At 70.9% G+C, this 54131-nt stretch carries 59 protein-coding genes, 1 tRNA gene and 2 rRNA genes (2 of these 62 running past the window's edge); 31 read left to right on the plus strand and 31 right to left on the minus strand.

Annotation, left to right across the window (positions count from 1 at the left end):
* The 4 genes from VGN74_RS02760 to VGN74_RS02775 all read left to right on the plus strand — a co-directional run.
* Positions 1-2642 (plus strand): 23S ribosomal RNA (locus VGN74_RS02760); it begins 137 nt to the left of the window's first position.
* 72 nt (positions 2643-2714) lie between these two features.
* Positions 2715-2829 (plus strand): 5S ribosomal RNA (gene rrf, locus VGN74_RS02765).
* 59 nt (positions 2830-2888) lie between these two features.
* Positions 2889-2965: transfer RNA gene (locus VGN74_RS02770), tRNA-Met, on the plus strand.
* A gap of 224 nt (positions 2966-3189) precedes the next feature.
* The gene (locus VGN74_RS02775) at positions 3190-5571 is read left to right on the plus strand and encodes a S9 family peptidase (protein ID WP_327445827.1); all 2382 of its coding nucleotides are present in this window, start codon (positions 3190-3192) and stop codon (positions 5569-5571) included.
* A gap of 24 nt (positions 5572-5595) precedes the next feature.
* Here VGN74_RS02775 and VGN74_RS02780 read toward each other — a convergent pair whose 3' ends face one another.
* Positions 5596-6267 carry a Fe2+-dependent dioxygenase gene (locus tag VGN74_RS02780; protein WP_327445828.1) on the minus strand — a complete coding sequence of 224 codons (672 nt, stop codon included), beginning with the start codon at positions 6265-6267 and terminating at the stop codon, positions 5596-5598.
* An 84-nt stretch (positions 6268-6351) separates the two neighbouring features.
* Here VGN74_RS02780 and VGN74_RS02785 point away from each other — a divergent pair, with 84 nt between their 5' ends.
* A complete protein-coding gene (locus tag VGN74_RS02785) occupies positions 6352-7155 on the plus strand; it encodes a hypothetical protein (protein WP_327445829.1) in 804 nt (267 codons plus the stop codon).
* Between the two features lie 20 nt (positions 7156-7175).
* On the opposite strand, the gene VGN74_RS02790 is transcribed toward VGN74_RS02785, so the two are convergent.
* Both VGN74_RS02790 and VGN74_RS02795 read right to left on the minus strand, forming a co-directional pair.
* Positions 7176-7712: a phosphoribosyltransferase gene (locus tag VGN74_RS02790; protein ID WP_327445830.1), complete on the minus strand. Its 537-nt coding sequence runs from the start codon at positions 7710-7712 to the stop codon at positions 7176-7178.
* Positions 7705-8703, minus strand: a complete 999-nt coding sequence (locus VGN74_RS02795) for an MJ0042-type zinc finger domain-containing protein (RefSeq protein WP_327445831.1) — start codon at positions 8701-8703, stop codon at positions 7705-7707. The genes VGN74_RS02790 and VGN74_RS02795 overlap by 8 nt, the downstream gene beginning before the upstream one ends.
* 69 nt (positions 8704-8772) lie before the next feature.
* On the opposite strand from VGN74_RS02795, the gene VGN74_RS02800 reads away from it, so the two are divergent.
* From VGN74_RS02800 to VGN74_RS02820, 5 genes are all read left to right on the plus strand, one after another.
* A complete protein-coding gene (locus tag VGN74_RS02800; RefSeq protein ID WP_327445832.1) occupies positions 8773-9480 on the plus strand; it encodes a cell division ATP-binding protein FtsE in 708 nt (235 codons plus the stop codon).
* Complete coding sequence (locus tag VGN74_RS02805) at positions 9477-10364, plus strand: ABC transporter permease (protein WP_327445833.1); 888 nt, start codon at positions 9477-9479, stop codon at positions 10362-10364. The genes VGN74_RS02800 and VGN74_RS02805 overlap by 4 nt, the downstream gene beginning before the upstream one ends.
* Entirely contained in the window at positions 10364-11023 is a 660-nt protein-coding gene (locus VGN74_RS02810; protein ID WP_327445834.1) for a YdcF family protein, read from the plus strand. Before VGN74_RS02805 ends, VGN74_RS02810 begins: the two co-directional genes overlap by 1 nt.
* A complete protein-coding gene (locus VGN74_RS02815; RefSeq protein ID WP_327445835.1) occupies positions 11020-11730 on the plus strand; it encodes a lysophospholipid acyltransferase family protein in 711 nt (236 codons plus the stop codon). The genes VGN74_RS02810 and VGN74_RS02815 overlap by 4 nt, the downstream gene beginning before the upstream one ends.
* 326 nt (positions 11731-12056) lie before the next feature.
* The gene (locus VGN74_RS02820; RefSeq protein WP_327446669.1) at positions 12057-13502 is read left to right on the plus strand and encodes a DEAD/DEAH box helicase; all 1446 of its coding nucleotides are present in this window, start codon (positions 12057-12059) and stop codon (positions 13500-13502) included.
* A 47-nt stretch (positions 13503-13549) separates the two neighbouring features.
* Here the strand turns inward: VGN74_RS02820 and VGN74_RS02825 are convergent, their stop codons facing one another.
* From VGN74_RS02825 to VGN74_RS02835, 3 genes are read right to left on the minus strand one after another with little or no spacing between them, the layout of a single operon-like run.
* Entirely contained in the window at positions 13550-14302 is a 753-nt protein-coding gene (locus tag VGN74_RS02825) for a competence/damage-inducible protein A (RefSeq protein WP_327445836.1), read from the minus strand.
* Positions 14299-14787, minus strand: a complete 489-nt coding sequence (locus VGN74_RS02830) for a type II toxin-antitoxin system VapC family toxin (protein ID WP_327445837.1) — start codon at positions 14785-14787, stop codon at positions 14299-14301. The genes VGN74_RS02825 and VGN74_RS02830 overlap by 4 nt, the downstream gene beginning before the upstream one ends.
* A complete protein-coding gene (locus VGN74_RS02835; RefSeq protein WP_327445838.1) occupies positions 14693-14956 on the minus strand; it encodes a type II toxin-antitoxin system VapB family antitoxin in 264 nt (87 codons plus the stop codon). The genes VGN74_RS02830 and VGN74_RS02835 overlap by 95 nt, the downstream gene beginning before the upstream one ends.
* A gap of 54 nt (positions 14957-15010) precedes the next feature.
* Between VGN74_RS02835 and sfsA the strand changes: the two genes are divergently transcribed.
* The 8 genes from sfsA (at position 15011) to VGN74_RS02875 (ending at position 19966) form a co-directional block, all read left to right on the plus strand.
* Entirely contained in the window at positions 15011-15730 is a 720-nt protein-coding gene (gene sfsA, locus VGN74_RS02840; RefSeq protein WP_327445839.1) for a DNA/RNA nuclease SfsA, read from the plus strand.
* A 16-nt stretch (positions 15731-15746) separates the two neighbouring features.
* Positions 15747-16565, plus strand: a complete 819-nt coding sequence (map, locus tag VGN74_RS02845) for a type I methionyl aminopeptidase (protein ID WP_327445840.1) — start codon at positions 15747-15749, stop codon at positions 16563-16565.
* 56 nt (positions 16566-16621) lie between these two features.
* A complete protein-coding gene (gene radC / locus VGN74_RS02850; RefSeq protein ID WP_327445841.1) occupies positions 16622-17371 on the plus strand; it encodes a RadC family protein in 750 nt (249 codons plus the stop codon).
* Positions 17368-17901, plus strand: coding sequence for a GNAT family N-acetyltransferase (locus tag VGN74_RS02855; protein WP_327445842.1), 534 nt, complete (start codon positions 17368-17370; stop codon positions 17899-17901). Before radC ends, VGN74_RS02855 begins: the two co-directional genes overlap by 4 nt.
* A gap of 35 nt (positions 17902-17936) precedes the next feature.
* A complete protein-coding gene (locus tag VGN74_RS02860) occupies positions 17937-18188 on the plus strand; it encodes a BolA family transcriptional regulator (RefSeq protein ID WP_327445843.1) in 252 nt (83 codons plus the stop codon).
* Between the two features lies 1 nt (position 18189).
* On the plus strand, positions 18190-19110 hold the full coding sequence (locus tag VGN74_RS02865) for an aldo/keto reductase (protein WP_327445844.1): 921 nt from the start codon (positions 18190-18192) through the stop codon (positions 19108-19110).
* 74 nt (positions 19111-19184) lie between these two features.
* Positions 19185-19541, plus strand: a complete 357-nt coding sequence (grxD, locus tag VGN74_RS02870; protein WP_327445845.1) for a Grx4 family monothiol glutaredoxin — start codon at positions 19185-19187, stop codon at positions 19539-19541.
* Positions 19541-19966, plus strand: coding sequence for an acyl-CoA thioesterase (locus VGN74_RS02875; RefSeq protein ID WP_327445846.1), 426 nt, complete (start codon positions 19541-19543; stop codon positions 19964-19966). Before grxD ends, VGN74_RS02875 begins: the two co-directional genes overlap by 1 nt.
* Before the next feature lie 10 nt (positions 19967-19976).
* Here VGN74_RS02875 and VGN74_RS02880 read toward each other — a convergent pair whose 3' ends face one another.
* The 12 genes from VGN74_RS02880 to VGN74_RS02935 form a co-directional block, all read right to left on the minus strand.
* The gene (locus VGN74_RS02880; protein WP_327445847.1) at positions 19977-20618 is read right to left on the minus strand and encodes a hypothetical protein; all 642 of its coding nucleotides are present in this window, start codon (positions 20616-20618) and stop codon (positions 19977-19979) included.
* Between the two features lie 55 nt (positions 20619-20673).
* Positions 20674-21066: a hypothetical protein gene (locus tag VGN74_RS02885; RefSeq protein WP_327445848.1), complete on the minus strand. Its 393-nt coding sequence runs from the start codon at positions 21064-21066 to the stop codon at positions 20674-20676.
* Positions 21063-21194 (minus strand): hypothetical protein, encoded by a 132-nt coding sequence (locus VGN74_RS02890; protein WP_327445849.1) that lies wholly within the window; start codon positions 21192-21194, stop codon positions 21063-21065. The genes VGN74_RS02885 and VGN74_RS02890 overlap by 4 nt, the downstream gene beginning before the upstream one ends.
* Positions 21195-21372: 178 nt before the next feature.
* A complete protein-coding gene (rpsD, locus tag VGN74_RS02895) occupies positions 21373-21990 on the minus strand; it encodes a 30S ribosomal protein S4 (protein ID WP_327445850.1) in 618 nt (205 codons plus the stop codon).
* Positions 21991-22158: 168 nt separating this feature from the next.
* Positions 22159-23073, minus strand: coding sequence for an MBL fold metallo-hydrolase (locus tag VGN74_RS02900; protein ID WP_327445851.1), 915 nt, complete (start codon positions 23071-23073; stop codon positions 22159-22161).
* A gap of 82 nt (positions 23074-23155) precedes the next feature.
* Positions 23156-23770 (minus strand): superoxide dismutase, encoded by a 615-nt coding sequence (locus tag VGN74_RS02905; RefSeq protein WP_327445852.1) that lies wholly within the window; start codon positions 23768-23770, stop codon positions 23156-23158.
* Positions 23771-23863: 93 nt separating this feature from the next.
* The gene (gene fghA, locus VGN74_RS02910) at positions 23864-24712 is read right to left on the minus strand and encodes an S-formylglutathione hydrolase (protein ID WP_327445853.1); all 849 of its coding nucleotides are present in this window, start codon (positions 24710-24712) and stop codon (positions 23864-23866) included.
* Complete coding sequence (locus VGN74_RS02915) at positions 24709-25089, minus strand: type II toxin-antitoxin system VapC family toxin (RefSeq protein ID WP_327445854.1); 381 nt, start codon at positions 25087-25089, stop codon at positions 24709-24711. Before VGN74_RS02915 ends, fghA begins: the two co-directional genes overlap by 4 nt.
* Positions 25090-25111: 22 nt before the next feature.
* Entirely contained in the window at positions 25112-25375 is a 264-nt protein-coding gene (locus VGN74_RS02920; RefSeq protein WP_327445855.1) for a FitA-like ribbon-helix-helix domain-containing protein, read from the minus strand.
* Positions 25376-25412: 37 nt separating this feature from the next.
* Positions 25413-25793 carry a VOC family protein gene (locus tag VGN74_RS02925; protein ID WP_327445856.1) on the minus strand — a complete coding sequence of 127 codons (381 nt, stop codon included), beginning with the start codon at positions 25791-25793 and terminating at the stop codon, positions 25413-25415.
* A 121-nt stretch (positions 25794-25914) separates the two neighbouring features.
* Positions 25915-26208 carry a hypothetical protein gene (locus VGN74_RS02930; RefSeq protein WP_327445857.1) on the minus strand — a complete coding sequence of 98 codons (294 nt, stop codon included), beginning with the start codon at positions 26206-26208 and terminating at the stop codon, positions 25915-25917.
* A gap of 78 nt (positions 26209-26286) precedes the next feature.
* Entirely contained in the window at positions 26287-27393 is a 1107-nt protein-coding gene (locus tag VGN74_RS02935; RefSeq protein ID WP_327445858.1) for an S-(hydroxymethyl)glutathione dehydrogenase/class III alcohol dehydrogenase, read from the minus strand.
* A gap of 222 nt (positions 27394-27615) precedes the next feature.
* Between VGN74_RS02935 and VGN74_RS02940 the strand changes: the two genes are divergently transcribed.
* Positions 27616-27843, plus strand: coding sequence for a hypothetical protein (locus VGN74_RS02940; RefSeq protein ID WP_327445859.1), 228 nt, complete (start codon positions 27616-27618; stop codon positions 27841-27843).
* Positions 27843-28553 carry an NAD-dependent deacylase gene (locus VGN74_RS02945; RefSeq protein WP_327445860.1) on the plus strand — a complete coding sequence of 237 codons (711 nt, stop codon included), beginning with the start codon at positions 27843-27845 and terminating at the stop codon, positions 28551-28553. Before VGN74_RS02940 ends, VGN74_RS02945 begins: the two co-directional genes overlap by 1 nt.
* A 3-nt stretch (positions 28554-28556) precedes the next feature.
* On the opposite strand, the gene VGN74_RS02950 is transcribed toward VGN74_RS02945, so the two are convergent.
* The 6 genes from VGN74_RS02950 to VGN74_RS02975 all read right to left on the minus strand — a co-directional run bounded on the left by VGN74_RS02950 (position 28557) and on the right by VGN74_RS02975 (position 35536).
* Positions 28557-29129 carry a manganese efflux pump MntP family protein gene (locus tag VGN74_RS02950; RefSeq protein WP_327445861.1) on the minus strand — a complete coding sequence of 191 codons (573 nt, stop codon included), beginning with the start codon at positions 29127-29129 and terminating at the stop codon, positions 28557-28559.
* A gap of 222 nt (positions 29130-29351) precedes the next feature.
* Positions 29352-30137 carry an RNA methyltransferase gene (locus tag VGN74_RS02955; protein WP_327445862.1) on the minus strand — a complete coding sequence of 262 codons (786 nt, stop codon included), beginning with the start codon at positions 30135-30137 and terminating at the stop codon, positions 29352-29354.
* A gap of 31 nt (positions 30138-30168) precedes the next feature.
* A complete protein-coding gene (locus VGN74_RS02960; protein ID WP_327445863.1) occupies positions 30169-33609 on the minus strand; it encodes a chromosome segregation SMC family protein in 3441 nt (1146 codons plus the stop codon).
* A gap of 7 nt (positions 33610-33616) precedes the next feature.
* Positions 33617-34243 carry a thioredoxin domain-containing protein gene (locus VGN74_RS02965; RefSeq protein WP_327445864.1) on the minus strand — a complete coding sequence of 209 codons (627 nt, stop codon included), beginning with the start codon at positions 34241-34243 and terminating at the stop codon, positions 33617-33619.
* A 5-nt stretch (positions 34244-34248) separates the two neighbouring features.
* On the minus strand, positions 34249-34890 hold the full coding sequence (locus VGN74_RS02970; protein ID WP_327445865.1) for a DsbA family protein: 642 nt from the start codon (positions 34888-34890) through the stop codon (positions 34249-34251).
* 91 nt (positions 34891-34981) lie between these two features.
* A complete protein-coding gene (locus VGN74_RS02975) occupies positions 34982-35536 on the minus strand; it encodes a DUF721 domain-containing protein (RefSeq protein ID WP_327445866.1) in 555 nt (184 codons plus the stop codon).
* A 20-nt stretch (positions 35537-35556) separates the two neighbouring features.
* On the opposite strand from VGN74_RS02975, the gene mutY reads away from it, so the two are divergent.
* On the plus strand, positions 35557-36624 hold the full coding sequence (gene mutY / locus VGN74_RS02980; protein ID WP_327445867.1) for an A/G-specific adenine glycosylase: 1068 nt from the start codon (positions 35557-35559) through the stop codon (positions 36622-36624).
* Here mutY and VGN74_RS02985 read toward each other — a convergent pair.
* The 4 genes from VGN74_RS02985 to VGN74_RS03000 all read right to left on the minus strand — a co-directional run bounded on the left by VGN74_RS02985 (position 36575) and on the right by VGN74_RS03000 (position 41141).
* Positions 36575-37654, minus strand: coding sequence for a site-specific DNA-methyltransferase (locus tag VGN74_RS02985; RefSeq protein WP_327445868.1), 1080 nt, complete (start codon positions 37652-37654; stop codon positions 36575-36577). The genes mutY and VGN74_RS02985 overlap by 50 nt on opposite strands.
* Before the next feature lie 90 nt (positions 37655-37744).
* Positions 37745-39400: a lytic transglycosylase domain-containing protein gene (locus VGN74_RS02990; protein ID WP_327445869.1), complete on the minus strand. Its 1656-nt coding sequence runs from the start codon at positions 39398-39400 to the stop codon at positions 37745-37747.
* A gap of 192 nt (positions 39401-39592) precedes the next feature.
* A complete protein-coding gene (locus VGN74_RS02995) occupies positions 39593-40675 on the minus strand; it encodes a PA0069 family radical SAM protein (protein ID WP_327445870.1) in 1083 nt (360 codons plus the stop codon).
* Between the two features lie 73 nt (positions 40676-40748).
* Positions 40749-41141 (minus strand): helix-turn-helix domain-containing protein, encoded by a 393-nt coding sequence (locus VGN74_RS03000; protein WP_327445871.1) that lies wholly within the window; start codon positions 41139-41141, stop codon positions 40749-40751.
* A 108-nt stretch (positions 41142-41249) separates the two neighbouring features.
* Between VGN74_RS03000 and VGN74_RS03005 the strand changes: the two genes are divergently transcribed.
* From VGN74_RS03005 to VGN74_RS03015, 3 genes are all read left to right on the plus strand, one after another.
* Positions 41250-42134, plus strand: coding sequence for an SDR family oxidoreductase (locus VGN74_RS03005; protein WP_327445872.1), 885 nt, complete (start codon positions 41250-41252; stop codon positions 42132-42134).
* Between the two features lie 65 nt (positions 42135-42199).
* Positions 42200-43132, plus strand: coding sequence for a M28 family peptidase (locus VGN74_RS03010; RefSeq protein WP_327445873.1), 933 nt, complete (start codon positions 42200-42202; stop codon positions 43130-43132).
* Positions 43116-43601 carry a hypothetical protein gene (locus VGN74_RS03015; RefSeq protein ID WP_327445874.1) on the plus strand — a complete coding sequence of 162 codons (486 nt, stop codon included), beginning with the start codon at positions 43116-43118 and terminating at the stop codon, positions 43599-43601. Before VGN74_RS03010 ends, VGN74_RS03015 begins: the two co-directional genes overlap by 17 nt.
* Before the next feature lie 49 nt (positions 43602-43650).
* Here VGN74_RS03015 and VGN74_RS03020 read toward each other — a convergent pair whose 3' ends face one another.
* On the minus strand, positions 43651-44109 hold the full coding sequence (locus VGN74_RS03020) for a peptidylprolyl isomerase (RefSeq protein ID WP_327445875.1): 459 nt from the start codon (positions 44107-44109) through the stop codon (positions 43651-43653).
* A gap of 70 nt (positions 44110-44179) precedes the next feature.
* Between VGN74_RS03020 and VGN74_RS03025 the strand changes: the two genes are divergently transcribed.
* The 3 genes from VGN74_RS03025 to VGN74_RS03035 are packed head-to-tail and all read left to right on the plus strand — an operon-like array spanning position 44180 to position 47490.
* A complete protein-coding gene (locus VGN74_RS03025; protein WP_327445876.1) occupies positions 44180-44887 on the plus strand; it encodes an RlmE family RNA methyltransferase in 708 nt (235 codons plus the stop codon).
* 14 nt (positions 44888-44901) lie between these two features.
* A complete protein-coding gene (locus VGN74_RS03030; RefSeq protein ID WP_327445877.1) occupies positions 44902-45960 on the plus strand; it encodes a DUF2332 domain-containing protein in 1059 nt (352 codons plus the stop codon).
* 9 nt (positions 45961-45969) lie between these two features.
* Positions 45970-47490 (plus strand): tryptophan halogenase family protein, encoded by a 1521-nt coding sequence (locus VGN74_RS03035; RefSeq protein WP_327445878.1) that lies wholly within the window; start codon positions 45970-45972, stop codon positions 47488-47490.
* Between the two features lie 6 nt (positions 47491-47496).
* Here the strand turns inward: VGN74_RS03035 and VGN74_RS03040 are convergent, their stop codons facing one another.
* Entirely contained in the window at positions 47497-49863 is a 2367-nt protein-coding gene (locus tag VGN74_RS03040) for a PAS domain-containing protein (protein ID WP_327445879.1), read from the minus strand.
* Positions 49864-49976: 113 nt separating this feature from the next.
* A complete protein-coding gene (locus tag VGN74_RS03045) occupies positions 49977-50501 on the minus strand; it encodes a DUF2061 domain-containing protein (RefSeq protein WP_327445880.1) in 525 nt (174 codons plus the stop codon).
* A gap of 129 nt (positions 50502-50630) precedes the next feature.
* Between VGN74_RS03045 and guaB the strand changes: the two genes are divergently transcribed.
* The 4 genes in view from guaB to VGN74_RS03065 are tightly spaced (at most 2 nt apart) and all read left to right on the plus strand, a layout consistent with a single transcriptional unit that may run on beyond the window.
* Positions 50631-52088 (plus strand): IMP dehydrogenase, encoded by a 1458-nt coding sequence (guaB, locus tag VGN74_RS03050; RefSeq protein ID WP_327445881.1) that lies wholly within the window; start codon positions 50631-50633, stop codon positions 52086-52088.
* A 2-nt stretch (positions 52089-52090) separates the two neighbouring features.
* A complete protein-coding gene (locus VGN74_RS03055; protein WP_327445882.1) occupies positions 52091-52504 on the plus strand; it encodes an MAPEG family protein in 414 nt (137 codons plus the stop codon).
* On the plus strand, positions 52501-53841 hold the full coding sequence (locus VGN74_RS03060) for an RsmB/NOP family class I SAM-dependent RNA methyltransferase (RefSeq protein WP_327445883.1): 1341 nt from the start codon (positions 52501-52503) through the stop codon (positions 53839-53841). The genes VGN74_RS03055 and VGN74_RS03060 overlap by 4 nt, the downstream gene beginning before the upstream one ends.
* Positions 53838-54131, plus strand: partial view of a 5'-methylthioadenosine/S-adenosylhomocysteine nucleosidase gene (locus VGN74_RS03065; RefSeq protein ID WP_327445884.1) — the 5' portion only. Its footprint extends 384 nt past the window's final position; only the first 294 of its 678 coding nucleotides appear in the window; its start codon is at positions 53838-53840; the stop codon falls past the right edge of the window. Before VGN74_RS03060 ends, VGN74_RS03065 begins: the two co-directional genes overlap by 4 nt.

Below are 54131 nucleotides of genomic sequence, written 5' to 3' on the forward strand. Positions count from 1 at the left end.
GGTCTTCCAACTTTGCCCTCCCTCGGGAGGGTACGGATTGGCGGATCGTTGAAAGGTACAATGACCTGAATACATAGGGTTCATTGAGCGAACCCGGGGAACTGAAACATCTCAGTACCCGGAGGAAAGGACATCAACCGAGACTCCCGTAGTAGTGGCGAGCGAACCGGGACCAGGCCAGTGCTCTTGTGAAATAAAGGCGAACGACCTGGAAAGGTCGGCCATAGCGGGTGACAGCCCCGTAGCCGTCAAACAGCAAGAGACTCGAGTAGGGCGGGACACGTGAAATCCTGTCTGAACATGGGGGGACCACCCTCCAAGCCTAAGTACTCCTCTGCGACCGATAGTGAACAAGTACCGTGAGGGAAAGGTGAAAAGCACCCCGACAAGGGGAGTGAAACAGATCCTGAAATCGGAAGCCTACAAGCAGTCGGAGCCCCCATGCGGGGTGACGGCGTACCTTTTGTATAATGGGTCAGCGACTTCATGTGTCGAGCAAGCTTAAGCCGTTAGGTGTAGGCGTAGCGAAAGCGAGTCTGAATAGGGCGCTAAGTTCGACGTATGACGACCCGAAACCAGGTGATCTATCCATGAGCAGGATGAAGGTTGGGTAACACCAACTGGAGGTCCGAACCGGTGCCTGTTGAAAAAGGCTCGGATGACTTGTGGATAGGGGTGAAAGGCCAATCAAACCTGGACATAGCTGGTTCTCCGCGAAATCTATTTAGGTAGAGCGTCCGACGAACTCCCTGGGGGGTAGAGCACTGGATGGATGCGGGCGGCGCGAGCTGTACCAATTCTAACCAAACTCCGAATACCCAGGAGAGCTATCGGGCAGACACACGGCGGGTGCTAACGTCCGTCGTGAAAAGGGAAACAACCCTAACCATCATCTAAGGCCCCCAAGTAACGGCTAAGTGGGAAACGATGTGGGATTGCTTTGACAATCAGGAGGTTGGCTTAGAAGCAGCCATCCTTTAAAGAAAGCGTAACAGCTCACTGATCAAGCGATCCTGCGCGGAAAATGTAACGGGGCTCAAGCCGTTCGCCGAAGGTATGGGCGCAGTAATGCGCGGTAGCGGAGCGTTCCGTAAGCCTGTGAAGGTCAGTCGTGAGGCTGGCTGGAGGTATCGGAAGTGAGAATGCTGACATGAGTAACGATAGGAGTGTGAGAGACACTCCCGCCGAAAGACCAAGGGTTCCTGCGTAAAGCTAATCTGCGCAGGGTTAGTCGGCCCCTAAGGCGAGGCTGAAAAGCGTAGTCGATGGGAAGCAGGTGAATATTCCTGCACCAGCTGGAAGTGACGGATGGCATAACTTGTACGGGCTTATTGGATTGTCCGTGCAGGGGCGTTGTCCCTGGAAATAACTCCAGCAGAGACCGTACCCGAAACCGACACAGGTGGTCAGGTAGAGCATACCAAGGCGCTTGAGAGAACTGTGCTGAAGGAACTCGGCAAATTGCACGCGTAACTTCGGAATAAGCGTGACTCACCCTGCGCAAGCAGGAATGAGTGGCACAAGCCAGGGGGTAGCGACTGTTTAGCAAAAACACAGGGCTCTGCGAAGCAGCAATGCGACGTATAGGGTCTGACGCCTGCCCGGTGCCTGAAGGTTAAAGGGAGATGTGAAAGCGTCGAACTGAAGCCCAGGTAAACGGCGGCCGTAACTATAACGGTCCTAAGGTAGCGAAATTCCTTGTCGGGTAAGTTCCGACCTGCACGAATGGCGTAACGACTTCCCCACTGTCTCCAGCACAGGCTCAGTGAAATTGAACTCCCCGTGAAGATGCGGGGTTCCCGCGGTCAGACGGAAAGACCCTATGAACCTTTACTATAGCTTCGCCTTGGCGTTAGCGACCGTATGTGTAGGATAGGTGGGAGGCTATGAAGCCGGGGCGCCAGCTCTGGTGGAGCCATCCTTGAAATACCACCCTTACTGTCGTTGACGTCTAACCGAGGGCCGTTATCCGGTCCCGGGACATGGCGTGGTGGGTAGTTTGACTGGGGCGGTCGCCTCCCAAAGTGTAACGGAGGCGCGCGATGGTGAGCTCAGAGCGGTCGGAAATCGCTCGTCGAGTGCAATGGCATAAGCTCGCCTGACTGCGAGACTGACAAGTCGAGCAGAGACGAAAGTCGGCCATAGTGATCCGGTGGTCCCGAGTGGAAGGGCCATCGCTCAACGGATAAAAGGTACTCTAGGGATAACAGGCTGATCATGCCCAAGAGTCCATATCGACGGCATGGTTTGGCACCTCGATGTCGGCTCATCACATCCTGGGGCTGGAGCAGGTCCCAAGGGTATGGCTGTTCGCCATTTAAAGTGGTACGTGAGCTGGGTTCAGAACGTCGTGAGACAGTTTGGTCCCTATCTGCCGTGGGTGTTCGAAGCTTGAGAGGATCTGTCCCTAGTACGAGAGGACCGGGATGGACATACCTCTGGTGGACCTGTCGTGGCGCCAGCTGCGCAGCAGGGTAGCTAAGTATGGAATAGATAACCGCTGAAAGCATCTAAGCGGGAAACTAACCTCAAAACAAGGCTTCGCTGAGGATCGTGGAAGACTACCACGTTGATAGGCCAGGTGTGGAAGCGCGGTGACGCGTGGAGCTTACTGGTACTAATAATCCGATCGGCTTGATCGTTTCTCAGCAAAACTCATTCGGTTTTACGCCGCCAAATACGATGTCTTCTCACTGTTCTGTCTGATCGGTTGACCTGGTGACTATGTCGGAGGTTCCCCACCCGATCCCATTCCGAACTCGGTCGTTAAGCCCTCCAGAGCCAATGGTACTTCGTCTTAAGGCGCGGGAGAGTAGGTCGTCGCCGGGTCTACCGATCAGACAGCAGTGATGTTCTCGAACACATTCTTCCTTCACACACCGCCTTGTCGCGGGATGGAGCAGCCCGGTAGCTCGTCAGGCTCATAACCTGAAGGTCGCAGGTTCAAATCCTGCTCCCGCACCCAAGATTCACCCCACAGTTTGCCGCTGTGGGGTTTTTCGCGTCTGGGCCCAGGCCGATCTGGCCGCCGACGGCTGTTACGGTGTCGCAAACCCATTCCCCCGGTCGCCGGCCTCGCTATAGTCCGAAGCCTTGTACCGGTTTCGGGGGACTGTGATGACGACTTCAGGCATTTGGATGCGCCCGGCGGCGGCTGCGCTCGCGCTGGCTCTGGCCGCGGGGCCGGCGATGGCCCAGAGCGGAGACGGGGCCCCCGTCTACCGGCAGCCGCCCGAGCCGATCGCCTCGATCCTCGATACGGCCCCGACCCCCCTGTCGAGCCTCGGCCCGGATCGCAGCCGTCTCGCCCTGTTCAGCCGCTCGGCCCTGCCACCCGTCGCCGAGCTGGCCGAGCCGACCCTCCGGCTGGCCGGCTATCGCCTCAATCCGCGCAACAACGGCCCGGCCAACGGTCGCCTGACCTGGCTGACCGGCATCACCTTCAAGGCGGTGGTGGACGGGCGCGAGGTGGCTGCCGCCCTGCCGGCCGGCGCCCGCTTCATCGCTCCGACCTGGTCGCCGGACGGCGCCCGCGTGGCCCTGCTTATGGATCGGCCCACTGGCCTGGAGCTGTGGGTCGTCGACGCCGCCACCGGCGCCGCCCGCGCCCTGAGCGGGCCGATCGTCAACGCCGCCGCGGGCGCGGACCTGACGTGGTCGTCGGACAACCGGGCGATCCTGTTCCGCGCGATTCCCGAAGGGAGGGGCGCCGCGCCGACGGCCCCGGCCGCGCCGACCGGTCCGGTGATCGAACAGACCGGAGCCCGCGCCGCGCCGGTGCGCACCTATCAGGACCTGCTCGGCAGTCCGGCGGACGAGCGCCTGTTCGACCACTACTTCACCGCCCAGCTGGCCATCGCCACGCTCGACGGCGAGGTGACGCGCCTCGGCGCGCCGGGGATCATTCTCGACGCCGCCTTTTCCCCGAACGGCGACTGGATCCTGCAGACCCGCGTCAAGCGGCCCTACAGCTATGCGGTGCCGGCGCGACTGTTCCCGGCCGAGACGGTTGTCCTCGATCGCAGCGGCCGCGTGGTGCGCCAGGTCGCGGATCTGCCCCTGCGTGACAACATCCCGCCGCCGTTCGACGCCGTGGCCCCCGGCCCGCGCGCGATGGCCTGGCGCGCCGACGCGCCGGCCACCCTGGTCTGGGCCGAGGCCCAGGATGGCGGCGACCCGCGCACCCCGGCCGAGATCCGTGATCGCGTCTTCATGCTGTCGGCGCCCTTTACCGGCACGCCCGTGACCCTCGTCGACCTGCCGCAGCGCTACGCCGGCGTCACCTGGGGCCGCGATGACGTCGCCATCGTCAACAGCCGCTGGTTCAACACCCGCCGCGAGACCCGCGTGCTCGTCGATCCGTCGAACCCGGGCGAGGGCAGGGTGCTGGTCGAGCGCAACTATCAGGACCGCTACAATGACCCGGGCTCGCCCCTGACCGAGCCCAACGCCGCCGGCCGTCAGGTGATGGTGTTTGTCGACGGGGGAGAGTCGATCCTGCTGGAGGGCGACGGCGCCACGCGGGCGGGCGAGTTCCCGTTCCTGGCGCGCTTCAACCTGCGGACGGGCGAGCGCACCGAGCTGTGGCGTGCGTCGCCGGAAGCCTACGAGACGATCGTCGGCCTGCTGGCGCCCGACGCCAGCCGCCTGGTGACGCGTCGCGAGACCCGCGACACGCCGCCGAACCTGATGGTGCGCACCCTCGACGGCAGCGCCCCGTCGCCGCTGACCACCTTCCCCGATCCGGCCCCGCAGCTCGCGGGGGTGACGCGCCAGCTGATCACCTATGCCCGGGCCGACGGGGTGCAGCTGTCGGGCACCCTCTATCTGCCGGCCGGCTACGACGCCGCCCGCGACGGGCCGCTGCCGCTGGTGATGTGGGCCTATCCGGCCGAGTTCACCGATCCGTCGGTGGCCGGCCAGGTGGTGGATACCGGCAACCGCTTCGTGCGCCCGGGTGGGTCAAGCCACCTGTTCCTGCTGACCCAGGGCTATGCGGTGCTGGACGATCCGTCGATGCCGATCATCGGCGTGGACGGCGCGGAGCCCAACGACACCTATGTCCAGCAACTGAGCGCCAGCGCTCAGGCCGCGGTGGACGCCGTGGTGGCCATGGGCGTGGCCGACCGTGACCGCATCGCCGTCGGCGGCCACAGCTACGGCGCCTTCATGACCGCCAACCTGCTGGCCCACACCGACCTGTTCCGCGCCGGCATCGCCCGCTCCGGCGCCTACAACCGCACCCTGACGCCCTTCGGCTTCCAGGCGGAGCAGCGCACCTACTGGGAGGCGACCGACACCTATACGCGGATGTCGCCCTTCACCTACGCCAACCAGGTGAACGAGCCGATCCTGCTGATCCACGGGCAGGTCGACGACAACTCGGGCACCTTCCCGGTGCAGAGCGAGCGCTTCTACGCCGCGCTGAAGGGCACGGGCGCGACCGCCCGCTACGTCGTGCTGCCGCATGAGGCGCACGGGTATCGGGCGCGCGAGTCCGTCGGTCATACCCTGTGGGAGATGATCGAATGGCTCGACACCCATGTGAAGACCGCGCCGCCGCGGAACTGAGGCGGTCCGGGTGGCGGCCGGAGGTCAGGTCGCCGCCCAGCGCCGCAGCAGGGCGCCTATGGCCTTGTCGAGGGCCAGCCGGCCGCGGGGGTCGCCCTCCGCGGGCCAGGCGGCCCGGGCGCGTTCCAGGTCCCACAGGACTTCGCGGGCCGCGGCGTCGGGCACCGTGCTCTCGATCCAGCCGATGCAGGCGAGACGGACGCCGCGGGTGACCCTCTCGACCCGGTGCACGGCCCCGGAGGGATAGAGGACGAGGTCGCCGGCGGGCAGCCGCAGTCGGCGGTCCTCCAGCGGGTCCTCGATGGCCAGGGCCCCGCCGTCGTAGGCCTCGGGCGGACTGAGGAAGAGGGTGAAGCTCAGATCCGTGCGCAGGCGGTCGTCCGGCGGGCCCATCAGGGCGTTGTCGACATGATCGCCATAGCCGCCGTCGACGCCGGTGCGGCTGATCAGCAGGCGTGTCATCCGTCGCGGCCGGGCTGCCGTCACCAGCACCGGATGCGCGAGGATGCGGCTGCGCAGGAACTGCTCAAGCGCCTGACCGGCCGCCCCGGACAGGTCCGCCTGCTCGTTGCGCTTGACGCCCCGCGCCGCGGTGCCGGCGGTCGCGGCCCCGTCCCGCCAGTCGAGCCCGGCGATCTGCCCCTCGACCCAGGCGAGGGCGGCCGCGTCGAGGACCTCGCCCGCGATCAGCAGCATGGGCGGCTCAAGATGAGAACGAGTTGCAGGTTCATGGGCTTCCGTATAAGCGGTCGTAACGCAGGACACAAAGGGACAGGCGGCATGTCGAACTTCAAGCGCTGGACGGCGGTGGGTCTCGGGGCGGCCCTGATCGCGGGCTGCTCGGGCGAGGCCGAGCGCCCGGCCGAGGCCCCGGCCGCCTCGCCGGCGGCGACGGCGGGCGAGGGGGCCGGCGAAGGCGGCGAGTCCGGGGAAGGCGGCGTCAACATCGCCGCCGCGGCGACCGACCCGGTCGTCTATCTGTCGGCCCTCGCCCTGGTCGAGGCGCACGTGCGCGCGGCGGCCGAAGCCGCCGGGGCGGGCGAGCGTCAGGCGGCGGCCGAGATGTTCGCCCACCCGGTCGGCGAGGTCCTCGTCGACATGCAGCCGACCTTCCAGCAGCTCGGCGTGGCCACCTTCGAGGAGCCGTTCATCGCCGCTTCGACCGCCACGGCCCAGGGCGCCGAGCCCGCCGAGGTGCGGCGACTGGCCACCGGCCTGCTCTCGACGCTGGAGGCCGCCGAGGCGCGGGCGCCGGCGGGCGGCCTGCGCAATCCGGATGTGGCGGCGGCGGTGATCGCCGACCTCGTCGATCGCGGGGCCCTCCAGTATGCCACGGCCAAGGGGTCTGACGCCTATGAGCCCTATCTCGACGGCTACGGCTTCCTGCTGACGGCCCGCGCCTGGCGCGATCGCCACGGCGCGGAGATCGCGCGGGCGACGCCGGAGACGGCCGGCAAGATCGATGCGGCCATCACGGCCCTCGCGGCCGCCTATCCGACGGCGACCCGTCCGGCGGCGCTCAACGCGGATGAGGGCGCGCTGCTGGCCGCGGCCTCCCAGCTGAAGCTGGCGACCTCCCGCTAGGGCCACGGTTCCGGGGCGGCTCAGTCGAGCGCGCGGATCTCCGGCAGGCCGCGCAGGGCGCCGGCGGAGTCGAGGCCGTAGCCGACCAGATAGCGCGCGGGCGCCTCCCAGCCGACAAAGTCGGGAGCGATGGCGCGCGGTTCGGGCCAGGGCTTGCGGGCGAAGACGCAGGTCAGAACCTCGCTCGCCCCGGCCTCGCGGGCCAGCCGCGCCGCCTCGGCCAGGGACAGGCCGGTGTCGAACACATCATCAAGGATCAGGGCGCGTCGGCCTGTCAGGTCGCGCTGGAACGGCGCGCGGACGCTGATGCGGCCACGGCTGGTCCGGTCGTCGCCATAGGAGGACAGCCACAGGGCGTCGAAGCGCACCGTGCGACCCTCGCGGGCGAGGGCGCGGGTCAGGTCTGCGGCGAACCAGATGCCGCCGGTGAGCAGAACGGCGGCGACGGTCTCGTCATCGGTGCGCGGCGCGATGGCGCGGGCGAGGGCGGCGACCCGGTCGGCGATGCCGGCCTCGTCCAGCAAGATCTCGCCGGGGGGCGATCCCGGCTCAGCCATGATGCGCGCCCGCCGCAGGCGTTGCGTGGGGTGCGGGGCGCAGGGGCGCGGCCGGACGCAGGCCATGCCCGTGCTCGCTCGTCGCGGCGGCTGCCGGCGCGCCATGCGACGCGGCCGGATCCGCGTGGTGCGCGGTCCCGGCGGCGGCCTCCGGGACGCCATGGTCAGCGGGCGCGGCGGGGCCATGCGCGTCCGCGGGCGTAGGGGCGTGATCTGCAGCATGGGGATCCGGCGCCGCGTGGGCGTCGTGTCCTGCGGCGGGCGGGGCCGCGTGGGCCACGGGGGCGCTGTGGCCGTCGCCCCGAACAAAATCGACCCCGACGTCAGCGGCCTTGGCGGCCGGGTCGGCGATCAGCACGGCGAAGCCCTGCACGCCGCCCGGCAGGACCGGGGCGGCGTCGATGCGGACGATGGCATGGCCGATCTCGGCCCCGTGGGAGTCGAGCAGGGCCACGCGCACCGGCGGGGCGGTGACCTCGCGGTCGCGCACATTGCGCAGGGCGCCGGAGACCAGCACCTTCGACGGGTCACGCAGCGACGGGCGCGCGCTCAGGGCCTCGAAGTCCAGCCCGACGGGATTCACCGGCGCGCCAACCGCCGCATAGGCGGCCGCCGCGCGCGGGAAGATCTCGACGACGTTGACGCGGAACAGCCAGGCGGCGCCGAGGATGCCGACGAACACGCTGGCGAGGCCGGCCCACATGGCGCCGTGGGTTGCGGCGCGCCGAATGCGGCGCTGCTGCTCGGCGCGGGCGCGGAAGGCCTTGGGCAGTTCCGGCGCCGGGGTGGCGGCGAGAGATTCGGGGACAGGCGCAGCTTCGGGCTCTGGCGTGGGCGCCGACGCCGGCTCGGGCGACAGGACGAGCGGTTCGTCGGGGGTGGCCATCCACTGGTGTCCGCAGGACTGGCAGCGCACACGACGGCCCTTGGCGCCCAGCGCCTCGTCCGGCACTGAATAGCTGGTGGCGCACTCCGGACAGGTCAGTATCATGGCCGAAGCTTCCGAGGCGCGCCGCCTCCCTCCTCTGGGCGCGCACCGGCCGCCCTATCCGCGAAATCCATGACCGAGCCGACCCGTCGCGCCGCCGAAACCGCCAGTGCGCCTCCGACCGTCCGTCTGGAGGGGGTCTCCCTGCGCTATGACGGGGCGGCCCCGGTGCTTCGGGACGTTAACCTCAGTTTGCCGCGGGGCTCTTTCCACTTCCTTACCGGGCCGAGCGGAGCGGGGAAGTCGTCGCTGCTGCGGCTGCTGACGCTGTCGACCCGGCCGGACGCCGGGCGAATCGAGCTGTTCGGCGAGGACGTGACCTCCGTCTCGCGCGGCCGGCGGCCGCCGATCCGCCGCCGTCTCGGGCTGGTGTTCCAGGATTTTCGCCTGCTCGACCACCTCTCGGCCTTCGACAATGTCGCCCTGCCGCTGCGGCTGGCGGGCCGGAAGCCGGCGGACTACGCCGCCGATGTCCTGGAGATGCTGGCCTGGGTCGGGCTCGACCACGTCGCCGACGCCTCGCCGCGCCAGCTGTCGGGCGGGGAGAAGCAGCGTCTGGCCATCGCCCGGGCGGTGATCAATCGGCCCGACCTGATCCTCGCCGACGAGCCGACCGGCAGCGTCGACGCGGCCATGGCGACCCGGTTGCTCAAGCTGTTCCAGTCGCTCAACCGGCTGGGCGCCACCGTGCTGATCGCCAGCCATGACGAGGCCCTGGCCAAGCGGTCCGGAGCGCAGCGGCTGCGTCTGGTCGATGGCCGGCTTGAGGCAGGGACATGAGCGGCGCGCGGGCCGGAGCGCCGGGACCGCTGCTGGCGCGGGACGCCGGCGGCGCGCCGTGGCTGGCGGTCGTGATCGGCGTCCTGTGCTTTCTGGCCTGTCTGGCGGCCATCGGCGCGGCGGCGGCGGACCGGGCGGCGGACGGCTGGGCGCGCCAGCTGCGCGGGGAGGCGACCGTGCTGGTCCGCCCCCGCGCCGACGAGACCGCGACGGTGGCGGCGGCCCGGGCGGCCGAGACCCTCGGCGGCGTCGCCGGGGTGGAGGAGGCGGCCGCGCTGACCGAGGACGAGGCGCGGGCTCTGCTCCGCCCGTGGCTGGGCGAGAGCCTGCCGGAGGACCTGCCTCTGCCCATGATGGTCACCGTCCGTCTGGACCCTGTCGCGCCGGCCAGCGCGCCGACCCTCAGTCGGGCCCTGGCTGACGCGGGTCTGGACGCGGTGGTCGATGATCACACCCTGTGGCGCGCCGGGGTCGAGCGCTCGGCCCTGACCCTGGTGATGCTGGCCGGCGCCGCCTTCCTGCTGGTCGCCGGGGCGGCGGGGGCTGCGGTGGCCTATGCCGCCGAGGCGGGCGTCGCGGCGGCCCGCCCGACGCTGGCGGTTCTGACCCTCAACGGCGCCGCAGACGCGACCGTCGCCGGTCTGTTCCAGCGCCGCTTCGCCGTGGTCGCCGGTCAGGCGGCGCTGGTCGGGGCGCTCGCCGCCGCGGCCGTGGTCGCGGCGCTGCGGCTGCTTGGAGGCGACGGGGGCCTGACTCCGGCCCTGCCCCTGGCGTGGCGTGACCTGCTGCTGATCGCGCCCTGTCCCCTGATCGCGTTTACCGTGGCGGCGCTCGCCGCTAGGCTGGCGGCAGGTCGGGCGCTGGCGTCGGTCGAGGAGGCGTGATGAAGGTCCTGGCGGTCGTCGCCGTGGCGGTCGTGATCTGGCTGTTCGGCCTGTTCGCCTTCGCCGAGCGGGTGCGCGACTTCACGCCTGCGCCCGAGCCAGCCCGCGCCGACGGCATCGTGGCCCTGACCGGCCCCTCGGCCGAACGCATTCACGCCGCCGTCCGGCTGCTCGAGCGGGACAAGGGCGAGCGTCTGCTGGTGTCCGGCGTCAACCGCGAGGTGCGTCGACAGGAGCTGAGGGCGCTGATCGCCGGCTCCAACCGCCTGTTCGACTGCTGCGTCGATCTCGGGTTCGACGCCGAGGACACGCTGGGCAACGCCCAGGAGATCGCCGCCTGGGCGGAGTCGCGCGGCTACGACAGCCTGATCGTGGTGACCTCGGACTACCACATGCCGCGCAGCCTGCTGGAGATCCGCAGCGCCGCGCCGGGGGTCGAGCTGACGCCCTACGCCGTGTCGACGCCGTCGCTGCACAGCTCGCGCTGGTGGCGCGCGGCCGAGACCGCGCGGCGCATGACGCTGGAATACAACAAGTACCTCGGGGTCATGGCGCGCGAGGCCGTGCGCCGGGTGTTCGGCGACCGCACCGCCGACGCCACCCGCGAGGCCATGCGCGCCGCCGCCGAGACGGCTGACGAGGCGCTCGCCACCCCATGACCACCCTGCGTTCGCTTGTCTTCGTCCTGTGGCTCTACCTGTCGATGGCGCTGTTCGCCGTCGGCCTGTCGCCAGCCCTGCTCGGTTCCCACGCCATGGCCATGGGCGTGGTGCGCGGCTGGGCGAAGTTCGTGCTGTTCGGCCTGCGCTGGATCGCCGGCGTCAGGGTCGAGTTCCGCGGGCTGGAGCACCGTCCCGCCGGGGCCGCCCTGGTGGCCGCCAAGCACCAGGGGATGCTGGACATCGTGGCCCTGCTGGCGGTGCTGCCCGACGCCTGTTTCGTGCTCAAGAAGGAGCTGATGCCGCTGCCCTTCTTCGGCTGGTTCGCATGGAAGACGCGGATGATCGCCGTGGATCGCTCGGGGCACGCGAAGGCGCTCAAGGACATGGCCCGGCAGGCCCGCGCCCGCCTCGCCGAGGGCCGCCAGATTGTGATCTTCCCCGAAGGCACACGCACGCCGCCGGGCCAGCCGGGCGACTACAAGCCGGGCGTCGCCGCCATCTATCGCGACCTCGAAGGCTCCTGCTGGCCGGTGGCCACCAACTCCGGCGTCTGCTGGCCCGCGCATGGCTTCCGCCGCACGCCCGGAGTGGTGGTGTTCGAGTTCCTGCCGCCCATTCCGGCCGGTCTGAAGCGCGCCGAATTCATGTCCCGGCTCGAGACGGACATCGAGGCGGCCTCGACCCGTTTGCTGCCCGCGCCTTGACTTCGCCACATCCGGGGCCCATCTGCCGCCCTGTCGCAGTCTCGCGACGTCCGGCGCGTTCCAGCGCGTGTGGGTTTCCGGCCTCGCCGGAAGCCGCTCTGTAGAGAGCGCCGGGTCCTCAAACCTCATCTGTCGCCCGGACACGCGGGGCGGCGCCCGATCCCGGCCCCCGATCCCGGCGGCCACGGCGGTGCGCGGCCCTGACGATCAGGCCTGCCTGCGCTTCGCCGCACGCGAAAGACAGACGACACGTGTCGACCACGACCCTCGAGACCCCCCGCGCCGACGCCTCCAGGAACGCCTCTGGGGCTGGAAGCTTTGACGCCATGGGGCTCAACCCGCTGCTGCTGCAGGCCCTGAAGGCCGAAGGCTACGAGCGGCCCACCCCGATCCAGGCCCAGGCCATCCCGCAGGTGATGACCGGCAAGGACCTGCTCGGCATCGCCCAGACCGGCACCGGCAAGACCGCGGCCTTCGCCCTGCCGATCCTGCACCGGCTGGCCGCCAACCGCGTCGCCCCGGCGCCGCGCACCACCCGCTGCCTGATCCTGTCGCCGACCCGCGAGCTGGCCAGCCAGATCGCCGACAGCTTCAAGGCCTATGGCCGGCACCTCGGCTTCCGCGTCGCCGTGATCTTCGGCGGCGTCAGCTATGGCCCGCAGGAGCGGGCCCTGCAGCAGGGGCTCGACGTTCTGGTCGCCGCCCCGGGACGCCTGCTCGATCACATGCAGCAGAAGAACGTCGACCTGAGCGCCACCGAGATTTTCGTGCTCGACGAGGCCGACCAGATGCTGGACCTCGGCTTCATCAAGCCGATCCGCCAGGTCGTGTCGCGCCTGCCGATGCGCCGCCAGAACCTGTTCTTCTCGGCCACCATGCCGTCGGAGATCGGCAAGCTGGCCTCGGACCTGCTGAAGGATCCGGTGAAGGTCCAGGTCACGCCGCAGTCGACCACGGTCGAGCGCATCAAGCAGTCGGTGATCTGGGTCGAGCAGGGCCGCAAGCGCGCCCTGCTGCAGGAACTGTTCGCCGATGACGCCTTCAACCGCGTGCTGGTCTTCACCAAGACCAAGCACGGGGCCGACAAGGTCGCCGCCTATCTCGAGGCCGGCGGCGTCGGCGCGGGCGCGATCCACGGCAACAAGAGCCAGTCCCAGCGCGAGCGCACCCTGGCGGCCTTCAAGGCCGGCAAGCTGCGCGTGCTGGTGGCCACCGACATCGCCGCCCGCGGCATCGACATCGACGGCGTCACCCACGTGGTCAACTTCGAGCTGCCCTATGTGCCCGAGGCCTATGTCCACCGCATCGGCCGCACCGCGCGCGCCGGGGCGGACGGCACCGCCATCAGCTTCGTCGCCGGCGACGAGATGAAGCTGCTGAAGGACATCGAGAAGGTCACGCGCCAGAAGATCCCCTCGACCGACCGGCGCAACGACGCCGAGCTGGGCCGTCTGGATGCGTCCATCATGGCCGCCGGGGTGGGCAAGAAGCCGACCCTGCCCGAGGCCGAGACGAAGAAGCCGCGCGGCGAGGAAGGCCCCGGCCGCCAGCGTCGTCGTGGCCAGCGTCCGACCGGCGGCGGTCAGCCGCACCGGCCGCGCAAGGGCGAAGGCCGTGACCGGGCTCCGGCTCCGGCGGCGGCGCGCTTTGACCCGCTGGCCGGCGAGCGGGCCAAAACCAACGCCTCGGGTGAGCCCGCGGCGGTGGCCAAGCTCAAGCGCCGCCGTCGCCGCCCGTCGAACGGCGGCCGCGGCTACGGCGACCGCAGCTGATCTGACGACCGCAGCGCGCCGGCCCCTCTTTCGGAGGGGCCGGCCGCTCAGTCCTGGCGGACGGCGATCCCGGCGGCGGCCAGCGCGGTCTGCAAGGCCGCCACAGCCGCGTCGACCGCCGCGGCGTCCCTGCCGCGCACGACCAGACTCGTGCCGATCTCGCCCACCGTGCCGTGGCCGAACGGATAGCTGCCGAGGCTGAGGTCGGGATGGGCGGCGGCGACCGCGGCGAGCGGGGCCGCCACATCGCCCTCGCCGACGCCGGACACTTTCAGGCTGCGGGCATGGACCACGGCCCCGGTGCGCAGGCGCGGGGCGACGTCCTCCAGCATGGCCTGCATGATCTTCGGCACCCCGGCCATCACGAACACATTGTCCAGCTGGAAGCCGGGGGCGTCAGTGACCGGATTGGCGATCAGCACCCCGCCTTCGGGGATGCGCGCCATGCGCCGCCGCGCGGCGTTGAACTGATCGCCATACCGCCGCGCCAGCAGCGCCAGGGCGTCCGGGTGCTCGGGCAGGGCGACGCCGAAGGCCTCCGCCACGGCGTCGGCCGTCATGTCATCGTGGGTCGGGCCGATGCCGCCGGTGGTGAAGACATAGTCGTGGGCGGCGCGCAGGGCGTTCAGCGCGGCGATGATCTGGCCCGGCCGGTCGCCGACGGTGCGCGCCTCCAGCAGGTCGATCCCCAGCGCCGCCAGAAACCGCGCGATGGTGTTGAGGTTGGTGTCGGCGGTGCGGCCGGACAGGATCTCGTCGCCGATGATGAGGACGGCGGCGGTGGGGGCCGGGGAGGTCATTCGCGCCAGTTCTCCAGTCGCAGGCCGGGGATGCGCTCGAACTCCCGGATGTTGGCGGTCACAAGGGTCAGGCCGCGCCGCAGGGCCTGGGCGGCGATGAGGGTGTCGTAAGGGCCGATCTTGCGTCCCTGCTTCTCCAGATCCTGGCGAAGCTCCCCTGCGGACACGGCATCCTCCGCGTCGAAGGCGTAGACGTCGCTTACGCCGCTCAGAAAACGTGCGAGGCGCTCATGGCCGTTGGGCGAGGTCCCGCGCAATACGCCGAAGTGCAGCTCGAACAGGACCACCGAAGACACTCCAAGGAGACCGCGGCTTTGCGCCTCGATCAGGCGGGCTCTCAGGCGGCCGTGAGGGCGCCTGAAGACATCGATCGCGACGTTCGAGTCGAGGCTATACATCCCGGTCGTCGTCAGGCCATTCGGGCGGCGGCGGCATGGGCGGTTGCTGGCGACCCTCGGGCATGAAGGGGTCGTCGGCGAACTCATCCAGCGCGGCGAGCCAGGCCTCGGCGCTCTCGAACATCGGCTCGAGGATGATGCGGTCGCCATCGCGGCGGACCCGCACGCGGTCGCCCTTGACCCGGAACGCCTTGGGCAGGCGGACGGCCTGGCTGCGGCCGGTCATGAACACGCGGGCGATGGCGGTATCGGACATGGCCGTCCTCCGGTATGCGTCAATGATATATATCTTTCGCTCCCGGCTCGCCAGATGATCTTCCCCTCGCCCCTTCGCCGCGCCGTCCTGATCCGCCGCTACAAGCGCTTCCTGGCGGACGTGCAGCTGGAGGACGGGACAGAGACGACGGTGCATGTGCCGAACCCAGGGGCCATGCTGGGCCTGACGACGCCCGGATCACCGGTGTGGCTGTCGCGCTCGCCGGATCCGAAGCGCAAGCTGCCGCTGACCCTGGAGCTGATCGAGGCGGACGGCGGGCTGGTCGGCGTCAACACCATGAACCCCAACCGCATCGCCGAGGCGGCTATCGCCGGTGGGACAGTCCCGGAGCTGACGGGCTACGCGGGAATGACCCGCGAGGTGCGCTACGACATCGACAGCCGCATCGACCTGTTGCTGACCGACCCGGCGCGGCCCCCGGCTTATGTGGAGATCAAGAACGTCCACTTCCTGCGCCGGCCGGGTCTGGTGGAGTTCCCCGACTGCCGCACCACCCGCGGGGTCAAGCACCTCAAGGCGCTGGAGCGGGTGGTCGAGGCCGGCGGCCGGGCGGTGATGCTGTTCGTCATCCAGCGCATGGACGGGGACGCCTTCACCACCGCGGACGATCTCGACCCGGCCTATGGCCCGGCGCTACGGGCTGCCGCGGCGGCGGGGGTTGAGGTTCTGTGCTATGCTTGCCATGTGAGCCCCGAACAGATCCGCCTCGAGCGCCGCCTGCCGTGGCGGCCCGACGGCCCCCACGACGCCTGAGCCCCGGAACCGCCTGATGTACGAACCGCAGGACCTCGACAGCGACGCCCCCGTGCGGTCCGCCACCATCCGCCTGCATACGGCGGAGGATTTCGAGGGCATGCGCCGCGCCGGCCGGCTGGTGGCCGAGGCGCTGGACATGATCACGGCGCATGTGAAGCCGGGGATCACCACCGGCGAGATCGACGACCTGATCCGCGAGTTCACCCTCGATCACGGCGCCCTGCCGGCCTGCCTCGGCTACAAGGGCTACGAGAAGACCGTCTGCACCTCCATCAACCATGTGGTCTGCCACGGCATTCCGGGCGACCGGGTGCTGAAGGACGGGGACATCGTCAACATCGACCACACGGTGATCGTCGATGGCTGGCATGGCGACTCCAGCCGCATGTACGCCGTCGGCGAGATCAATGCCCGCGCCCGCAAGCTGGTCGATGTGACCTATGAGGCGCTGGAGCTGGGCCTGGCCCAGGTCAAGCCGGGCAATACGTTCGGCGACATCGGCTTCGCTATCCAGAAGTTCGTCGAGGCCAACCGCATGAGCGTGGTGCGGGACTTCTGCGGCCACGGCATCGGCCGGGTGTTCCATGACAATCCCAACGTCCTGCACTTCGGCCGCAAGGGCGAGGGCGCGGTGCTCAAACCGGGCATGTTCTTCACCGTCGAGCCGATGGTGAACCTCGGCAAGCCGCAGGTGAAGGTGCTGTCGGACGGCTGGACCGCGGTCACCCGCGACAAGTCCCTGTCGGCCCAGTGCGAGCACACGGTGGGCGTGACCGAGGACGGGGTGGAGATCTTCACCGCCTCGCCGGCCGGTCTGTTCCGTCCCAACTGAGCCATTGTCGCCCGCGGGGGCGCCGCGTTAGCCTCTCCTGGACAGAGGAGGGGCGCATGGACGAGGAGCGCAACGAGCCTGCGCCAGCCGCCCGCCCCCGACGCCCCGCGCCGCACCACGCCGGGCATCGCGAACGGCTACGCGAGCGGGCGCGCACCGCCGGCCTTCACCACCTGCCCGATTACGAGCTGCTGGAGCTGTTCCTGTTCCGAAGCCAGCCGCAGGGCGATGTGAAGCCGCTGGCCAAGGCGCTGCTGGACCGGTTCGGATCACTGGCCGCTGTGCTGGCCGCCTCGGTCGAGGATCTGATGACGGTGCGGGCGCCCGACATCCGCGGGCGCATGAAGGGCGTGGGCGCCGAGACGGCGCTGGACCTCGCCGCCCTGCACGAGGCGGCGCGGCGCGTGACCCGCGAGGAGGCCGCCCGTCGCCCGGTGATCAGCAGCTGGACCGCGCTGGTGGCCTATGTCCGGCTGTCGCTGCAGCACGAGCCGCGCGAGCAGTTCCGGGTGCTGTTCCTCGACAATCGCAACCAGCTGCTGCTCGACGAGGTGCAGAACCGCGGCACCGTCGACCACGCGCCGGTCTATCCGCGCGAGGTGGTGCGTCGGGCGCTGGAGCTGTCGGCCAAGAACCTGATCATCGTGCACAATCATCCCTCGGGCGACCCGACGCCCAGCCGGGCCGACATCGACATGACCCGCCAGGTGGTGGAGGCGGCGCAGGCCCTGGCGATCACCGTGCACGATCATCTGATCGTCGGCCGTCAGGGCGTGGCCAGCTTCCGGCAGCTGGGGTTGATGTGAGCGGACCAGTCCTGACCACCCAACGGCTGGCCCTGATCCCTGTCGCCGTGACCGACCATGACGAAATCGCCGCCCTTTGGCGCGATCCGGTGTTCACGCGGGCGATCGCCGGTCGTGGTCCCCTGAGTGACGAAGAGGTGTGGCTCCGGTTGCTGAGGGACATCGGTCACTGGACGGTGCTCGGGCGTGGCAATTGGACCCTGCGACTGACCGCGACCGGCGCCTACGTGGGGAGCGTGGGCGTGCTGGAGTACCGCCGGGACTGCGAGCCGACACTCGACGCGCCCGAGCTGGGATGGGGCGTCGGCCCGTCCTTCCAGGGGCAGGGACTGGCGCGCGAGGCCCTCGATGCCGCGCTCGACTGGTGTGACCGGGAGCTGCGAGCGCCCCGGACTGTCTGCCTGATCGATCCCGGGAACGCCGCCTCGCTTAAGCTTGCGGACCGGGTCGGCTATCGTCACCTCGCACCGGCGCAGTACCTCGGGAAGGGGGTCCTGCTGCTGGAGCGCATCGCCCCGTCCACGGTGTAGTGGGGCGTTAAGGTTTACAGGGCACGCTGGGTATAATGCCCATGTCCGCCGAGACCCTGCGCGCGCATCTCAGCGACGCCTTTCCCGACGCCGAGATCCTGATCGAGGATCTGGCGGGGGATGGCGACCACTATCGCGCGCGCGTCGTTTCGGATGCTTTCGCCGGTCAGCCGCGGGTGCGGCGCCATCAGGCGGTCTATGCGGCCCTGAAGGGCAAGATGGGCGGTGAGTTGCACGCCCTCGCCCTGACCACCCTCACCCCGGCCGAGGCCGCTGCAGGAGGCTGAGATGCGCTATCGTCCCTTCGGCCGCGGCGGCGGCGCCCTGTCGAGCATCAGCGTCCGTCTCGGCGCCTCGGCGGCCATGCGGGGGCCCGATTTCGTTCGGGGCCTGATCTACGCCGCGCTCGAGCAGGGGGTGAACACCTACGTGCTGGAGAGCGCCGATCCGGTGCTGGCGGAGATGGCGGGCGAGGCCCTGTCGGCGGTCGAGCGGGACCTGGTCACGGTCATGGTCACGCTGGGCGCCGGCGACGGCCGCCGCGGTTCGGCCCGTGACTTCACGCCCGAGGGCCTGACCCACGCGATCGATCGCGTGCTGCAGGTCTCCGGTCTCGGCTGGATCGACGTCACCCTGCTCGACGAGCCGGGCGAGAATGAGCTGCCGCAGATGTCGCTGCAGGTCCTCAAGGCCCAGCGTTCGGCCGGCCGGACCCGTCTGCTCGGGGTGGCGGGCGACGGCGAGGTGATGGACGCCTATGTCTCCACCGGCGCCTTCGACGTCCTGGCCACGCCCTATCACGTCAATGCCTCGTGGCAGGTGCGCAGCCGGATCCGCGCCGCCCGCGACCGCGACATGGCGATCCTCGCCTATGGCTACTATCCCTCCGTGCTCGCTCGGGGCCAGCGGGTGGCGCCGACCGAGGCCCCGGTTCGCCGCGGCCTGTTCGGCTTCGGCGCCGGGCGCGAGACGTCGGCGACCGCCGCGCCGCCGGCCGACAGCTTCGCCTTCCTCCACTACGTCCAGGGCTGGACCGCCGAGCAGCTGTGTCTGGCTTTCGTGCTGACCGACCCGGCCATGTCCTCGGTCATGGTCGATGTCGACACCGTTGAACGCCTGACCCAGATCATCGACGTGCCGGAGCGGGACCTTCCGGCCGGCCTCGCCGCACAGGTCGAGATGGCGCGGGTGCGCAGCGCCGCCGCCTGACGATCCCGTCAGCGGCGCTTGACCCGGAGGGACCGGGCGCCTAGGTCCGGCGGCAACCGCAAGAGGGCTTCCCCGTGACCGACGCCGCTGCCGACAACCCTGTCCACGCCTTCATCGCCCAGACCATCGCCGAGCATCCGGTGGTGCTGTTCATGAAGGGCGTTCCGGACCAGCCGCGCTGCGGCTTCTCCTCGCTGGCGGTGCAGATCCTCGACCACGTCGGCGCACCGTTCGTCGGCGTGGATGTGCTGCAGGACGAGGCCCTGCGCGAGGGCATCAAGAGCTTCACCGACTGGCCGACCATCCCCCAGCTCTACGTCAAGGGCGAGTTCGTCGGCGGCTCGGACATCGTGCGCGAGATGTTCCAGTCGGGCGAGCTGCAGGCCCTGATGGCCGAGAAGGGCGTGGCGCTGGACGGCGGCGAGGCCTGATGGCCCGCAAGGCGCTGCAGCCGCGGACGGACCGCGAGATCTTCGTGGTGCCGCTCGAGGTCCGGCCCGAGCACATCGACGCCAACGGTCATGTGAACAACGTGGTCTACGTCGGCTGGCTGCAGGAGGCGGGCACCGCCCACTGGAACGCCCGGTTCGACGAGGATACGCGCGCCCGTTGGTCGTGGGTCGCCCTGCGCCACGAGATCGACTACCTGCGCGGCATCAGCCCGGACGCGACCGGCGTCGTCGCCCGCACCTGGGTCGGCGATCCCGAGGGGCCGCGCTTCAACCGTTATGTGCGGATCGAGGACGGCGAGGGCCGGCTTTGCGCCCAGGGCGTCTCCGAGTGGTGCCTCGTCGACGCCCGGTCGCTGCGCCCCCACCGCATCCCTGCCGACATGGTGGCCAGGTTCGGCCGCTGAGCGCCGGCGGCTACTCGTCCAGACAGGAGGCGCAGGCCTCGGCGGCGAAGCGGGCGTTGCAGGCCGCGTCGACATCGGCCCGGGACAGGGTGGCTAGCGCGCCGCGATAGGCGGCGCAGGGCTCCGCTCCCATGCGCACCACGGGCGTCTGCTGCACGACCCGGCCGCCAGCGGTGACGCTGAGCCGGGCGCCCGAGCCGTCAGCCCGCAGCTCGGCCAGGGCGTCGCCCTCCCAGACCTGCAGCGCCGCGCCACCGTCGGGACCGGCGACGAACAGGGCCTTCTGGGCGCTGTCGCGGTCGTCGAGCGTCAGCAGGATATTGCCCGACGGCTCCATGGTGACATAGCCGCCGCGCTCGTGCCCCGCGGCATCGTAAAGCATCACGCCGGCCGCTTGCTGCCCCCGCACGATGCGCCGGCCGTTGGTCACGGCGTCGGGCAGGTCGGCGCCGATGCGCACGCGCACGACGCCCTGGGCGTCCACAATCTCCAGCTCCGAGAGGGTGAGGCGCTCGGGCGTCCGGGCCGAGAACCCGCCGACCAGCGCCGCCACGGCCACCGCAAGCGCGGCGAACTGGGCGCGGGTCTGCCACGCGAGACGGCGGTTGCGGGCTTCCAGCGCGCCGAGGCGCGTTTCAACGTCCTTGCTCATGAGGAACTCCTGCAGAAAGGCTGGGCATCGGGTCCGGCGATCGCCCGCCCGCCCGTCAGGGCAGGCGGATCGCGTTCATCAGGCGCACCGACGCGCCCGGCTCCAGTCCGAGTTCGGCATAGGTCCAGCTGACCTCGACGCCCTCCGGCACGATGGCGCGGCAGGGATCGGCGCGGACGCGCTCGAGGGTCAGGGCGGCGGGCGCCTCGCCCACCAGCCTGACCTCGAAATTGGCGGCCGAGGTGCAGCCGTTGGAGTCGACCCGCACCACCAGACGGCCGTCCTCGAAGCGCGCGGAGCGGACGGTCTCTCCGGCCTCGCCGATCTCGTCGACGGCGGCGGAGGCGAGCTGGACGGTGACGTCCCGCTCGCCGCCCTCGCTGGCGTAGATCACGCAGCCGCCCAGCAGCGGGGCGGCCGCGGCGATGACAGCGAGGCCGCGGATCACTGGTCGGCCTCGGCGGCGCCCTGATGCACCACGCGGGTGGTCGGCTTCTCGGTGGCGATGATGATGCAGCCCGCCAGCATCGGGGCGGACAGGGCGGTGATGACGGCGGCGATCAGGACACGGCGCATGCGGGGCTCTCCTTCGGCTTCCAAGCGTGGCCGCAAGGTGGCGCGAAGCGGGCGCGAGGACACGTGAATCTTTGGCAAGTCCGATGAACGTTCGTTCATGCAGCGGACAGGACGGCGGATGCGAAAAGGGCCCCCGGATCGCTCCGGGGGCCCCTTGGATGTCTCGCCGTCGGGTCGCTTACGAGGCGTAGTATTCGACCACCAGGTTCGGCTCCATCTTCACCGGGTACGGCACGTCGGCCAGTTCCGGGGCGCGCACGAAGCGCACCGAGAAGCCGCGGTCACCCAGCTCCAGATAGTCCGGCACGTCGCGTTCCGACGACTGCTGGGCTTCCAGCACCAGGGCCATGCTGCGCGACTTCTCCTTGATGGAGATCACGTCGTCGGCCTTCACGCGGTAGGAGGCGATGTCGACCTTCTTGCCGTTCACCAGGATGTGGCCGTGGTTGACGAACTGACGGGCGGCCCAGACGGTCGGCACAAACTTGGCGCGGTAGACCACCGCGTCCAGACGGGCCTCGAGCAGGGCGATCAGGTTTTCCGAGGTGTTGCCCTTGCGGCGGGCGGCTTCGGCATAGGTGCGCGAGAACTGCTTCTCGGTGATGTTGCCGTAGTAGCCCTTGAGCTTCTGCTTGGCCTTCAGCTGCAGGCCGAAGTCCGAGACCTTCGACTTGCGGCGCTGGCCGTGCTGGCCCGGGCCGTAGGAGCGCTTGTTGACCGGCGACTTGGCGCGGCCCCACAGGTTTTCACCCATGGCCCGGTCGATCTTGTACTTGGCGCTATGGCGCTTGGACATGTCGTTCTCTTCGTCTTGATGCGGCCCGGTCCCTCCCCGAATGGAGGGACGATCTCAACGGCGGTTCACGCATCACCCGTGTAGAAACCCGCGCACAGCCGGGGCTGGCGCGAGGAAGCGGGCCTTATGCCGACCCGCCCCCTCCAGGTCAAGCCGCGACGGGCGGCCTCAGCCTTCCGGCGTCCAGACGAAATCACCCTCGCGGCGCTCGATCCGGCCCAGCCCCGGGAAGGGGAAGTGGAAGGCGTAGACCCGCGCGTTCTGGTCCGCGGCGCGGGCCAGCAGGGCCTGACGGCTGGCCTCGGCGACCGCCTCGTCGCCGTCGAAGGCGATGGTCCAGGTCGGGCGCTGCACCGAGATCACCTGATGGTGCATGGTGTCGGCGATGTAGAGCAGCCGGTCGGCGCCCGAGACGATCTCGAAGCCGCTGTGGCCCGGGGTGTGGCCGTCGATGTCGACCGCCTGAACGCCCGGCAGGACCTCGGCGCCGGCGGCGAAGGTCTCGATCTTGGGCCTGATGACCTGCACCAGCCCGGCCATGGCCGTATCGGCCTGCAGCGCCGCCCATTCGTCGGCGCTCATGCGGATGGCGGCGTTGGGGAAGGCGAGGGCGCCGTCGCGCACCAGACCGCCGACGTGATCGCCGTGGCCGTGCGAGATCAGCACGTCGGTGACCTGGTCAGGGTTGACGCCGGCGGCGGCCAGCGACGCCGGCAGCTTGCCTTCGGTGCCCATCTGGCCCGCGGCCCCGGTGTCGAACAGCACCACGCGCTCGCCGGCGCGCACCAGCAGCGGCTGGATCGACAGGTCGAGGGTGTCGGCCGACAGGCCGGCGCGGGTCAGCAGGGCGTCGACGTCGGCCTTGGGCTCGCCCATGGCCAGGGTGCTGCCGTCATTGGGCACGGACAGGCCGCCGTCGCGCAGGGCGAAGGCCTGGAAGTCGCCGATGGTGAAGGCGTAAACGTCGGGGCTGGTCACTGCCGCGGCGCTGTCCGGCTCCGTCGCTTCGGGGGCGGGAGAACAGGCCGACAGGACGACGCCGAGGGCGCCGGCCAGCAGGGCCAGCTTGAAGTGCAGGGTCATGGAAGGGCTCTCGCGATATCCGGCGCCGGACGCGGCCGGACGGGGAAGGGGGACGGCCGCGGCCGTCCCCGGATCAGGTCGTTCAGGCCGTGGCGGCGGCGTAGAGGTCGTTGACCTTGTTCCAGTTCACCACCGACCAGAAGGCGGCCAGGTAGTCGGCGCGGCGGTTCTGGTACTTCAGATAGTAGGCGTGCTCCCACACGTCGGCGCCCAGCACCACGGCGCCCTTTTCCTCGGCCACGTCCATCAGCGGATTGTCCTGGTTCGGGGTCGAGGTGACCTTGAGCTTGCCGTTCTGGACGATCAGCCATGCCCAGCCCGAGCCGAACTGGCCGGCGCCGGCGGCGTTGAAGGCGGTCTTGAAGGCGTCCATGCCGCCGAGGTCGCGGTCGATGGCGGCGGCCAGTTCGGCCGAGGGCGCGCCGGTCTGGCCCTGCGGCGCCAGCAGCTCCCAGAACAGGGCGTGGTTCCAGTGCCCGCCGCCGTTGTTGCGGACGGCCTTGGGCAGGGTCGACATCACCGCGAACAGCTCTTCCAGCGACTTGCCCTGCAGGGCGGCATCCGCATCGACGGCCTTGTTCAGGTTGTCGACATAGGTCTGGTGATGCTTGTCGTGGTGGAAGGTCATCGTCTCCTTGTCGATGGCCGGCTCCAGCGCATCATAGGCGTAGGGCAGGGGCGGCAGGGTGAAGGCCATGGGGAGACTCTCCGGGTCGGGGGTGAAGGTGCGCCACACATAGGCGCCCGCGCCCGGATGCCAAGCTCTGACCCGCCGCGGGGCTGCGGCGCATCAGCCCTTCAGACGGGCCGCGTGGAAGTCGAGGTGATCATCGATGAAGCTGGCCATGAAGAAGTAGGAGTGGTCGTAGCCGGGCTGCATCCGCAGGGTCAGCGGCTGGCCGGCCGCGCGTGCGGCCTCGACCAGCAGCTGCGGCTTGAGCTGCTCTTCCAGAAAGCCGTCGGCGTCGCCCTGGTCGATCAGGATGTCGTCGAACCGGCCCTTCGCGGCGCCGGCGGCGAGCAGCAGGGCGGCGTCATGCCTCGCCCACGCCGTGCGGTCGGGACCGAGGTAGGCGCTCAGGGCCTTCTCGCCCCACGGACAGCGGGTCGGGCTGGCGATCGGCGCGAAGGCCGAGACCGAGCGGAACAGCGCCGGATGGTTCAGCGCCAGGGTCAGAGCCCCGTGGCCGCCCATGGAGTGGCCGCAGATCGACCGCTCGCCGGTGGTCGGAAACTCCCGCTCGATGAGCGGGATCAGCTCGTCGACGACATAGGTCTCCATCCGGAAATGCGGGGCCCAGGGCGCCCGGGTCGCATCGACATAGAAGCCGGCCCCCTGACCGAGGTCATAGGCCGGGTCGTCGGCGACGGCTCCGCCCTGCAGGTCCGGGCCGCGCGGGGAAGTGTCGGGGGCGACCACGATGAGACCCAGCTCGGTGGCCCGTTTGTAGGCGCCGGCCTTGGTGGTGAAGTTGTCCTCGGTGCAGGTCAGGCCCGACAGCCAGATCACGACCGGGAAGGGACCCTCGCCCGGCGGGGTGAACACCGACAGGGCCATGGGCGTGCCGGTCACGGCGCTGTCGTGGCGCAGGTAGCGCAGGGTCCCGCCGTGAACGGCGTGGGTCTTCACAGGGTTCATTGGCTCGACATCGCCTCCGTCAACTCCACCAGGTCGAGGCCCGGCAGCCCCGTGAACTTCCTCGCCAGTTTTCTGTCGGCGGTGATCAGGGGCATGGCCCGTTCGATGGCCATGGCGACGTAGATGCAATCGTAAACCGCATGATCCCGCTCCGCCGCCAGTCGGAAGGCGAAGGGCAACAGGGACCGCTCGTCATGGAGGCGGACAAGGCGCGGCAGGCGGCGTAACTGTTGCTGGCACCAGTCCAGTTGATAGTGGCCGGCGCGGTGGTGGTTCCTGAGCGCGTTGGCCACCTCACTGCAAAGCAGGAAGGGGGCTTCCGCGACGTGCGTCTCCGCGGCCTCGATGGCGGCCGCCGTCAACGGATCATCGACCATCCATCGAATGACGACGCTGGCGTCAAAGATCGCCGATGATGCGTCGGTCGCGATCTTCCCGCTCCTTTCGACTCTCTTCGAGGATCTCTTCGACCGTCAGGCTGGCGCCCCGCGTCGCCTCCCGCATGGTCGCGGCCAGCTGCCAAAACGCGTCCGAATCCGCACGCGCAGCCTCTGCCACGACGTCGCGCAGTCGTTGCTCGACGGAAATGCCCTGGCGCGCGGCCTGGGCCCGGATCTCCGCCATGTCGGCGTCATCGATGTTTCTGATCAGAGCTTGCGCCATCACTGGATGATATCACACTGATATCGACCCTGAAAGATCACCCCGGCCGGTGCATGGCGCAGATCTTGTTGCCGGCCGGGTCGCGCAGATAGGCCAGGATCAGCTTGCCGAACGGGCCGTTGCGCTCGCCCGGCGGATCCTCGATCGAGGTCCCGCCAGCCGCCACGCCGGCGTCATGGAAGGCCTGCACCGCCTCGGCGCTCTTCGCATGGAAGCCGATGGTGCCGCCGTTGGCGCCACAGGCCGGGCCGCCATCCAGCGGCTTGCCGACGCCGAAGGCGCCGCGCGGCGTCCGCCACCAGTAGCGGCCGATCGGGTCCGGCTGGCCCGGCCCGATGTCGAGCGCGCCCAGCGCCGCATCATAGAACCGGCGCGACGCCTCGACGTCGTCCGCCCCGAGGGTGATGTGGGTGAACATGGATGAGCCTCCCTTGGACTGGGGCGACGCTAGTCGAGTGCGTTTTTCACTGCAACTGACATGCTGCCGCGTCCACCAGAGCAGACGCCTTGTACGGCGGACATGTGGCGGATGCGCCCGTTCAGGCCCCGAAATTCGGAGGTGCTGGCCTCGGCCTGAACGATCGCGGAGCCGTCCGGCTGGTGGCGAGGGCCGTTGCGATCGTGCCCAAGACCGCCACGCCCACACTGCCGAAGAAAAGGAGCTCGAAGGTTCGTCCTGCGGCCGGGTTCAGTCCTATGACCAGCAGGAACCAGATGTTCTTCAACAGTTCGGACAGGAGCAGGAAACTGATGCTCCCGGCCAGAACCGCACCAAACGCCAGCCAGCCACGCATCGTCGCCTCCGGGATCGTACCCGACTCAGCTTCGATCACGAACCCGTGAGCGTCAAGCTGGAAAGCGCGCTGCGCGCGTGTTGTCTCGGCCCCCGGTTGTTCCAGAGGGCTGCAGCCTCAGAACACCACGACGCTTCTGATGCTCTCGCCGGCGTGCATCAGGTCGAAGGCCTCGTTGATGCGCTCCAGCGGCAGGGTGTGGGTGATCATCGGGTCGATCTCGATCTTCCCGTCCATGTACCAGTCGACGATCTTCGGCGTGTCGGTGCGCCCGCGCGCGCCGCCGAAGGCCGAGCCGCGCCAGACCCGGCCGGTGACCAGCTGGAACGGGCGGGTGGCGATCTCCTTGCCGGCTTCGGCCACGCCGATGATGACGCTCTCGCCCCAGCCGCGGTGGCAGGCTTCCAGCGCCTGGCGCATAACGGTGGTGTTGCCGGTGCAGTCGAAGGTGTAGTCGGCCCCGCCGCCCGTCAGCTCGACCAGATGGGCGACGACGTCGCCGTGGTCCTTCGGATTGACGAAGTGGGTCATGCCGAAGCGGCGGCCCCACTCTTCCTTCGCGGTGTTGATGTCGACGCCGACGATCATGTCGGCCCCGACCATCTTCAGCCCCTGGATGACGTTCAGGCCGATGCCGCCGAGGCCGAAGACGACGCAGTTGGCGCCGGGCTCGACCTTGGCCGTGTTCACCACCGCGCCGACGCCGGTGGTCACGCCGCAGCCGACGTAGCAGGCCTTGTCGAAGGGGGCGTCCTTGCGGATCTTCGCCACCGCGATCTCGGGCAGCACCGTGTAGTTCGAGAAGGTCGAGCAGCCCATGTAGTGGGCGATGGCCTGGCCCTTGTAGCTGAAGCGGCTGGTGCCGTCGGGCATCAGCCCCTTGCCCTGGGTGCCGCGGATGGCCGTGCACAGGTTGGTCTTGCGGCTGAGGCACGACTTACACTGGCGGCACTCCGGCGTGTACAGCGGGATGACGTGGTCGCCGATGGCGACACTGGTCACGCCGGGGCCGACCTCGACCACCACGCCCGCGCCCTCGTGGCCGAGGATCGAGGGGAAGATGCCCTCGCTGTCGAGACCGTCGAGCGTATAGGCGTCGGTGTGGCAGATGCCCGTGGCCTTGATCTCGACCAGCACCTCTCCGGCGCGCGGCCCTTCCAGATCAACCTCGACGATCTCGAGCGGGCGTTTGGCCTCGAAGGCGACGGCGGCGCGGGTTTTCATGGCGGATCAGCTCCCGGTGTGTGCAGGCGCAGGGTCTGATCGAATCCCGCCGGCAGGGCAAGTTTTCAGGGCCGGCGAATGGAGTACATTCCTGCCCGAATGAACCGTCTCCGATCCTACTATCTGACTGTACGGCGTTGGGTGGATGGGAAGCTGTCCAGTTCCAGCCGACGCATCCAGGAGCACGCCTTTCTGCCGGCCCTCCTGCCTTTGCTTCCCGTCATGATCTTTCGCATCACAACGCCTGCCGTCTTTCTGCCTGCTATGGGCCTTTCGGCGGCATGGCTCGGGTTCTGCAGCTGGCGGGCCATGCGGCTGTTCAGGGTCGTCGGGATCAAGAGCGCGCGCGATTACGATCGTGTCGGCAAATACCGGCTCCCGCCAGAGTATGCGCGATCAGACAGCTACCTCGCTCATCAAAAGCGCGGTCGGGCCGGACGCGCGACTTGATGTCTCGCAACCTCGTCATCCTCACCGGCGCCGGCGTCTCGGCCGAGTCCGGCGTGCCGACCTTCCGGACCGATGCCGACGGCCTGTGGCTGGGGCATCGGGTGGAGGAGGTGGCGACGCCGGAGGCGTTCGCGCGGGACCCGGCGAAGGTGCAGGCCTTCTACAACGCCCGCCGGCGGCAGCTGGCCGAGGTGGGGCCCAACCCGGCGCACCGGGCGCTCGCGGACCTCGCGGCGCGCTGGCCCGGGCGGATGATGCTGGTGACCCAGAATGTCGACGATCTGCACGACCGGGCCCATGCCGAGGTCGCGCCGGGGCCGGGCTTCGCGCTGATCCACATGCACGGCGAGCTGCTCAAGGCGCGCTGCACCGCCTCGGGGGCAGTGTGCGACTGGCCGGGCGATCTGGCCCCCGCGGAGCCGTCACCGTTCCATCGAGCCGGGGTGCTGCGGCCGCACATCGTGTGGTTCGGCGAGATCCCGCTGGAGATGCCGCGCATCGAGGCGGCGCTGGCGGAGGCCGACCTCTTCCTGTCGATCGGCACCTCGGGCGCGGTGTATCCGGCCGCCGGCTTCGTCCGGGCGGCCCGGGCCGCCGGGGCGCGCACGGTGGAGATCAATCTGGAGCCGACGATGGGCCGGGGCTTTTTCGACGAAGGCGTTTACGGCCCGGCCGGCGAGGCCCTGCCGGACTTTCTGGCCGGCCTTTAGGCGTCAGCCGACGCCCAGGTGGTCGATCAGGATCAGGGCCCCGATGGTGATGAGGGCGACGCCGCCGGCCAGCTCGGCGTAGCGGCCGAACCGGGCCCCGACCACCTTGCCGATCAGCATGCCGGTGGTGGAGGCGATGAAGGTGGTGACGCCGATGGCCGCGGCGATGACCCAGATGTTGGCCCCGATGAAGGCCAGGCCCACGCCGACAGCCGCGGCGTCGATGCTGGTGCCGATGGCGGTGGCGACGAGCGCGAGAAGGCCGCGCCGGGCGGCGGCCGCCTCGTCGTAGAGCTCGGCCGGGCGGGTGGCCTCCCAGATCATCTTCGCGCCGACCGCGCCGAGCAGGGTGAAAGCGATCCAGTGGTCAATCTGCTCGACCAGACCGGCGGCGGTGACGCCCAGCGCCCAGCCCAGAATGGGCGTCAGCGCTTCGATCAGGCCGAACACCAGCCCGCCCCGCACGGCGGCGGCGAGGGGGGGACGATGCGCCGCGCCGCGCCCGATGGCGGCGGCGAAGGCGTCCGCCGACATGCTCAGCGACAGGATAGCGATGGAGAAGGGGGTCGTCAGCACGAACGCATAACTCCGCCGGACGCAGGACACAGCGTCTCCGTCCGGCATCCGGTGGCCGGTCGAAGCCCGCTGGTCTCGCAAGGCGGACGGTGGTCCGCTGATCGCGCCACGCGACGGAGCGCGAGCCCCGGCGACGAGTGTGTTGACGCGATCCCGGCTGTTTGGTGGGCGCCGGCAGCTACTCCCCAACGCGGCGGGGGATAGGCGCGTTCGGCGCCGGAATCAAGGCGACGGGGGCGTGTCCCCGGCGTCGCTGCGCTTCTCCAGCAGCTTCTGCAGCCGCTGGCCGCGGCCCTTCGACAGGGCGTGGACGACGCCGCGCAGGGTGGCCACCTCCTGCTCCGACAGCTGCGACCGGCCCAGCATGACGCGCAGATTGCGCACCATCGACGGCCGCTTCTCGGGCGGGAAGAAGAAGCCGGCCTCGTCGAGCTCGCGCTCCAGATGCTCGAACAGGCCCATGACCAGTTCGGCGCGGGCGGGCGGATCGGCGTCACGGAAGGCGGCCGGGGGGGCGTCCTCGACCGTGGTGCGCCACTCATAGGCGTTGATCGACACCGCCTGGGCCAGGTTCAGCGAGTGGTGGCGCGGGTCGATCGGGATGGTGACGATGCCCTGGCACAGGGCTACGTCCGGCGTCTCCAGCCCGGTGCGCTCACCGCCGAACAGCAGGCCGACCGACAGGCCGCGCGCCGCCTCGTCGTACAGCACCTGGGCCGCCTCGCGGGGGGTGCGTACCGGCATGCGGGTCTCGCGCGGCCGGGCGGTGGTGGCGAACACCACGTTCAGGTCGGCGATGGCCTCGGCGACGGTGTCGAATACCTGCACGCCCTCGAGGATCCAGTCGGCGCCCGAGGCGGTGGCCCAGGCCCGCTCCTGCGGCCAGCCCCTGAGCGGGGCGACGAGGCGCAGGCGCTCAAGGCCGAAGTTGGCCATGACACGGGCGGCGGCGCCGATGTTCTCGGCCAGTTGCGAGCGATCCAGAATGACGACGGGCGGGGCGATCATCGGCGCTGACTAGCGCACCGGCCCCGTCAGGTCACGCCACCAGCTTCTCGGCCTGTTTCAGGTCGACGCTGACCAGCTGGGACACGCCGCGTTCCGGCATGGTCACCCCATACAGCCGGTCCATCCGGCTCATGGTCACCGGGTTGTGGGTGATGACGAGGAAGCGGGTGTCGGTGCGCCGGCGCATCTCGTCCAGCATGCGGCAGAAGCGATCGACGTTGGCGTCGTCCAGCGGCGCGTCCACCTCGTCCAGCACGCAGACCGGGGCCGGGTTGGCGAGGAAGACGGCGAAGATCAGCGCCGCCGCGGTCAGGGCCTGCTCGCCGCCGGACATCAGGCTCATCACCGACAGACGTTTGCCGGGCGGGCAGGCGTAGATCTCCAGCCCGGCCTCCAGCGGGTCGTCGCTCTCGACCAGCTTCAGCTCGGCCTGACCGCCGTCGAACAAGGCCTCGAACAGGGTCTTGAAGTTGTCGTTGATGATGTCGAAGGCGGCGACCAGCCGCTCGCGGCCCTCGGCGTTGAGCTCGTCGATGCCGTCGCGCAGGCGGGCGATGGCGGTGGTCAGGTCGGCCCGCTCGCCGCGCATGGTCTCCAGCCTCGCGGCGTATTCGGCGGCCTCCTCCTCGGCGCGCAGGTTGACCGCGCCCAGATGCTCGCGCTCCCGCTCCAGCCCGTAGAGGAGGTTCTCGGCCCCCGCGGCGTCCGGCGGCCGGGCCACGGCGTCGTCGATCAGCTTGCGGCCCAGCTCCTCCGGCGACAGGCCCGAGGTCTCGCGCACCTGCCGCTCGGCCTCCTCGCGCTTCTCGGCGGCGGCCTCGGCCTGGGCCGCCAGACCGGCGCGGGTCTCGCGGGCGCGGCCCGCTTCGGCTTCGGCGGCGCGCGCGGCGCGGTCAGCCTCGCCCGCCTCGGCCTCGACCCGGGCGAGGGCGTCGCCCGCCGCCTTGCGCCGGGTCTCGGCGGCGATCAGGGCGTCCATCAGCCGGTCGCGCTGGCCCGCCAGCGCGTCCGGGCGGGCCGCGGCGGCCTCGAGCCGGTCGCGGGCGGCCGCGATCTCGCTGTCCAGTGTGTCGACGCGGGCCCGGCTGGCCTCGCCCCGCGCGACCCAGCTCTGGCGCGCCCGCTCCAGCCCGTGGCGGCGCTGTTCGCGCTGGACCTGCTCGCGCTGCTCGCCGTCGCGCTCGGCGCGGGCGGCGGCGGCGGCCTGACGGGCGGCCCCGGCGGCGGCGCGGGCGGCCTCCAGAGCGGACTTCAGCGCCGGCAGATCGGCGTCCTCGACGCCCTCGGCCCCGGCGGCCGTGACGGCGGCCTGCGCCTCATCCCGCTCGGCCAGCAGCCGGGTCAGGGTCTCGTCCAGCGCCGTGGCGCGCGCCTCACGCCGGGCCTGCTCGCGGGCCAGCGCCTCGTGCCGGTCGCGGGCGCTCGCGACCGCCCGTTCGGCGTCGGGCGGACCGCGCCGGGCGGTCTTCAGCGCCGCGTCGGCTTCGGCCAGCGCCTCGGCGGCCGCCTTCATGGCGGCCTGCGCCGTCTTCAGCCCGGGCCGCGCGCCGTCGATGTCGCTCTCCAGCTCGGACAGCCGGCTGCGCTGGGCCAGCCGGACCGCCGCCGGGCGCGGGGCGTCGGCCCGGGCGACATAGCCGTCCCAGCGGTAGAGGTCGCCCTCGCGGCTCACCAGCCGGGCCCCGACGGGCAGGTCGCGGGCGAGGGCTGCGATCTCGCCGCGGGGCGCCAGACCGCACAGGGCCAGACGGGCGGCCAGCTGCGGCGGGGCGCTGACATGGTCGGCCAGCGGCGTCACGTCGGCCGGCCAGGCTGGCGGCGGCGGCGGGGTCGCGCCGCCCCAGTGGGCGGCTGCGCGGGCGTCCAGCGCCGCGTCCAGATCATCGCCGAGGGCCGCGGCCAGCGCCGGCTCGAACCCTTTGGCGGCGGCGACCGCGTCCAGCGCCGGGGGATGATCGCGGCGGGTCGAGGTGAGCAGCTGGGCGAGGCCGCGCGCCTCGGTCTCCAGCCGGCCGAGCCGGTCCTCGGCGGTGCGGGCGGCGGTGCGGGCCGCCTGTTCGGCGGCGGCCAGTTCGGCGCGGCGGGCCTCGGCGGCCTCCAGCGCCTCGCGCGCGGCGACCAGGCCGGCGAGGGCGGCGTCGAGGGTCTGCCGCGCCGCCTCCAGTTCCGGCGTCGCCGCCGGGCCCAGGGCGGCGCGCTCGGCCTCGGCGGCGGACAGGGCGGCCTCGGCCCGCGCCAGGCGGGCGGCGGCGTCGCGGCGGCGCGCGGCGTCGGCGGCGAGGCGGGCTTCGGCCGCGGCGGCCAGACCGGCCAGTCGTTCAACCTCGGCGTCGGCGGCGCTGCGGCGCTGCTCGGCCTCGGTCAGGGCCGCCTCCAGCGCCGGACCGCGCTCGGGGGCCGCGGCCACCTCGGCGCGGACGGACGCCAGCGTCTCGTCCAGCCGGGCCAGTTCGACCCGGGCATCCTCCGCGGTCGCCGTCTCGCGCTCCAGGTCCGCCGCCAGTCGGCCGACGTCGCCCTTCAGCCGCTCGACCTCGTCGCGGGCGGCCTGTTCGGCCATGTCCAGACGGTCGCGCTCCAGCGTGGCCCGGTGCAGCACGGCGGCGGCCACCGCGTCCTCCTCGCGGGCGGGCTTGAGCGCCTCCTGCGCTGTCAGGGCGCGGGTGGTGGCGGCGGCCGCGGTCGCCGCGGTCTCGGCGACGAGGCGGTCGGCCTCGGCGAGGGCCTCCCCGGCGGCGCCGGCGGCCAGCTGGGCGTCGTTCCAGCGCACCCAGATCAGCGCCGCCTGCAGGGCGCGGATCTCGGCGGAGATCTTCTTGTACTTCTCGGCGTGGCGGGCCTCGCGGCGCAGGCGCACCAGCGCGCTGTCCAGCTCGCGGCCGATGTCGTCGAGCCGTTCGAGGTTGGCTTCGGCCGCCTTGAGGCGCAGTTCGGCCTCGTGGCGGCGGGTGTGCAGCCCCGACACGCCGCCGGCCTCCTCGAGGATGCGGCGGCGGTTCTGCGGCTTGGCGGCGATCAACTCGGAGATCTGGCCCTGACGCACCAGCGCAGGCGAGTTCGCGCCGGTCGAGGCGTCGGCGAACAGCAGCTGCACGTCGCGGGCCCGCACCTCCTTGCCGTTGATGCGGTAGGTCGAGCCCTGGCCGCGGTCGATGCGGCGGGTGACCTGCAGCACCGCCGCGTCGGTGAAGGGCTGGGGCGCCCGGCCGGCGGCGTTGTCGATGGTCAGGGTGACCTCGGCATGGTTGCGCGGCGGCCGGCCTGACGCACCGGCGAAGATAACGTCGTCCATGCCCTGGCCGCGCATGGCCTTGGCCGAGTTCGCGCCCATGACCCAGCGCAGGCTCTCCAGCACATTGGACTTGCCGCAGCCGTTGGGGCCCACCACGCCAGTCAGGCCGGGCTCGATCAGGACTTCCGCCGGCTCGACGAAAGACTTGAACCCGACCACCCGGAGGCGCTGGAACTGCATGGGGCGCTCAGGGCGTCCCGGCGGCGGGGCGGGACGCCAGGGCCGCCGCGATGGCGGCCGACAGGGCCTCGGCCGTGGGCGGGACCGCCACGCCCTCGACGATCACCGTCGGCGTGCTGCGCACCCCGGCCGTCCAGCCGGCCTGCACCATGGCGTCGAGCGCAGCGTCCGTTTCCGGCGCGTAGAGGCAGGCCAGCAGCTCCTGCGGCGGCCGTCCGGCGACCCGCACCGCGGCGCTGAGCCAGGCGTTGGGGTCGCCGCCCTGAAGCACCGCGTCCTGACCGGCGTAGAGGCTGTCGGCGACGGTGTAATAGGCTTCCGGCGCGGCGCAGCGGGCCAGCTTGGCGGCCGGCTCCGACAGGGCCTGGGGGCCCGTCGGCAGGTCGCGGTAGACCAGCCGGGCCTGGCCGGTGTCGATGAAGCGCGCCTTGACCGGGGCCAGGGCCGTCTCATGGAACTCGGCGCAGTGCGGGCAGGTGAAGGAGGCGTAGACGATCACCGTGACCGGCGCTTCCGGCGCGCCCAGCACGCGATCGGCGGCGGACACCGGGGGGACAGGCAGGGCCTGCTGCGCCGCCGCCGGCGTCGCCGCCAGCAGCGTCAGCGCGACCAGACCCGCCAGAGCCCCCCGCATCCCGATCAGCCTTCGGCCAGGGCGGCGTCGATCACCGTCGACAGGCCCTCGAGCGACACGTCGCTGACGCGCTGGCCGTTGACGAAGAAGGTCGGGGTGCCGTTGACGCCCTCGGCCGCGGCGGCGCGCACGCGCTGCTCCATGGCGGCGATGGCGGCCTCATCGGTCACGCAGGTCTGGAACTCCTCCTGCGACAGGCCCGCCTCCTGGGCGATGCGCAGCAGCGACTGGCGCGGCGGCGTGCCGGCGGCCCATTCGCGCTGGCTGTCCATGATGGCGCCGATGACGTTGAAGTACTGGTCTTCGCCGGCGCAGCGGGCGACGAGGAAGCCGGCGGTGGCCACATCGGCCGGCGGGGTCGGGAACTCGCGGAAAACGAAGCGGACCTTCTCGGTCTCGACGTACTTGGTCTTGAACTCCGGCCAGACCTGGCTGTGCCAGGCGGCGCAGGCCCCGCAGGTGACCGAGGCGTATTCGACGACGGTGACCTTGGCCCCTTCGGGGGCGCCGATCGCCATGTCGCCCTGGGCGCTGCTGGCCGAACCGCCGCCGGAGCAGCCGGCGAGGGCGGCCATGGCCGCGAGGGCGGCGCCGGTGACGGCGGCGCGACGGCTCATGGCGGCGAAGCGGAACTTGCGGTCGGTCATGGACGCTCCCCTGGAAGACCGGTGATGGTGGCGCGATTCCTGTCCGGGCGCGCCTGCGTACGGCATCGCTGACAGGTGCGGCGAGTTTTTGTCAACGCTCCGTGTCGCCCCGGCGGCGCACGGCGCGGCCCAGGGTCTCCAGCGCCTCGCGCAGGCCGTCGGGTGCGGCGGCGACCTCGGCCTTCAGTTCGGCCTCGACGGCGGCCGGCAGGGGGGCGGGCTTCGGCCGGGGCGGAGGGGCCGCGGTGGCGGGCCGGGGCAGGGGCTTGATCGGCCCCTGGGCGATGCGCAGCCGCTCGACCGCGCCTTCGCCGAGGAACAGGTTCACGCGCTGCAGGATGTCGCGCTCCTGATGCTGCACCAGCAGGGCGGCGGCCCCCGGCACCCGCAGCTCCAGCGTGCCGCCGGCGCCCGCGCGGCCGCGGGTCAGCTTCTGCGGCCGGGAGACGCGGGCGATCTGCTCGCCGACGATCTCGACCCAGCGGCTCTCCAGCGCCCCGGCCCCGCGGCCGAAGCGCTCGTCGAGCGCCTTGATGAGTCCGTTGAGGGCCCGACCGGCCCGGGGCGCCGGCCGGGGCGGCGGCCGGGTGCGGCGGGCCGCCAGGATCTCCAGCGCCTCGCGCTCGGTGGGCAGGGGACGTCGCATGCCCCTATATATCGCGGCCGATGACCGCCGTCCCTGAAATCCGCGCCGCCCTGCTGACCTGGTATGACCGCCAGGCCCGGAGCCTGCCGTGGCGCACGCCGCCGGGTTCCCCCGCGCGGCCGGATCCCTACCGCGTCTGGCTGTCCGAGGTGATGCTGCAGCAGACCACGGTGCCGCACGCCACGCCCTATTTCCTCGAGTTCACGGCGCGCTGGCCGACGGTCAGCGATCTGGCGGCCGCGCCGGACGGCGAGCTGATGGCCGCCTGGGCGGGGCTCGGCTACTACGCCCGGGCCCGCAACCTTCTGGCCTGCGCGCGGGCCGTCGCCGCCGATCATGGCGGCGTGTTTCCGGACACGGAGGCGGGGCTGCGGGCCCTGCCGGGGGTGGGGCCCTACACGGCCGCAGCGGTGGCGGCGATCGCCTTCGACCGCCCGGCCAATGTGGTCGACGGCAATGTCGAGCGGGTCATGGCCCGCTGGTTCGCCGTGGAGACGCCTCTGCCGGCGGCCAAGCCGGAGCTGACGGCGCTGGCCGCCGGCTTCGTGGCAGACGACCGGCCCGGGGCCAGACACGGGGACTGGGCCCAGGCGCTGATGGACCTGGGGGCGACGATCTGCCGGCCGAGGTCCCCGGCCTGCGAGGCCTGCCCGGTCGCCTTCGGCTGTGCGGCGCGCGCGGGCGGTGCTGCGGCGACCTATCCCCGCAAGGTGCGCAAGGCCGACCGGCCGCGTCGCCGCGGCGTGGTCTGGGTGCTGCGCGATGCGGGCGGCCGGGTGGCTCTGGTGCAGCGGCCGGGCAAGGGGCTGCTGGGCGGCATGCTCGGTCTGCCGACCTCGGACTGGTCGGAGGCTCCCGACGCCAGCCCGCCGGTCGCGGCCGACTGGCGCGCGCTTGGCGAGATCGAGCACGTCTTCACCCACTTTCACCTGACGCTTGAGGTGCGCGGGGCGACGGCTGACTGGCCGGACGCGGTGTGGACGACGCTGGAGGACGCCGCCCGGGCGCTTCCCAGCGTCTTCCGCAAGGCGCTGTTGCTCAGCTCAGGCCGGCCCGGATCTCGGCGCGCAGGGCGTCGATCGGCTTGAGGCCCTGGTCGCTGCGGAAGCGCCAGTAGGTCCAGCCGTTGCAGGCCGGAGCGTTCTCCAGCAGGGCCCCGAGCTTGTGGATCGAGCCGGTCAGATCGCCGACCGCCAGCGAGCCGTCCGCGCGCACCCGCGCCTCGCGCTCGCCCTTCGGGCAGTATAGCCGGTCGCCGGGCCGCAGCAGGCCAGCCTCGACCAGGGCCCCGAACGGCACGCGCGGTTCGGCTTTCTTCGACCCCATGACCTTGAGATCCTCGGCGCTCGCCGGGATGACCTCGGCGATGCGCTTCTCCGCGAGCTCGGCATAGGTCGGGTCACGCTCGATGCCGATGTAGTGACGGCCGAGGCGGCGGGCGGCCGCGCCGGTCGTGCCGGTGCCGAAGAAGGGATCGAGCACCACGTCGCCTGGCCGGGTGGCGGCCAGCAGCACCCGGTGCAGCAGACCCTCGGGCTTCTGGGTCGGGTGGGCCTTCTTGCCCTCGGCGTCCTTGAGCCGCTCCTCCCCGGTGCACAGGGCGAGGGTCCAGTCCGAGCGCATCTGGACGTCCTCGTTGAAGGCCTTCAGCGCATCATAGTTGAAGGTGTAGCGCTTCTGGTCGCGCGACCGGGCGGCCCAGATCAGGGTCTCGTGGGCGTTGGTGAAGCGCGTGCCCTTGAAGTTCGGCATCGGGTTGGACTTGCGCCAGATGATGTCGTTCAGGACCCAGAAGCCGAGGTCCTGGATCGCCGCGCCGAGCCGGAAGATGTTGTGGTAGCTGCCGATCACCCAGATCGACCCCTCGGGCTTCAGCACCCGGCGGCACTCCGTCAGCCAGGCGCGGGTGAAGGCGTCGTACTCCCCGAAGCTGCCGAACTTGTCCCAGTCGTCGTCGACGGCGTCGACCTTGGAGTTGTCGGGACGCAGCAGGTCGCCGCCCAGCTGAAGGTTGTAGGGGGGATCGGCGAAGACCATGTCGACCGAGGCGTCGGGCAGGCCCTTCAGCACCTCGAGGCAATCGCCGCGCAGGATTACATCGGTCTTCAACGCGCTCATCACTCGGCCCCGCTCAGCTTGAGCCGGGACGGTGAGTCCTTACGGTTAAGACGGGGTTGATTCCGGTCAGAGACCGGCGTGCGCCTGAGGTCAGAGACCGGCGTCGGCCAGAGGGGCGCCGGCCACCTGCACCGGGCCCGGCGGGGGCGCGTCGAGGGCCAGCGGCACGCGCGGGGCGCCGCGGGCGGCGGCGTCCAGCGTGTTCAGGGAGCCGCCCATCATGCGCTGGTAGACCCAGTAGGCGGCCACGACCTTCTCGACGTAGTCGCGGGCCTGGGGCACGTCGATGGTCTCGATCAGCAGCAGGGAGTCCGCCTCGGGGCCGAGTTTGCGCAGGGCGTCGAGCATCGGGCCCGGGCCGGCGTTGTAGGAGGCGACGATCCGCAGCAGGTCGCCCTGCAGCGCCTCGTGCGCCAGCAGCCGCTGCAGATACATCTGGCCGATGCGCAGATTGACCGCCTCGACCAGCAGTTTCTCGGGCTCTTCGCGGAAGGTCGGGTCGCCGGTCAGCTCGGCGGCCGTGTAGGGCATGACCTGCATCATGCCGAAGGCGCCGGCCGAGGACCGGGCGTCGGCGACGAAGCCGGTCTCCTTGCGCGCGAGAGCGTAGACCAGCGCGCGTTCCACGACGAAGCCGCCCTCGGGCTCAAGGGCGGGCATGGGATAAAGCAGGGCGTCGATCCGGGCCGCCTCGGTGTCGCGCGGTCGGGCGCCGATCGCCATGGCGAGGCGGGTCCACAGGGCGCGGGCCTGATCGTCCAGCGCCGTGCGCAGGCCGCGCCGCACCTCGTCGCGCGCCTCGTTGCGGCGGCCGACCTCCATCAGGGCGACGGCGCGCCGGGCCTCGGGATCATTTTCGACGAAACGCGTCAGGCCCTCGATATCCGGGGTCGGGGCGGCGGCGACCGCGCGGGTCAGGCGGGCCGGCTCGGCCAGGTAGGGGCGCGGCCCGAGGTTCTCGATGGTCGGGGTTTCGCCCAGCCGGGCGAAGGCGATCTGGCCGTAGAAGGTGGCGGGCCACTGGGTGGCGGCGCGGAGCAGGGGCTCGACCTCGGCGGTCAGCCCGGCGCGCTCTGCGGCCCGGGCGGCCCAGACGGCGCCGCCGGCGCGGACCCAAGGGTCCTCGGTCGGATCGTCCGCGACGCGGCGGAACGCCGCCAGCGCGGCCTCGAACCGGCCCATGCGGTAGCTGGCCAGGGCCACGGTCCACCAGTCGCCGATCTCGGTCCCGAGGGTGACGGCGGTCTCGAAGTCCTGGGCGTTGAAGGCCACCCGGGCGGCGCGCGCCGGATCCTGCTCGACATTGCGTCCGCCGCCGGGGCGCAGGGCGCTCCAGGTGCGGGTGCGCGTCGGCGGCGTCGGATCCGCGGCCCCGTCCGGCTTGCGCCGCAGCGCCAGGGCGTAGGCGCGCGGGGCCTCGGGCAGGTCGGCGTAGAGCGCCAGCCAGGCCGACAGTTCCTCGTAGGTCGCTGTGTGCTCCGGGTGGAACAGGCGCTCGAACTCGACCCGACCCAGCAGCACGCGGTCGCGCACGGCCTCGGCGCTGCGGCGGGCCAGCTCGAGGTCGCCGCGGCTCAGGGCGTCGAAGGCGGTGGTGTAGTTGATCCGGTCGTCGGTGCTGAGCAGCCGCAGGGGCAGCTCCTGGGCGGCGGCCGCCGGCGCGAGACCCGCCGCAAGGCCCATGGAGAGGCTCAGGCTGCAGGCGAGTCCCGCCAGCCGGACCATCCCGGATCGGAAAGAAAGCATCGTCTGGCGGCCCCCGTGGCGCGCGCGGCGCGTCCCGATCCGGGCCTGCCGCGCACTGGCGTTCGGTCGTCAGGCAAGAGCGACGCCAGGCCGCCTCACCGCGGGCGACCCTCGTCACCCAATGGGGCGTTTTTGAGTCGTCCGGCGGGGAAGATCAAGCCCGCGGCGATGTCGCGACCCGGGTCGTCGGACTCACGCCGCCGGCAGGTCGAACAGCTCCAGCTGCGGCCGGGCTTCGGGCGGGACGCGGAACTGGCCGGTGTCCAGCTCATGGCGGGGGCCGTCGAGGCCGTAGCGCTTCACCGCCGCCTTGAAGCGCGCCGCGATCAGCTCGGCCACCGGGCCCGTGCCCTTCATGCGCTGGGACCAGTCGGGGTCGTAGTCCTTGCCGCCGCGCGTCTGGCGCACCAGCGACATGACCCGGGCGGCGCGGTCCGGACGGGCGGACTCCAGCCACTCGCGGAACAGGTCCTTGATCTCCAGCGGCAGGCGCAGGGTGACGTACATGGCGGTGACGGCCCCGGCCGCGGCCGCCGCCTCCAGCACCGACTCCAGCTCATGGTCGTTGAGCCCGGGGATCACCGGGGCGAAGCCGACGCCAACCGGGACGCCCGCATCGGCCAGTCGCCGGATCGCCTCCAGACGCCGCTGGGGCGTCGAGGCGCGCGGCTCCATGGCCCGGGCCAGGCTGCGGTCCAGAGTGGTGATCGAGACGAAGACGCTGGCCAGGCCGCGCTGACCCATGGGGGCGAGGATGTCGAGGTCCCGGGTGACCAACTGCGACTTGGTGATCAGGCTGAACGGCTGGTTGAACCGGGCCATCACCTGCAGGATCGAGCGCGTCGATTTCAGCTCGCGCTCGGCCGGCTGATAGGGGTCCGTGTTGCCGCCGACATGGATGCGGCGGCAGACGTAGCGGGGGTGCGCCAGCTCCCGTTCCAGGAGACGCGCCGCGTCGGGCTTGAAGAAGATCCGGCTCTCGAAATCCAGGCCCGGGGATAGGCCCATCCAGGCATGGGACGGACGGGCGTAGCAGTAGATGCAGCCATGTTCGCAGCCCTTGTAGGGGTTGATGGAGCGGTCGAAGCCCACGTCGGGGCTGGTGTTGCGGGCGATGATCGTGCGGGCGCGCTCGGGGCTGAGCGTGGTGCGGATCGGGGCCGCCGGGGCGTCCTCGTCGGTCCAGCCGTCATCGAAGGTTTCGCGCTGGTCCGCCTCGAACCGGCCTGACCGGTTCGAGCACGCGCCCCGTCCTTTCACCTGCGTCGTCGCCATGTCCCGACAGTGGAACGGCGAGGGGAACAAAGCAAGAACAAACTGTCCGGGGGCGGCGCCCGGGCTTTAAGGGTCAGGCCGCGGCGTCGACGACGCCCGAGTGATGGGTCTCGGCCCAGTCGATCAGGCCGACGAGCGGTCCGGTCAGGCTGAGGCCGCGCGGGGTGAGGCTGTAGGTCACGCTGGGCGGGACGGTCGGCTGGACATCCCGGTGCACCAGTCCGTCCGCCTCCAGCCCGCGCAAGGTCTGGGTCAGCATGCGCTTCGAGATGTCCGGCACGGCGCGCATCAGGGCGCTGAAGCGCAGCGGGCCGGCCGCCAGGGCGCAGATCAGCAGGATCGACCAGCGATCGCCGATACGGTCGATCAGCTGGCGCATGGGACAGGTGTCGGGGTCCATGCCGAGCTCGCCCCAGCGCCGGAAGCGCTCGCCCAGGTCCGCGGCGTGGGCTTCATCAGGGCTCATGGGTTCCTCCGGCGTAACCTGGTGACGGGCAGGTGCCGTCTTTCGCGACGGCTCAATGGTCTCTAGCTGAGACAAGGCTCGAAAACGAGACCATTGAAGGAGCTCCTGATGTTTGATCCTGTCACCTATGGCGTCACCGGGGCCGCCGGTCAGCTCGGCCGGCGCGTGGTGGCGGCCCTCGCCCGTCGCGTGCCGCCGGCCTCGATCGTCGCCCTTGTCCGTGATCCGGCCGCGTCGGCCGGGCTGTTTCCCGAGGGCGTCGTGGTGCGCCAGGCCGACTATGACCAGCCGGCCACGCTGGAGGCGGCTTTCGCCGGTATCGACCGCCTGCTGCTGATCTCGTCCAACGCCGTCGGCCAGCGCATGGGACAGCACCGCCATGTGGTCGAGGCGGCCGGTGCGGCGCGCGTGGGCCGGCTGGCCTACACCAGCGTCCTGCACGCGGACGTCTCGCCGCTGGCGCTGGCCGGGGATCACCACGGCACGGAGGCGATGATCGCCGCCTCCGGCCTGCCGTACAGCTTCCTGCGCAACGGCTGGTACACCGAGAACTACCTCGCCGGCATCGGGGCCAGCCTGCAGCACGGCGCGATGATCGGGGGCGCGGGCGAAGGGCGTATCTCGGCCGCGACCCGGGACGACTACGCCGAGGCGGCGGCGGCGGCGCTGGTCGGGGACACGGGCTCGGCGGTGGTGCATGACCTGGCCGGGGACGAGGCCTGGACCCTCACGGCCTTCGCCGAGGAACTGTCGCGCCAGACCGGCCGGACCATTCCCTATGTCGACATGTCGGAGGCGGAGTATCGCGCGGCTCTGCTCGGGGCCGGGCTGCCGGAAGCCTTCGCGGCCTTGCTGGCGGACTCGGATTCGTGCGCGGGCCGGGGGGCGCTGTTCGACGACTCGCGGACCCTGTCGCGCCTGATCGGCCGGCCGACAACGCCGCTCGCCCCGGCCATGGCGGCGGCGCTGGCGGATCTGCCGTCGGCGGCGTGAGTTTTCGCTGACGCGGCGGGGATCGGCCTGCTAGGTCTCGGTTCAGAGACGAGGAGATCCCCGCCATGCGCCTTCTGCTGATCGGCCTGTCGGCCGCGGCCCTGCTGTCCGCCTGCGCCACCCCGGAGGCCCCGCCCACCCCCGCGCCGGCGGTGGAGTCGCAGCTCATCGCCGATCTGCGCATCCTGTCGGCGGACGACATGGAGGGCCGGGACACCGGCGCGCCGGGTGGCGAGCGGGCCCGCGCCTACATCATCCAGCGCCTCGAGGCGATCGGCGTCGCCGCCCCGCCCGTGGGCCGGCTGCAGCCCTTCAGCGCCGACGGCCGCACCCGCGAGGGCCCGCGCACCTTCAACGGCCAGAACATCCTCGGCGTCATCCCCGGCACGCGCGCCGGCCACCGCTGGATCGTGGTGACGGCCCACTACGACCACGTCGGCGTCAATGACGGCCAGATCTTCAACGGCGCCGACGACAACGCGTCGGGCGTGGCCACCGCCCTGGCCCTGGCCGAGCGGCTCAAGGCCGAGGCGCCGGATCATGGCGTCATCTTCGCCTTCCTCGACGGCGAGGAGCGCGGCCTGCTGGGCGCGCGGCACTTCGTCAACGTGCCGCCGGTGCCGCTGGAGTCGATCGCTCTCAACGTCAACTACGACATGACCGCCCGCGCCGACGACGGGAAGCTGTGGGTCACGGGGACCTACCAGCACCCGACCCTGCGCCCGATCCTCGAGCCCGTGGGGCCGGTCGGCAATGTGTCGCTCAGCTTCGGCAAGGACACGCCGCAGGACACCGGCGCCGACAACTGGGTCGAGGCCTCGGACCATGCCGCCTTCTTCCGCGCCGGCCTGCCGTTCCTCTACTTCGGCGTCGACTACCACCCGGACTATCACCGCCCGTCGGACGACTTCGAGCGGGTGACGCCGGAGACCTTCACCAACGCCACCGAGCTGTCGATCAACGCCTTCCGCGCGCTGGACCGTGCGCTCGGCCGTTAAGCTCCTCGTCCTGACCGGGCTGGCGGCGCTGGTCCTGTCGGCCTGCAGCCCGCCGGCCGGGCCGGTCGGCGGCGGCTTCTCCAGCCGGGTCAGCGAGGACCTGTCGGGGGAGTATGCGCCGACGGCGCCGGTGACGGTCGGCGGCCAGGCGCTGGAGGGGCTCTATCTCGGCCATGCCGACGACTTCGCCGCCTTCGAGCGCGGCGAGCGCGTGCCCGGCTTCGCCCCGGTGATGCTGATGCTGGGCGGCGAGCGCGTCCTGCCGACGGCGTATCGCGTCACCGATGAGACGGTGAACTTCGAGGGGCAGGCGGGCCGGATGGCGGTGCGGCTGGAGGCGCGGATCGATCTCGACGCCCTGGCCGAGGCGCGGCGCACCCTCGGTGATGACAGCCCCGTGCTCAGCGGGACGCTGCGGGTCGGCGGCGAGCAGGCCGCCGTGGCCTTCAGCCGCGCCAGTGGAGGGTAGGGGCGGCGGCTGAAGGCGGCTTGGCCGGGGACGGGCCCCGGCCGTCGGCTCAGGCGACGGTCGCCTTGACGATCTTGCCCGGATTGCGGGGCGGCTCGCCCTTGGGCAGGGCGTCGATGTGCTCCATGCCCGAGGTCACCTGGCCCCACACCGTGTACTGGCGGTCGAGGAAGGTGGCGTCGTCGAAGCAGATGAAGAACTGGCTGTTGGCGCTGTTCGGATCCGAGGTGCGGGCCATGGAGCAGACGCCGCGCACGTGCGGCTCGGCCGAGAATTCCTGCTTCAGGTTCGGCTTCTTGGAGCCACCCGAACCGGTGCCGGTCGGATCGCCGCCCTGGGCCATGAAGCCGGCGATGACGCGGTGGAACACCACGCCGTCGTAGAAGCCTTCCTGCGCCAGCTCGGCGATGCGGGCCACATGGTTGGGCGCCAGGTCGGGGCGCAGCGTGATCACCACGTCGCCGGTGCCGGCGCCGGTATCGACGGTGAAGGTCAGGGTTTCGGCCATAACAGCTCCTGCGGTCTTGAGGTCGCGCGGGTCATAGCGGCGAAAGCCGCCGGGAGCTATGGGTGTTCCCATGAGCGACGAAGCGCCCCCCGAACGCCGCCGCATGGTGCGGCCCCCCAGCGGCGGCACGGCCGCGGGCCGTGGCCTCGGCCAGAAGCTGAAGACGGCGGACAAGCGCTCCCTGTCCAGCCAGCAGTGGATCAAGCGCCAGCTGGCCGATCCCTACGCCGAGCGCGCCCGTGCCGAGGGCTGGCGCAGCCGCGCCGCTTTCAAGCTGAGCGAGATCGACGACAGGCTGGGCCTGATCCGCAAGGGGTCGCGGGTGATCGATCTCGGCGCCGCCCCCGGCGGCTGGACCGAGGTGGCGCTGAAGCGGGGCGCCGCGGCGGTGGCCGGGGTCGACCTGCTGCCCATCGTGCCGATCCCCGGCGCCGTGCTGATCGAGGCGGACTTCACCGCGCCCGGCGTGGACCAGCAGCTGATTGACGCGCTGGGCGGCCCGCCGGATCTGGTGCTGTCGGACATGGCCCACAACACGATCGGTCATCGCAAGACCGACCACATGAAGATCATTGCCCTGATTGAGATCGCCGCCGACTTCGCCATCCGCACCCTGAAGCCCGGCGGCGCCTTCGTCACCAAGAGCTTCCAGGGCGGCGACCTGGGCGAGGTCATGGGCCGCCTCCGCGCCGCCTTCGACGAGGTGAAGATCGTCAAGCCGGGGGCCAGCCGGAAGGACTCCGCCGAGGTCTTCCTCGTCGCCCGCGGCAAGCGGTGACGGTCGGCGCCTCCGTGCGCGCCGCCTTCCTCCGGCAGGGCGCGATCTGTACGGAGGCGGGTGCGCTGTTCACCGGACGACTGTGCCGGCTGGTGGGTGAGCGACTGGAGCAGGGGGGGGGCCTGGCTGACCGCATGCTCGGCTGGCCGGGCAATCCGAGCCACGAGGGCGACGCCCTTCCGCTTCGTCTCATGGGCGGACTCCACGCCCTGGCCCGCGCGGGCCGGCCCCCGGATCTGTCGGCGGTCTATCCGCCGCATCCGGCCCCCAAAGAGGATGATGCGCTCTGGGCGATTGTCGCCGCGGCGCTGGCCGCAGAAGCGCCCGCGCTCGACCCTTGGCTCGACCAGCCGCCCCAGACCAACGAGGTCGGGCGCTCGGCCGGATTGATGGCGGGCCTGATGGTGCTGGCGGCGCGCTTCGGCCGGCCGTTTCGCCTTTATGAGCTGGGCGCCAGCGCGGGGCTCAACAGCGCGCTGGACCGGTACGCCTTCGTTCTCGGCGGGGTGCAGGCCGGGGATCCGGCCTCATCCGTTCGCCTGCAGCCGGACTGGCGCGGTCCGCCGCCGCCCGGCGCGGAAGTGCGGGTGATCGGTCGGGCCGGCGTCGATCGCAACCCGCTGGACGTGGGTGATGCCGGGACGCGCACCCGTCTCGCCGCCTACGTCTGGGCCGACCAGCAGGACCGGCTGGCGCGGCTCGAGGCCGCTCTCGACATCGCGGCCATCGATCCCGTTCCGCTGACCCGAGCCGATGCGGCCGACTGGCTGGAGGCGACGCTCGACCTTGCGCCGGAGTCCGGCGTCTGCCGCGTCGTCATGCACACCATCGCCTTCCAGTACTTCCCGCCGGACAGCCAGGCGCGGATCGCCGCGCGCATCGCCGCCGCCGGGGCCCGGGCCACACCGGATGCGCCGCTGGCCTGGCTCAGCTTCGAGCAGGAGGGGCCGATTGAGCGGCGCCGGCCGGTCCTCCGGCTGCGGTCATGGCCGGACGGGCGCGACGATCGGCTCGCCGAGGGCCATCCCCACGGCGCAGCGTATGACTGGTTCGGGGCAGGGGACCTGGGCTAGCTTCGTGGCATGAACGGAAACACCCTTCGTCAGGTGGTCATCGTCGGCGGCGGCACGGCCGGCTGGATGGCCGCGGCCGGGCTGGCCCGCGTGTTCGGATCGCTGCTCGATATCACCCTGGTCGAGTCCGAGGAGATCGGCACGGTCGGGGTCGGCGAGGCCACCATCCCGCAGATCCAGCTCTACAACCGCCTGCTCGGGATCGACGAGGACGCCTTCGTCCGCGCTACCCAGGGAAGCTTCAAGCTCGGCATCGTGTTCGATGGCTGGGGCGCGCCGGGCGAGCGCTACATCCACGCCTTCGGCGAGCCGGGGACGCCGCTGGGCGGGCTGCCGTTCCATCACTACTGGCTGCGCGACCGGCTGGCGCGGGGCGAGCGCGGGGCGCCCGACCTGTGGGCCTATTCGCTGAATGCCGAAGCCGCCTTCGCCGGCCGCTTCAGCCGCTCGCCGCCGGGCGGGTTCGGGCCGCTGGGCGAGATGCCCTACGCCTTCCACTTCGACGCCCATCTCTATGCGAAGTTCCTGCGCGCGTACGCCGAGCGGCTGGGGGTCAAGCGCGTCGAGGGCAAGGTGCTGGACGTGACCCTCGGCGAACCGGACGGCCGGGTCCGGTCCCTGCGGCTCGACCGCGACCGCGAGGTTGGCGGCGAGCTGTTCATCGACTGCTCCGGATTCCGCGGCCTGCTGATCGAGCAGGCGCTGGAGACCGGCTACGAGGACTGGAGCGACCATCTGCCGGCCGATCGCGCGGTGGCCGTGCCCTGCGCCCGGGTGGAGCCGCTGACGCCGTGGACAAAGGCGACGGCCGACGCCGCCGGCTGGCGCTGGCGCATCCCGCTGCAGCACCGCACGGGCAACGGCTACGTCTTCTGCAGCCGCTTCATCTCCGAGGACGAGGCCACGGCCCGGCTATTGTCGCAGCTGGACGGGGAGGCGCTGGGCGACCCGCGCCCGCTGCGCTTCGTCACCGGCAAGCGCCGGCGCATCTGGAACCGCAATGTGGTGTCGCTGGGCCTGGCCTCGGGCTTCATGGAGCCGCTGGAGTCGACCAGCATCCATCTGGTCCAGTCCTGCCTCGACAAGCTGATCCAGTATTTCCCGGATCGCGACTTCGCCGACGCCCCGCGCGACCGCTTCAATGCCGAGGCGGACGCCGAGTATGTCGCCATCCGCGATTTCCTGGTGCTGCACTACACGGCGACCCGGCGCGACGACACGCCGTTCTGGCGGCATTGCCGGGACGCCCTGCCGCAGCCGGAGACGCTGAAGGCCCGGCTGGAGCTGTGGCGGCGCGCGGGTCGACTGCCGCTCGAGAGTCACGATCTGTTCAAGCCGAACAGCTGGCTGCAGGTGCTGGTGGGGCAGGGGATCGAGGCCGAGGGCTACAGCCCGCTGGCCAACCGGCTGGAGGCGGGCCGTCTGTCGTCGTGGCTGGCGGACGTACGGGGGCTCGTGGCCCGCACCCGCGACCAGCTGCCCGATCACGCCGCCTTCATCGCCGGCGCCTGCCGGGCCGAGGCCGCCTGAGGCGGTTCAGGCGGCCGCTGCGGTCTTTGGCGCAGCCGCCTTGTCGGCGAGGGTGGACGCCATGGCGTGAATGAGCTGACTCACCTGGATGGGCTTGCCCACATGGCCGTCCATGCCGGCCGCACGACAGCTGGCGATGTGTTCGGGCTGAACGCAGGCGGTCAGGGCGAGGATGGGGGTGGCGGCTGCCGCACCCTCAAGCTCGCGGATCGCGCGGGCCGCGCTCATGCCGTCCATCACGGGCATCTGCAGGTCCATCAGGATCAGGTCGTACGCGTCCCGCGCCGCGGCATGCACCGCCTCGGCCCCGTTCTCGACGGTCGCCAGCTCGACATCCCAGTTCGACAGGATGATCCGCACCAGCTCCCGGTTCGCGGGCGCGTCATCCGCCATCAGGATCCGCAGGCCCGAGGGCAGGTCGAGCGCCGCAGGCTCGCTCGCCCCGATGTCGTCCGCCGCCGCCTCGAGCGACGCCTCGAACCAGAAGGTCGAGCCGAGGCCCGGACGGCTGTTCACGCCAAGCTCTCCGCCCATCAGGCGAACGAGACGCTGGCTGATGGCGAGGCCGAGACCTGTGCCGCCATAAAGTCGCGTCGTGGAGGCATCGGCCTGGGTGAAGCGATCGAACAGCGTCGCGACCTTGTCCGCTGCGATGCCGATCCCGCTGTCCACGACGGAGACCTTGAGGCGGCCGTCGCTCCAAGCCGCTTCCAGCCCGATTTCGCCGGCGCTCGTGAACTTCACCGCGTTGGACAGCAGGTTCAGCAGGACCTGGCGCAGCCGCGGCGCGTCGCCGGTGAGCCTGGGGGGCAGGTCGCGGTCGATGGCCAGCCTGAGGGTCAGGCCCTTGCTCGCGCACAGGGGCTCCACGATTCCAGCCGCCGTCTGCAGGACCTCGATCGGGCTGAAGGACTGCGGATCGAGCTCCACCGCGTTCGCCTCGAGCTTCGAATAGTCGAGGATGTCGTTGATGACATCCAGCAGCACCCGGCTCGAGGTGGTGATGCGGGCGGCGTAGCCCCGCTCCGTGGCGGGCAGGTCCGAACTTTCCATGAGGAGCTCGGAAAAGCCCACCACCGACGTCAGCGGGGTTCGCAGCTCATGGGACATGTTGGCCAGGAAGTCGCTCTTGGCCCGCGCGGCCTGCTCGGCGGCCTCCTTCGCCCGGATGAGCTCCTCCTCGAGCTGCTTCTTCGCCGTGATGTCGCGAACGGAATCCTGGATGGCGACCGGCTGGCCGCGGCTGTTGCGAACAAGGCTGGGGCGCGACTCGAACCAGCGGGTCGAACCATCCGCCGTGATGCAGCGGTAGGTCAGGTCGCCGTGATCCCGGCCGTCCTCGCGCTCCAGTGTTCGCCGGTAGGCTGAGTCCAATGCGGCGGCGTCCTCGGGGTGCACAAGGGCGCTGATCGGCTTGCCGATCAGCTCGGCGGGCGAGATGCCCAGCGTGGCCTCGATGCTTGGCGAAATGTAGTGCACGTCCCCGTCCAGCCCGTAGGTGACGATGACGTCCCGGGTGTTGTCGGCGATCAGCCGGTAGCGCGCCTCGCTCTCGATCAGGTAGGCGTCGGCGCGAACCCGCTCGGTCACGTCCTGAAAGACGCCATAGAGGGCCACGGTCTGGCCGTCCTCGACCTCCGGTCGGCACCTGGAGACCACGAGGCGCTCCTCGCCATCTGCCCGGATCAGCCGCATCTGGAACTCGTCGCTCTCGCCGGTCTCGATGGCCTTCTGGCACCAGCGCCGCACGCCGTCGCGATCGCCCGGATGATAGAAGTCGATGGCGTCGCCGAGATTGGGATCAAAACTGGCCGGATCGACGCCGTGAATGCGGTAGACCTGATCCGACCAGGTGACCCGCCCGGTCACGACATCGAGCTTCCAGGCGCCGATCCCGGCCAGGTCCTCGGCCAGCTTGAAGGTCTCGACCAGCTCGTTCTGCTGGCTTTCCAGCTGCGCCTTGGCGATCTGCTCGCCGGCCAGCTTGGCCAGAAGTTGCAGGCTCTCCATCTGCGCGGCCGCGGGCGCAGGCCGTGGTGACGTATCGAGCACACACAGGCCTCCCGTGCGTCGACCGTCGGGCGTCGTGATCACGGCGCCAGCATAGAAACGAATGCCCAGCTCCGTGACGAGCAGATTGTCCGCGAAGCGCGGGTCGAGAGACGCATCCTCGATGACCAGCCAGCTCGCCCCGGGCTCGGCCAGCATCAGGGCGCAAAAGCTGTCCTGAAGACGTGTGCCGACGCCCTCGAAGCCGCGGCTGGCCCGGAACACCTGGCGGTCACCGACAACTTCCGTGACCAACGAGGTCGGCGCCAGAAACAGACGGGCGGCCAGTTCAACGACGCAATCGAAAGTTTTACTGACGCTCACGAGGACGACCTCCGCGATACAGGCCGTTACTCTTGCGCAGTTTCAGTTAAAAAACGGAGCTTTCTGGCGACGCTGATGCGCGAAGCATGGGGCCAGAGGGGCGCTGCCGTCCCTCAGGCGGCCTGCAACTCGCGGGCGCGGCGCTCGGCGCGGCGGCGCTCGATCCGGCTCCAGATGCGGTCGTGGATCGTGAAGAAGACGGTCTGGACCAGCGGCTCCAGCGTGCCGACCGCGAGGGCCACGCGCCAGTCGCCGCTCAGGGCGTAGGCGACCAGCACGGCCACGGCGAAATGCATGATCCCGTAGGTGCCTGTCTTCCAGGCCAGCGTACGGAACGAGGTCGGCAGGGCGTGGTTGCAGGCGTGATGGTCGTGCAGGCCCAGGCGGCCCTCGACCGCCTCGGCGGTTTCCTGCAGGGGCCCCAGTCGCTTGCGCCGCTCGATGCGGTGCCAGACCCGGTCGTGGATGGCGAAGGCGAAGGTCTGGGCGATGGGTTCGACGAGGCCGATGGCGAGGGCCAGGGTCCAGTCGCGCGTGATGGCGTAGGCCACCAGAATGGCCACGATCAGGTGCATGGTGGCGTAGCTGGCGATCTTCAGCGCCAGGGCCCGCACCGTGCGAATGACCATCTCGACCATGGGGGCTTAAGTGGCGGCCCCGTGTGAAGGTTGCAACCGCAATTCTCTTTATCGCGACAATAGGACGGGCCGCTCTTGCGGCGCCGCAAGAGGGCAGTCTATACGCGGCCCGCAAAACGGAGGCTCCTCATGGAGATTCGCGAAGGGCTCACCTTCGACGATGTTTTGCTCGAACCCGGCCCGTCCGACGTCATGCCCGCAGAGGTGGATGTCTCGACGCGCCTGACCCGCGACATCCGACTGAACATCCCGCTGCTGTCGTCCGCCATGGACACGGTGACCGAAACCCGGCTGGCCATCGCCATGGCCCAGGCCGGCGGGCTCGGCGTCATCCACCGCAACATGACGGTGGACGAGCAGGCCGACCAGGTCCGCGCCGTGAAGCGCTACGAGAGCGGCATGGTGGTCAACCCGGTGACGGTGTTCCCGGACACGACGCTGGGCGAGGTGCGCGAGATCGTCGCCCGCAAGAAGATCACCGGCTTCCCGGTGGTCGATCGCGAGACCGGGCGGCTGGTCGGCATGCTGACCAACCGCGACATGCGCTTCGAGCGGGACCCCGAGGTCCGCGCAGCGACCCTGATGACCACGGGCGAGCTGGTCACCGTGCGCGAGGGCGCCGGCCGCGAGGAGGCGCAGAACCTGCTGCGCACGCGCAAGATCGAGCGCGTCATCGTCGTCGACGAGGACTACCGGGCGGTCGGCCTGATCACCATGAAGGACATCGAGAAGGCCCAGGCCTTCCCGAACGCCGCCAAGGACGACCAGGGCCGGCTGCGGGTCGGGGCCGCCTCGACCGTCGGCGACGCCGGCTACGAGCGGGCCATGATGCTGGCGGAGGCCGGGGCCGACGTGGTGGTCATCGACACCGCCCACGGCCACTCGTCCTCGGTCGCGGCGGTGGTCGAGCGCATCAAGCGCGAGTCCAACCGCATCCAGATCATCGCCGGCAATGTCGCCACCTATGACGCCACCCGCGCCCTGATCGACGCCGGGGCCGACGCCGTGAAGGTCGGCATCGGGCCGGGCTCGATCTGCACTACCCGCATCGTCGCCGGCGTCGGCGTGCCCCAGCTGACCGCCGTGATGGACGCCGCCCGCGCCGCCCGCGAGAGCGGGGCCCCGGTGATCGCTGACGGCGGCATCAAGTACTCGGGCGACCTCGCCAAGGCGATAGCCGCCGGGGCCAATGTGGCCATGATGGGCTCGATGTTCGCCGGCACCGACGAGAGCCCGGGCGAAGTGTTCCTCTACCAGGGCCGCTCCTACAAGTCGTACCGTGGCATGGGCTCGGTCGGGGCCATGGCCCGCGGCTCGGCCGACCGCTACTTCCAGAAGGAGGTCTCGTCCGAGAAGCTGGTGCCCGAGGGTATCGAGGGCCAGACCCCCTACAAGGGGCCGATCTCGCCGGTAATCCACCAGCTGGTCGGCGGTCTGCGCGCCTCCATGGGCTATGTCGGCGCCCCCGACATCGCCGCCTTCCAGAGCCGCGCCCGCTTCGTGCGCATCACCAACGCCGGCCTGCGCGAGAGCCACGTCCATGACGTGATGATCACCCGCGAGGCCCCCAACTACCGGCAGGGATGACCATGAGCTGGCCCGTCGCGGGATCGCCCGAGCTGACCATGCTGGCCCTGACCCTGGTGCTGGCCTTCGTCTCGCTGTTTCCGGCGGCGGCGGGGCGCACAAAGGTCAATGGCCTCGACTGGAACGCCGGGCCCCGTGACTCCACGCCCAGGACGCCCGATGTGGTCACGCAGCGGCTGGAGCGGGCCCAGGCCAATCTCTGGGAGACCCTGCCGCTGTTCATCGGCGGGGTGCTCATCGCCGAAGTGGCCGACAAGACCGGGACCCTGACCTTCTGGGGGACCCAGGCCTTCTTCTGGGGGCGTCTGGCCTACATCCCGCTCTATGCCGCCGGCGCGCCCTATGTGCGCAGCCTGGCGTGGATGGTGGCCACCCTCGGGCTGGTGGCGGTGTTCGCCGCCCTGTTCCTGCCGTGACGCCCGCCGCTCGTCTCGCCGCCGCCGCCTCGGTGCTCGACTCCATCGCCCAGGGCCGACAGCCGGCCGAGACGGTGCTGAAGGCGTGGGGGCAGCAGAACCGCTTCGCCGGCTCCAAGGACCGTCGCGCCGTGGCCGACCGGGTCTACAAGGTGCTGCGCGCCCGCGGCCGTCTGTCGTGGATCATGGGCGGGCGCGAGGACGGCCGCGCCCTGGTGATCGGCTCGCTGGCGGCGATCGACGGCCTGTCGCTGGACGAGATCGAGACCTTGCACACCGGCGAGGGCTATGGCCCCCGGCCCCTGTCGAAGCAGGAGCGGTCGCGGCTGACCGCCGGCGCGGGCGATCTGCCCGGCTGGGTCGCCGCCGGCCTGCCGGAGTTCGTGGTCGAGGACTTCCGCGCCACCTTCGGCGACCGCTGGGCCGACGAGGCCCGCGAGCTGATGCAGCCGCGCGCCCCGATCGACCTGCGGGTGAACATTGCCCGCACGACCCTTGAGGCGGTCGAGGCCGAGCTGGTCGCTGCCGGGCTGACCCCGAGCCGCACGCCCCATTCCCCGGTCGGCCTGCGTTTGCCGTCGGAGCCGCCGCCGAACATCCAGGCGCTGGACGCCTTCAAGGACGGCCGGGTCGAGATCCAGGACGAGGGCAGCCAGATCGTCTGCGCCCTGGCGGGCGCCGCCCCGGGCATGACGGTGGTCGACTACTGCGCCGGGGGCGGGGGCAAGACCCTCGGGCTCGGCCTGGCGATGGCCGGGCAGGGGCGGCTGATCGCCTCGGACGTGGTGGCGAAGCGGCTGGACAACATCCGTCCGCGGCTGGCCCGCGCCGGTCTCGAGGCCGAGCTGCGCCTGATCGGCCAGAACGGCGGCGGCATGGAGGACCTGAACGATCAGGCCGACCTCGTGTTCGTCGATGCGCCGTGCAGCGGCTCGGGCACCTGGCGGCGCCGGCCCGAGGACGCCTGGCGGCTGACCCCGGAGGAGGTCGAGCGGCTGCACGCCCTTCAGGTCCGCATCCTCGGCCAGGCGGCGAAGCTGGTGAAGCCCGGCGGCCGGCTGGCCTATGTCACCTGCTCCATGCTGAGCCGCGAGAACGAGGCCAGCGCCGACGCCTTCGAGGCCGCGCATCCGGGGTTCAGGGCGATCATTCCTCCCCCGCAGGGGGAGGGGGACCACGCGCAGCGTGGTGGAGGGGGGGCGGCGCACGCCCCCCTCCGTCGCCTCGCGGAGCTCGGCGCCACCTCCCCCTGTGGGGGAGGAATGAGGCTCCGCCTCTCCCCCGCCTCGACCAACACCGACGGCTTCTTCTTCGCCCTGTATGAGCGCGCCGCATGAGCGGGCAGGTCGTGAGCCGGGGCGGGGTGCGGGTGCTGCCGGTGATGGCGGCCCCGGCCGAGTACGGGGCGCATCTGCGGGCCCGCATCAACCCGTTGATGACCGGCGTCGGGCCGGTCGAGGCGGCGGTCAGCCTGACCGCGGCCCTGGCGCGGCTGGCCGCGGCCGGCGAGCTGCCGGACCTCGTGCTGTCGCTCGGCTCGTGCGGCTCGGCGACGCTGGACCATGCCGCGGTCTATCAGGTCGGCTCGGTCAGCTATCGCGACATGGACGCCAGCCCGCTGGGCTTC

It is taken from the genome of Brevundimonas sp. (genome assembly GCF_035998205.1).
Classification (GTDB): Bacteria; Pseudomonadota; Alphaproteobacteria; order Caulobacterales; family Caulobacteraceae; genus Brevundimonas.

Excerpts from the sequence above, each read along its gene's own strand:
- VGN74_RS02775 (WP_327445827.1), top strand. The coding sequence starts at position 3,190 with ATGGCCCAGAGCGGAGACGGGGCCCCCGTCTACCGGCAGCCGCCCGAG.
- VGN74_RS02780 (WP_327445828.1), bottom strand. The coding sequence starts at position 6,267 with ATGCTGCTGATCGCGGGCGAGGTCCTCGACGCGGCCGCCCTCGCCTGG.
- VGN74_RS02785 (WP_327445829.1), top strand. The coding sequence starts at position 6,352 with ATGTCGAACTTCAAGCGCTGGACGGCGGTGGGTCTCGGGGCGGCCCTG.
- VGN74_RS02790 (WP_327445830.1), bottom strand. The coding sequence starts at position 7,712 with ATGGCTGAGCCGGGATCGCCCCCCGGCGAGATCTTGCTGGACGAGGCC.
- VGN74_RS02795 (WP_327445831.1), bottom strand. The coding sequence starts at position 8,703 with ATGATACTGACCTGTCCGGAGTGCGCCACCAGCTATTCAGTGCCGGAC.
- VGN74_RS02800 (WP_327445832.1), top strand. The coding sequence starts at position 8,773 with ATGACCGAGCCGACCCGTCGCGCCGCCGAAACCGCCAGTGCGCCTCCG.
- VGN74_RS02805 (WP_327445833.1), top strand. The coding sequence starts at position 9,477 with ATGAGCGGCGCGCGGGCCGGAGCGCCGGGACCGCTGCTGGCGCGGGAC.
- VGN74_RS02810 (WP_327445834.1), top strand. The coding sequence starts at position 10,364 with ATGAAGGTCCTGGCGGTCGTCGCCGTGGCGGTCGTGATCTGGCTGTTC.
- VGN74_RS02815 (WP_327445835.1), top strand. The coding sequence starts at position 11,020 with ATGACCACCCTGCGTTCGCTTGTCTTCGTCCTGTGGCTCTACCTGTCG.
- VGN74_RS02820 (WP_327446669.1), top strand. The coding sequence starts at position 12,057 with ATGGGGCTCAACCCGCTGCTGCTGCAGGCCCTGAAGGCCGAAGGCTAC.
- VGN74_RS02825 (WP_327445836.1), bottom strand. The coding sequence starts at position 14,302 with ATGACCTCCCCGGCCCCCACCGCCGCCGTCCTCATCATCGGCGACGAG.
- VGN74_RS02830 (WP_327445837.1), bottom strand. The coding sequence starts at position 14,787 with ATGAGTTCGCCGACGACCCCTTCATGCCCGAGGGTCGCCAGCAACCGC.
- VGN74_RS02835 (WP_327445838.1), bottom strand. The coding sequence starts at position 14,956 with ATGTCCGATACCGCCATCGCCCGCGTGTTCATGACCGGCCGCAGCCAG.
- sfsA (WP_327445839.1), top strand. The coding sequence starts at position 15,011 with ATGATCTTCCCCTCGCCCCTTCGCCGCGCCGTCCTGATCCGCCGCTAC.
- map (WP_327445840.1), top strand. The coding sequence starts at position 15,747 with ATGTACGAACCGCAGGACCTCGACAGCGACGCCCCCGTGCGGTCCGCC.
- radC (WP_327445841.1), top strand. The coding sequence starts at position 16,622 with ATGGACGAGGAGCGCAACGAGCCTGCGCCAGCCGCCCGCCCCCGACGC.
- VGN74_RS02860 (WP_327445843.1), top strand. The coding sequence starts at position 17,937 with ATGCCCATGTCCGCCGAGACCCTGCGCGCGCATCTCAGCGACGCCTTT.
- VGN74_RS02865 (WP_327445844.1), top strand. The coding sequence starts at position 18,190 with ATGCGCTATCGTCCCTTCGGCCGCGGCGGCGGCGCCCTGTCGAGCATC.
- VGN74_RS02875 (WP_327445846.1), top strand. The coding sequence starts at position 19,541 with ATGGCCCGCAAGGCGCTGCAGCCGCGGACGGACCGCGAGATCTTCGTG.
- VGN74_RS02880 (WP_327445847.1), bottom strand. The coding sequence starts at position 20,618 with ATGAGCAAGGACGTTGAAACGCGCCTCGGCGCGCTGGAAGCCCGCAAC.
- VGN74_RS02890 (WP_327445849.1), bottom strand. The coding sequence starts at position 21,194 with ATGCGCCGTGTCCTGATCGCCGCCGTCATCACCGCCCTGTCCGCCCCG.
- rpsD (WP_327445850.1), bottom strand. The coding sequence starts at position 21,990 with ATGTCCAAGCGCCATAGCGCCAAGTACAAGATCGACCGGGCCATGGGT.
- VGN74_RS02900 (WP_327445851.1), bottom strand. The coding sequence starts at position 23,073 with ATGACCCTGCACTTCAAGCTGGCCCTGCTGGCCGGCGCCCTCGGCGTC.
- VGN74_RS02905 (WP_327445852.1), bottom strand. The coding sequence starts at position 23,770 with ATGGCCTTCACCCTGCCGCCCCTGCCCTACGCCTATGATGCGCTGGAG.
- fghA (WP_327445853.1), bottom strand. The coding sequence starts at position 24,712 with ATGAACCCTGTGAAGACCCACGCCGTTCACGGCGGGACCCTGCGCTAC.
- VGN74_RS02915 (WP_327445854.1), bottom strand. The coding sequence starts at position 25,089 with ATGGTCGATGATCCGTTGACGGCGGCCGCCATCGAGGCCGCGGAGACG.
- VGN74_RS02920 (WP_327445855.1), bottom strand. The coding sequence starts at position 25,375 with ATGGCGCAAGCTCTGATCAGAAACATCGATGACGCCGACATGGCGGAG.
- VGN74_RS02925 (WP_327445856.1), bottom strand. The coding sequence starts at position 25,793 with ATGTTCACCCACATCACCCTCGGGGCGGACGACGTCGAGGCGTCGCGC.
- VGN74_RS02935 (WP_327445858.1), bottom strand. The coding sequence starts at position 27,393 with ATGAAAACCCGCGCCGCCGTCGCCTTCGAGGCCAAACGCCCGCTCGAG.
- VGN74_RS02940 (WP_327445859.1), top strand. The coding sequence starts at position 27,616 with ATGATCTTTCGCATCACAACGCCTGCCGTCTTTCTGCCTGCTATGGGC.
- VGN74_RS02945 (WP_327445860.1), top strand. The coding sequence starts at position 27,843 with ATGTCTCGCAACCTCGTCATCCTCACCGGCGCCGGCGTCTCGGCCGAG.
- VGN74_RS02955 (WP_327445862.1), bottom strand. The coding sequence starts at position 30,137 with ATGATCGCCCCGCCCGTCGTCATTCTGGATCGCTCGCAACTGGCCGAG.
- VGN74_RS02960 (WP_327445863.1), bottom strand. The coding sequence starts at position 33,609 with ATGCAGTTCCAGCGCCTCCGGGTGGTCGGGTTCAAGTCTTTCGTCGAG.
- VGN74_RS02965 (WP_327445864.1), bottom strand. The coding sequence starts at position 34,243 with ATGCGGGGGGCTCTGGCGGGTCTGGTCGCGCTGACGCTGCTGGCGGCG.
- VGN74_RS02970 (WP_327445865.1), bottom strand. The coding sequence starts at position 34,890 with ATGACCGACCGCAAGTTCCGCTTCGCCGCCATGAGCCGTCGCGCCGCC.
- VGN74_RS02975 (WP_327445866.1), bottom strand. The coding sequence starts at position 35,536 with ATGCGACGTCCCCTGCCCACCGAGCGCGAGGCGCTGGAGATCCTGGCG.
- mutY (WP_327445867.1), top strand. The coding sequence starts at position 35,557 with ATGACCGCCGTCCCTGAAATCCGCGCCGCCCTGCTGACCTGGTATGAC.
- VGN74_RS02985 (WP_327445868.1), bottom strand. The coding sequence starts at position 37,654 with ATGAGCGCGTTGAAGACCGATGTAATCCTGCGCGGCGATTGCCTCGAG.
- VGN74_RS02990 (WP_327445869.1), bottom strand. The coding sequence starts at position 39,400 with ATGCTTTCTTTCCGATCCGGGATGGTCCGGCTGGCGGGACTCGCCTGC.
- VGN74_RS02995 (WP_327445870.1), bottom strand. The coding sequence starts at position 40,675 with ATGGCGACGACGCAGGTGAAAGGACGGGGCGCGTGCTCGAACCGGTCA.
- VGN74_RS03000 (WP_327445871.1), bottom strand. The coding sequence starts at position 41,141 with ATGAGCCCTGATGAAGCCCACGCCGCGGACCTGGGCGAGCGCTTCCGG.
- VGN74_RS03005 (WP_327445872.1), top strand. The coding sequence starts at position 41,250 with ATGTTTGATCCTGTCACCTATGGCGTCACCGGGGCCGCCGGTCAGCTC.
- VGN74_RS03010 (WP_327445873.1), top strand. The coding sequence starts at position 42,200 with ATGCGCCTTCTGCTGATCGGCCTGTCGGCCGCGGCCCTGCTGTCCGCC.
- VGN74_RS03020 (WP_327445875.1), bottom strand. The coding sequence starts at position 44,109 with ATGGCCGAAACCCTGACCTTCACCGTCGATACCGGCGCCGGCACCGGC.
- VGN74_RS03025 (WP_327445876.1), top strand. The coding sequence starts at position 44,180 with ATGAGCGACGAAGCGCCCCCCGAACGCCGCCGCATGGTGCGGCCCCCC.
- VGN74_RS03035 (WP_327445878.1), top strand. The coding sequence starts at position 45,970 with ATGAACGGAAACACCCTTCGTCAGGTGGTCATCGTCGGCGGCGGCACG.
- VGN74_RS03045 (WP_327445880.1), bottom strand. The coding sequence starts at position 50,501 with ATGGTCGAGATGGTCATTCGCACGGTGCGGGCCCTGGCGCTGAAGATC.
- guaB (WP_327445881.1), top strand. The coding sequence starts at position 50,631 with ATGGAGATTCGCGAAGGGCTCACCTTCGACGATGTTTTGCTCGAACCC.
- VGN74_RS03055 (WP_327445882.1), top strand. The coding sequence starts at position 52,091 with ATGAGCTGGCCCGTCGCGGGATCGCCCGAGCTGACCATGCTGGCCCTG.